The 57,671-nt window shown below is 37.5% G+C and carries 53 protein-coding genes and 2 tRNA genes (2 of these 55 running past the window's edge); 28 read left to right on the top strand and 27 right to left on the bottom strand.

The genetic code is table 11. The features are described 5' to 3' along the window. The 15 genes from AAGF08_RS08790 to AAGF08_RS08720 form a co-directional block, all read right to left on the bottom strand. Positions 1-198, bottom strand: the start of a protein-coding gene (locus AAGF08_RS08790) for a DUF6371 domain-containing protein (RefSeq protein ID WP_343510784.1). Its footprint begins 1,236 nt before the window's first position; 198 of the gene's 1,434 nt are visible here — the first part of the coding sequence; the start codon lies at positions 196-198; its stop codon lies beyond the left edge, outside the window. Position 199: 1 nt separating this feature from the next. After that, entirely contained in the window at positions 200-1,681 is a 1,482-nt protein-coding gene (locus AAGF08_RS08785) for a phage/plasmid primase, P4 family (RefSeq protein WP_343510783.1), read from the bottom strand. Positions 1,682-1,683: 2 nt separating this feature from the next. Continuing rightward, positions 1,684-1,989 (bottom strand): hypothetical protein, encoded by a 306-nt coding sequence (locus tag AAGF08_RS08780; protein WP_343510782.1) that lies wholly within the window; start codon positions 1,987-1,989, stop codon positions 1,684-1,686. A 3-nt stretch (positions 1,990-1,992) separates the two neighbouring features. Continuing rightward, positions 1,993-2,337, bottom strand: a complete 345-nt coding sequence (locus AAGF08_RS08775) for a helix-turn-helix domain-containing protein (protein ID WP_343510781.1) — start codon at positions 2,335-2,337, stop codon at positions 1,993-1,995. An 83-nt stretch (positions 2,338-2,420) separates the two neighbouring features. Continuing rightward, the gene (locus AAGF08_RS08770) at positions 2,421-3,224 is read right to left on the bottom strand and encodes a hypothetical protein (protein WP_343510780.1); all 804 of its coding nucleotides are present in this window, start codon (positions 3,222-3,224) and stop codon (positions 2,421-2,423) included. A 134-nt stretch (positions 3,225-3,358) separates the two neighbouring features. Continuing rightward, on the bottom strand, positions 3,359-4,516 hold the full coding sequence (locus tag AAGF08_RS08765) for a site-specific integrase (protein ID WP_343510779.1): 1,158 nt from the start codon (positions 4,514-4,516) through the stop codon (positions 3,359-3,361). 58 nt (positions 4,517-4,574) lie between these two features. Beyond that, positions 4,575-4,934 carry a helix-turn-helix domain-containing protein gene (locus tag AAGF08_RS08760; protein WP_343510778.1) on the bottom strand — a complete coding sequence of 120 codons (360 nt, stop codon included), beginning with the start codon at positions 4,932-4,934 and terminating at the stop codon, positions 4,575-4,577. Positions 4,935-5,169: 235 nt separating this feature from the next. Then, entirely contained in the window at positions 5,170-6,552 is a 1,383-nt protein-coding gene (gene mnmE / locus AAGF08_RS08755) for a tRNA uridine-5-carboxymethylaminomethyl(34) synthesis GTPase MnmE (RefSeq protein WP_343510777.1), read from the bottom strand. After that, positions 6,549-7,001: a thioredoxin fold domain-containing protein gene (locus tag AAGF08_RS08750; protein ID WP_343510776.1), complete on the bottom strand. Its 453-nt coding sequence runs from the start codon at positions 6,999-7,001 to the stop codon at positions 6,549-6,551. The genes mnmE and AAGF08_RS08750 overlap by 4 nt, the downstream gene beginning before the upstream one ends. Beyond that, positions 6,998-7,912 carry a metal ABC transporter permease gene (locus AAGF08_RS08745; protein ID WP_343510775.1) on the bottom strand — a complete coding sequence of 305 codons (915 nt, stop codon included), beginning with the start codon at positions 7,910-7,912 and terminating at the stop codon, positions 6,998-7,000. The genes AAGF08_RS08750 and AAGF08_RS08745 overlap by 4 nt, the downstream gene beginning before the upstream one ends. Beyond that, complete coding sequence (locus AAGF08_RS08740) at positions 7,899-9,191, bottom strand: iron chelate uptake ABC transporter family permease subunit (RefSeq protein ID WP_343510774.1); 1,293 nt, start codon at positions 9,189-9,191, stop codon at positions 7,899-7,901. Before AAGF08_RS08740 ends, AAGF08_RS08745 begins: the two co-directional genes overlap by 14 nt. 1 nt (position 9,192) lies before the next feature. Continuing rightward, positions 9,193-9,981, bottom strand: a complete 789-nt coding sequence (locus AAGF08_RS08735) for a metal ABC transporter ATP-binding protein (protein ID WP_343510773.1) — start codon at positions 9,979-9,981, stop codon at positions 9,193-9,195. Further along, positions 9,978-10,892: a zinc ABC transporter substrate-binding protein gene (locus tag AAGF08_RS08730; RefSeq protein WP_343510772.1), complete on the bottom strand. Its 915-nt coding sequence runs from the start codon at positions 10,890-10,892 to the stop codon at positions 9,978-9,980. Before AAGF08_RS08730 ends, AAGF08_RS08735 begins: the two co-directional genes overlap by 4 nt. Next, the gene (locus AAGF08_RS08725; protein WP_343510771.1) at positions 10,889-11,551 is read right to left on the bottom strand and encodes a metal-dependent transcriptional regulator; all 663 of its coding nucleotides are present in this window, start codon (positions 11,549-11,551) and stop codon (positions 10,889-10,891) included. The genes AAGF08_RS08730 and AAGF08_RS08725 overlap by 4 nt, the downstream gene beginning before the upstream one ends. 321 nt (positions 11,552-11,872) lie before the next feature. After that, positions 11,873-12,997, bottom strand: coding sequence for a hypothetical protein (locus AAGF08_RS08720; protein ID WP_343510770.1), 1,125 nt, complete (start codon positions 12,995-12,997; stop codon positions 11,873-11,875). A 20-nt stretch (positions 12,998-13,017) separates the two neighbouring features. Here AAGF08_RS08720 and AAGF08_RS08715 point away from each other — a divergent pair, with 20 nt between their 5' ends. Then, positions 13,018-13,833, top strand: a complete 816-nt coding sequence (locus tag AAGF08_RS08715) for a 2,3,4,5-tetrahydropyridine-2,6-dicarboxylate N-succinyltransferase (RefSeq protein ID WP_343510769.1) — start codon at positions 13,018-13,020, stop codon at positions 13,831-13,833. Positions 13,834-13,843: 10 nt separating this feature from the next. Next, positions 13,844-14,446 (top strand): tetratricopeptide repeat protein, encoded by a 603-nt coding sequence (locus AAGF08_RS08710; RefSeq protein ID WP_343510768.1) that lies wholly within the window; start codon positions 13,844-13,846, stop codon positions 14,444-14,446. Between the two features lie 140 nt (positions 14,447-14,586). Here the strand turns inward: AAGF08_RS08710 and AAGF08_RS08705 are convergent, their stop codons facing one another. Beyond that, entirely contained in the window at positions 14,587-15,183 is a 597-nt protein-coding gene (locus AAGF08_RS08705) for a molecular chaperone DnaJ (RefSeq protein ID WP_343510767.1), read from the bottom strand. 333 nt (positions 15,184-15,516) lie between these two features. Between AAGF08_RS08705 and AAGF08_RS08700 the strand changes: the two genes are divergently transcribed. From AAGF08_RS08700 to AAGF08_RS08675, 6 genes are all read left to right on the top strand, one after another. Continuing rightward, a complete protein-coding gene (locus AAGF08_RS08700) occupies positions 15,517-15,924 on the top strand; it encodes a DUF4332 domain-containing protein (RefSeq protein ID WP_343510766.1) in 408 nt (135 codons plus the stop codon). Between the two features lie 91 nt (positions 15,925-16,015). Then, positions 16,016-17,557, top strand: a complete 1,542-nt coding sequence (locus AAGF08_RS08695; protein ID WP_343510765.1) for a helicase HerA-like domain-containing protein — start codon at positions 16,016-16,018, stop codon at positions 17,555-17,557. A gap of 36 nt (positions 17,558-17,593) precedes the next feature. Further along, positions 17,594-18,808, top strand: a complete 1,215-nt coding sequence (locus AAGF08_RS08690) for an NAD(P)/FAD-dependent oxidoreductase (RefSeq protein WP_343510764.1) — start codon at positions 17,594-17,596, stop codon at positions 18,806-18,808. Continuing rightward, a complete protein-coding gene (locus AAGF08_RS08685) occupies positions 18,805-19,152 on the top strand; it encodes a hypothetical protein (RefSeq protein ID WP_343510763.1) in 348 nt (115 codons plus the stop codon). The genes AAGF08_RS08690 and AAGF08_RS08685 overlap by 4 nt, the downstream gene beginning before the upstream one ends. 131 nt (positions 19,153-19,283) lie before the next feature. Continuing rightward, on the top strand, positions 19,284-20,249 hold the full coding sequence (locus AAGF08_RS08680; RefSeq protein ID WP_343510762.1) for an alpha/beta fold hydrolase: 966 nt from the start codon (positions 19,284-19,286) through the stop codon (positions 20,247-20,249). A gap of 44 nt (positions 20,250-20,293) precedes the next feature. Next, positions 20,294-21,799: an FMN-binding glutamate synthase family protein gene (locus AAGF08_RS08675; RefSeq protein ID WP_343510761.1), complete on the top strand. Its 1,506-nt coding sequence runs from the start codon at positions 20,294-20,296 to the stop codon at positions 21,797-21,799. A gap of 14 nt (positions 21,800-21,813) precedes the next feature. Here AAGF08_RS08675 and lhgO read toward each other — a convergent pair whose 3' ends face one another. After that, positions 21,814-23,016: an L-2-hydroxyglutarate oxidase gene (lhgO, locus tag AAGF08_RS08670; RefSeq protein WP_343510760.1), complete on the bottom strand. Its 1,203-nt coding sequence runs from the start codon at positions 23,014-23,016 to the stop codon at positions 21,814-21,816. 164 nt (positions 23,017-23,180) lie between these two features. Between lhgO and AAGF08_RS08665 the strand changes: the two genes are divergently transcribed. The 6 genes from AAGF08_RS08665 (at position 23,181) to AAGF08_RS08640 (ending at position 30,882) form a co-directional block, all read left to right on the top strand. Beyond that, positions 23,181-25,658, top strand: a complete 2,478-nt coding sequence (locus AAGF08_RS08665; protein WP_343510759.1) for a DUF5686 family protein — start codon at positions 23,181-23,183, stop codon at positions 25,656-25,658. Between the two features lie 218 nt (positions 25,659-25,876). After that, entirely contained in the window at positions 25,877-27,826 is a 1,950-nt protein-coding gene (gene thrS / locus AAGF08_RS08660) for a threonine--tRNA ligase (protein WP_343510758.1), read from the top strand. An 83-nt stretch (positions 27,827-27,909) separates the two neighbouring features. After that, positions 27,910-28,464: a translation initiation factor IF-3 gene (gene infC, locus AAGF08_RS08655; protein ID WP_343510757.1), complete on the top strand. Its 555-nt coding sequence runs from the start codon at positions 27,910-27,912 to the stop codon at positions 28,462-28,464. A 25-nt stretch (positions 28,465-28,489) separates the two neighbouring features. Further along, on the top strand, positions 28,490-28,684 hold the full coding sequence (gene rpmI / locus AAGF08_RS08650; RefSeq protein ID WP_087941465.1) for a 50S ribosomal protein L35: 195 nt from the start codon (positions 28,490-28,492) through the stop codon (positions 28,682-28,684). Positions 28,685-28,795: 111 nt separating this feature from the next. Then, entirely contained in the window at positions 28,796-29,140 is a 345-nt protein-coding gene (rplT, locus tag AAGF08_RS08645; protein ID WP_343510756.1) for a 50S ribosomal protein L20, read from the top strand. A 116-nt stretch (positions 29,141-29,256) separates the two neighbouring features. Further along, positions 29,257-30,882 carry a DUF4038 domain-containing protein gene (locus AAGF08_RS08640; RefSeq protein WP_343510755.1) on the top strand — a complete coding sequence of 542 codons (1,626 nt, stop codon included), beginning with the start codon at positions 29,257-29,259 and terminating at the stop codon, positions 30,880-30,882. Positions 30,883-30,909: 27 nt separating this feature from the next. On the opposite strand, the gene AAGF08_RS08635 is transcribed toward AAGF08_RS08640, so the two are convergent. Together AAGF08_RS08635 and AAGF08_RS08630 are read right to left on the bottom strand one after the other, a co-directional pair. After that, positions 30,910-32,232: an Nramp family divalent metal transporter gene (locus AAGF08_RS08635; protein WP_343510754.1), complete on the bottom strand. Its 1,323-nt coding sequence runs from the start codon at positions 32,230-32,232 to the stop codon at positions 30,910-30,912. A 97-nt stretch (positions 32,233-32,329) separates the two neighbouring features. Beyond that, a tRNA-Met gene (locus AAGF08_RS08630) sits at positions 32,330-32,403 on the bottom strand. 333 nt (positions 32,404-32,736) lie between these two features. On the opposite strand from AAGF08_RS08630, the gene AAGF08_RS08625 reads away from it, so the two are divergent. The 8 genes from AAGF08_RS08625 to bshB1 all read left to right on the top strand — a co-directional run bounded on the left by AAGF08_RS08625 (position 32,737) and on the right by bshB1 (position 41,422). Beyond that, positions 32,737-33,132 (top strand): START-like domain-containing protein, encoded by a 396-nt coding sequence (locus AAGF08_RS08625; protein ID WP_343510753.1) that lies wholly within the window; start codon positions 32,737-32,739, stop codon positions 33,130-33,132. A 71-nt stretch (positions 33,133-33,203) separates the two neighbouring features. Further along, positions 33,204-34,991 (top strand): LptF/LptG family permease, encoded by a 1,788-nt coding sequence (locus AAGF08_RS08620; protein ID WP_343510752.1) that lies wholly within the window; start codon positions 33,204-33,206, stop codon positions 34,989-34,991. 61 nt (positions 34,992-35,052) lie between these two features. Continuing rightward, the gene (gene rpsO, locus AAGF08_RS08615) at positions 35,053-35,328 is read left to right on the top strand and encodes a 30S ribosomal protein S15 (protein WP_343510751.1); all 276 of its coding nucleotides are present in this window, start codon (positions 35,053-35,055) and stop codon (positions 35,326-35,328) included. A 98-nt stretch (positions 35,329-35,426) separates the two neighbouring features. After that, a complete protein-coding gene (gene pnp / locus AAGF08_RS08610; protein WP_343510750.1) occupies positions 35,427-37,574 on the top strand; it encodes a polyribonucleotide nucleotidyltransferase in 2,148 nt (715 codons plus the stop codon). 62 nt (positions 37,575-37,636) lie between these two features. Then, positions 37,637-38,500 (top strand): RNA polymerase sigma factor RpoD/SigA, encoded by an 864-nt coding sequence (locus AAGF08_RS08605; protein ID WP_026954085.1) that lies wholly within the window; start codon positions 37,637-37,639, stop codon positions 38,498-38,500. 186 nt (positions 38,501-38,686) lie between these two features. Further along, positions 38,687-39,631 (top strand): thioredoxin-disulfide reductase, encoded by a 945-nt coding sequence (gene trxB, locus AAGF08_RS08600; protein ID WP_343510749.1) that lies wholly within the window; start codon positions 38,687-38,689, stop codon positions 39,629-39,631. A 9-nt stretch (positions 39,632-39,640) separates the two neighbouring features. After that, positions 39,641-40,684 carry a M23 family metallopeptidase gene (locus AAGF08_RS08595; RefSeq protein ID WP_343510748.1) on the top strand — a complete coding sequence of 348 codons (1,044 nt, stop codon included), beginning with the start codon at positions 39,641-39,643 and terminating at the stop codon, positions 40,682-40,684. Positions 40,685-40,702: 18 nt separating this feature from the next. After that, complete coding sequence (gene bshB1, locus AAGF08_RS08590; protein WP_343510747.1) at positions 40,703-41,422, top strand: bacillithiol biosynthesis deacetylase BshB1; 720 nt, start codon at positions 40,703-40,705, stop codon at positions 41,420-41,422. Here the strand turns inward: bshB1 and pdxH are convergent, their stop codons facing one another. Continuing rightward, a complete protein-coding gene (pdxH, locus tag AAGF08_RS08585; protein WP_343510746.1) occupies positions 41,423-42,058 on the bottom strand; it encodes a pyridoxamine 5'-phosphate oxidase in 636 nt (211 codons plus the stop codon). It lies immediately after the preceding gene. Between the two features lie 102 nt (positions 42,059-42,160). Between pdxH and AAGF08_RS08580 the strand changes: the two genes are divergently transcribed. From AAGF08_RS08580 to AAGF08_RS08565, 4 genes are all read left to right on the top strand, one after another. Then, the gene (locus tag AAGF08_RS08580) at positions 42,161-42,730 is read left to right on the top strand and encodes a YqgE/AlgH family protein (protein ID WP_343510745.1); all 570 of its coding nucleotides are present in this window, start codon (positions 42,161-42,163) and stop codon (positions 42,728-42,730) included. A gap of 48 nt (positions 42,731-42,778) precedes the next feature. Continuing rightward, the gene (locus AAGF08_RS08575; protein ID WP_343510744.1) at positions 42,779-44,941 is read left to right on the top strand and encodes a DUF349 domain-containing protein; all 2,163 of its coding nucleotides are present in this window, start codon (positions 42,779-42,781) and stop codon (positions 44,939-44,941) included. Between the two features lie 99 nt (positions 44,942-45,040). Then, a tRNA-Thr gene (locus tag AAGF08_RS08570) sits at positions 45,041-45,113 on the top strand. A 285-nt stretch (positions 45,114-45,398) separates the two neighbouring features. Continuing rightward, complete coding sequence (locus AAGF08_RS08565) at positions 45,399-48,089, top strand: discoidin domain-containing protein (RefSeq protein ID WP_343510743.1); 2,691 nt, start codon at positions 45,399-45,401, stop codon at positions 48,087-48,089. Positions 48,090-48,138: 49 nt separating this feature from the next. On the opposite strand, the gene AAGF08_RS08560 is transcribed toward AAGF08_RS08565, so the two are convergent. Then, positions 48,139-48,837, bottom strand: coding sequence for an SGNH/GDSL hydrolase family protein (locus AAGF08_RS08560; RefSeq protein ID WP_343510742.1), 699 nt, complete (start codon positions 48,835-48,837; stop codon positions 48,139-48,141). Between the two features lie 168 nt (positions 48,838-49,005). On the opposite strand from AAGF08_RS08560, the gene AAGF08_RS08555 reads away from it, so the two are divergent. Further along, positions 49,006-49,380 (top strand): hypothetical protein, encoded by a 375-nt coding sequence (locus AAGF08_RS08555; RefSeq protein ID WP_343510741.1) that lies wholly within the window; start codon positions 49,006-49,008, stop codon positions 49,378-49,380. Positions 49,381-49,427: 47 nt separating this feature from the next. On the opposite strand, the gene AAGF08_RS08550 is transcribed toward AAGF08_RS08555, so the two are convergent. The 4 genes from AAGF08_RS08550 to AAGF08_RS08535 all read right to left on the bottom strand — a co-directional run bounded on the left by AAGF08_RS08550 (position 49,428) and on the right by AAGF08_RS08535 (position 55,512). Next, a complete protein-coding gene (locus AAGF08_RS08550; RefSeq protein WP_343510740.1) occupies positions 49,428-49,889 on the bottom strand; it encodes a c-type cytochrome in 462 nt (153 codons plus the stop codon). Positions 49,890-50,026: 137 nt separating this feature from the next. Next, on the bottom strand, positions 50,027-51,139 hold the full coding sequence (locus AAGF08_RS08545) for a Gfo/Idh/MocA family oxidoreductase (RefSeq protein ID WP_343510739.1): 1,113 nt from the start codon (positions 51,137-51,139) through the stop codon (positions 50,027-50,029). A gap of 29 nt (positions 51,140-51,168) precedes the next feature. Further along, positions 51,169-52,032, bottom strand: coding sequence for a sugar phosphate isomerase/epimerase (locus tag AAGF08_RS08540; protein ID WP_343510738.1), 864 nt, complete (start codon positions 52,030-52,032; stop codon positions 51,169-51,171). Between the two features lie 6 nt (positions 52,033-52,038). After that, on the bottom strand, positions 52,039-55,512 hold the full coding sequence (locus AAGF08_RS08535; protein ID WP_343510737.1) for a PVC-type heme-binding CxxCH protein: 3,474 nt from the start codon (positions 55,510-55,512) through the stop codon (positions 52,039-52,041). A gap of 187 nt (positions 55,513-55,699) precedes the next feature. On the opposite strand from AAGF08_RS08535, the gene AAGF08_RS08530 reads away from it, so the two are divergent. Continuing rightward, the gene (locus AAGF08_RS08530; RefSeq protein WP_343510736.1) at positions 55,700-56,575 is read left to right on the top strand and encodes an AraC family transcriptional regulator; all 876 of its coding nucleotides are present in this window, start codon (positions 55,700-55,702) and stop codon (positions 56,573-56,575) included. Between the two features lie 59 nt (positions 56,576-56,634). Here AAGF08_RS08530 and AAGF08_RS08525 read toward each other — a convergent pair whose 3' ends face one another. Together AAGF08_RS08525 and AAGF08_RS08520 are read right to left on the bottom strand one after the other, a co-directional pair. Beyond that, the gene (locus AAGF08_RS08525) at positions 56,635-57,312 is read right to left on the bottom strand and encodes a LytTR family DNA-binding domain-containing protein (RefSeq protein ID WP_343510735.1); all 678 of its coding nucleotides are present in this window, start codon (positions 57,310-57,312) and stop codon (positions 56,635-56,637) included. Between the two features lies 1 nt (position 57,313). Beyond that, positions 57,314-57,671, bottom strand: partial view of a histidine kinase gene (locus tag AAGF08_RS08520; protein WP_343510734.1) — the 3' portion only. 1,046 nt of this gene lie beyond the right edge of the window; 358 of the gene's 1,404 nt are visible here — the last part of the coding sequence; its start codon lies beyond the right edge, outside the window — the gene reads right to left on this strand; its stop codon occupies positions 57,314-57,316.

Raw genomic sequence — 57,671 nt, 5'->3', positions numbered from 1 at the left:
AATAGCTTTTGCGTAACCGTCTTTGTATGGGTTTAGAAAATAACCGCATTTGCTTTCACGGTCGCAACGTCCGTACTGCTCGGGTAAGTATTCGCCTGTTTCCGTATCAATGTACTTTACAAAACGGTTTTTGGTACATTCAGGGCAACGGTGCTTTTTACTGCCTTTCTCAAATGTGTATCGGTGTTCTGTATCCATATTAGAAAGGTCTTTTACCGTTTGTTAAATACGCTACATTACCCACGTTTAGCCTATCAACCAAAACCCCAAAACCTGAAAGGCGTTTAATGAAATTGGATTTGTTCACGGGTTTAAAACCGTCCTCAATACAATAGCCCCTGTATTCGGTGTATAGTTCTTTTATTAGTCTGTAATCGGTTGGGCTGCTTTGGTAGTTGCTTTCATCAATGAACATCTTTACACTATCGGACTGGCTTTTGTATTGCTCAACGGCTTGTTTTACCGCTTCACAATCTGTAAACCTCCTTTGCTCCAATAATCTGTTTAAGCCGTCCAGTACCCAGTTAAAAACGCCTGAAAGTTCCTTTTCAATAATTTTAGTGTGTAGCTGTTTATCCTGTTCCTGTGTTGGTATGGTAACATCAAAAGGAATAATTAAAAACCGTCTGAAATAAGCGTTTGTATGTTCAACGTCTTTGGGTAACTCATTACAGTTAAATATCAGTTTGGCGTATTGTTTCAGGGTGAAAGGTTCGCCATAAGGTAAACGGGCTTCAACGGGTTCGCCTGAAACCAACTGTTTAAATATTGCACTTTCCAGTTTGCCGTTTATCTCACTTGCATAGTTTACCAACTTGTTAGCCAATTTCGCCCTGAAATAGCCGTTTTCATTTGTAAGGCTTTGCAATGAATAATTACTTGTATTTTCTGTACCCAGTAAGGCACTTACTATTTCAAAGAATACGGACTTACCATTTGCCCCAGTACCGTATAGTATTAATGCCTTTTCTTCTTTTAGCCTATTGCTCCCGTGCTTAATGAAAACAAAGCCCAAATATTCAGCTAAAACCTTTTGGCGTTCTTTGTCGGGCAATACCTTGTTTAAATAGGCTTCAAACAAAGGTGCTTTTACCTGTGGGTTGTATTCAAATGGTAATTGATAGGTAAGGAAGTCTGAACGGTCAAACGGTCTTAATTGTGTACCCTTTGGGCTTACCTCAAACGTGCCGTTTTGTAAGTTTATTAAAACCCTATTTGCCAACGGTGGTTTGGGTTCAAGGTACGCTGTGCCTAAAAACTGTTCGTACAACTCCTTTCTAAACCTATGGTACTTTGCCGTAATAACAGGAACACCCATTCTTTCGGCTGCCTTACCTAAAAATTTTTGGAATGATTCTTTATTGAGTTCATCCCAATGAGTTCCATTAAACAAGTAAATAAAATCGTGGTTTTTACATAAGCCCCAACGGTTGTTTTCAGCTATCTGTAAGACGTTTTCAATAGATAAAACAGTATAGTGCTTATTCGTCAATTTGAAGTTTTCGGCATTGTGTGGGTTTGCCATTGCTTCAAAGTCCAACGGCTCAAATTGTTCAAGTAATTGGCTTAATATTTCAGCGTGTGGGGTTGTTTTGTTTTCCGTTATTTCATGAATGTGGTTTAAAAGTGTTTCAGGCTGATGCAAGTCCTCGAACTGTGGGTTTAACTTTTTAGCTTCCATATTCAAAACAGGGTTAATTGGCTATTATTTTTTACCTTAAATAGTTCGGGGTTTGTTGAAATTGCTCCAACAAATCGTCCTGAACGGCTGCATTTTATTGCTCCAATAACCTGAGCTTTACCCTGTTTTATCCAATCGTACACAAATTGAGTTACCATATACGTTTGATCTGGGAATCCCAATTGTGTGGCTGCCATACGCCGACTCAATGGCTTTTTGTATAGTATGTCAAAAAGTTTTTTGGCGTATTCTCTTTTCGTATATTGCCCTTGTCTTTTATGCAGGGCTGTTCGATGGTTAGTTTCCATTGTTCAGCCTTTTTTTTTGTTAGACAAATACAATTCTGCTTCTTTCTCTATTTCAGTAAATGACTTTTTTCTCCCTTGCTTGAGGTAATTCATAAGTTCAGTACTAGAAAAATACAAGCGTTTGCCTCTTTTCATTACTGGTAATTCTCCCTTGCTTACCTTGCTGTAAATGGTAGGAACTGTAAGGTTTAGAAAATTAGCAGCTTCCTGAATTGTTAAAAGTTGCTCAGGGTTAGCAGTTGATGAATTGTTGTTTTGAACCGCTTTTAGAATCCTCGCGGTTACTCGCTCCGAAATGTCACTTATAAGTTTTTCGGGGTCGATAGGACTTAATACTAAATTGTGCATAATTTTATTTGTTTAATTATGCACCAAAAATCATAGGGCGTTTTTCTGGGCTTTAAGGGGCGTTGCCCTATTTTCGCCCTAAATTATAGATGTTTACTTTGTAAGAATATTTCTATTTTTTCTGGTTCAGTTGAAAGGTTTTTAACTATCTCACGCCAATTTTCACCTCCGATTTCAATTAGGTTGTTTTCAACGATCAAGTCTTTTTTAACTATCTCATTGAATACTTTGTAGAATCGGTTTCCTTTCCCTGCACCCATTTTTTTATTCCCAACGTTTTCTAATACTTTTTTTTGTCCAATTGGAAGACTTTTGCCTATTGCGTTACATTCCATAATAAAAGATAAAACATAATGTTTTGCATTGTATTTGATGGCTTTATTTTCAGGATTTACCTCTTTAGAGGGGTCTGCAAAGGTTTTTTGGTGAGATTTTTTATAGGCTTTTAGAATTGAAAGTTTGATTTGTAGTAACTCCCCATAAGAAATGTTGTAAGCTATTCGCCCATTTGTTAATGCGAATAAATTCACATTAAAAGTAAGACCACCTATTCCATCAGGTCGCACATTTTTAAGCTCTTCTTCGCAATAATCAATTGTTTCCTGATTAATTTGATTAACGGTTTTACCTTGTAAATCTTTATAATGCATTGTTCCATTTCTTGCCCCACTAAGCATTTCATACAATTGATGTTTACGCCTAAAAACTTGATCTTCTAAGTGTTTTTCCCAACCCTCAATTACTTTTATGCAACCATTAAAAAATTCATCTGCTTCAAAGAATTGATCTTTTTCAGCTTTTTTAAACTCTCTGAAAAAATATTTTTCTAAAAACTCTCTGTTATTTTCATCAAAATAACCTCTTAAAATAATTTCTGAATAATTCATTTGTCTTTTATGCTTTTCAGGTTTTTAATATCTTTTGTATTTGCGTTTTAACTTTTCATATTCCCATTTCTAGCGATTAGGATGGGTAAAAAGATGTATTGCTATTAACTCCAAAAAGTAAAATATTCTGTTTTTCATAAATTCAATTTAATGCTATTTGCCGCTTTCCTTTTTGACTCATCAACAATTTTGGCGTAAACCTGCGTTGTTTTGAGGTCTTTATGCCCTAGCATTTTTGAAACTGTGTAAATATCTGTTCCATTAAAAAGCTGTAAGGTAGCATAGGTATGCCTGAAACAATGAAAGGTAATATTCTTTGTTATTCCTGCTGCTCCAATCCATTGAAATAAGTGTTTGTTATGGTAAGCTGAATATTTAAGCCCTTCAAATACGGGTTTATCTTGAGGCATATCCTTTGGGTTATCTATACCCATTGTAAAGCTGTAAGCCTGTTCTGAAATTGGTAATACCTCCACGCCTTTGGTTTTCTTTTGTTTGAAATTCAAGAAATACCCTTGCCCGTTTATGTATTCCAGTTCGCCCCAAGTCATTTTTTGAATATCTGAAAACCTCAAGCCTGTTAGTGCAGAAAATAGGGCTGCACGTTTTAATAAAACATCATTGCACGGGGTTTTTACAAGTTTATTGAGTTCTTCAAGTGTTAAGTATTCACGCCTTGTTTCGGCAGATTTGATCGGCTCTACTTTACTGTATAAGTCGTCCTGCAATATGCCGTCTTTATAGGCTTGTTTTAATGCAGCTTTTACCTTGTTGAAATAGGAAACAGCTGAATTTTGCGAAAGGATTGATTTATTACTTCTATTGCTTTTGGTGGTAAGTAGATATTCTTTAAAATCCTCTAAAAACTTTTGGTTGAGGTCGTCAAATTTTAAACTACCATTCGTAAAGGTTACAAGGTAATTGAGTGCTGATACCCAGTTATCGTGGTTACTGTTTTTTCGTTTGTTGGCTAACTTTGTGAAGTATTCAACAAAGCATTGTTCGCCTAATTCCTTTAAGCGTAATTTTTCCTTTTCGTATTGGCTATAAATTTCAGGTTTGTTTAAGAAGTTTTCACGCTTTTGGCGGATGCTTTCGCCTATTTTCATCGTGTCAATATTATGCTGCTTGTCAATTGGAGTTTTGGGTTTCTCAAAAATGTAAAGCCCTAAAAACTCTCTGCGAGTGGGTTCGCCTGTTTCGGGGTGGGGTATAGGTGGGTAAAAGTCCAAATACAGGCTTTTGCGTCCCTTGCTTATTTTCTTTTGTCTTAAACTTACTTTTGTTGCCATTGTCTTTTATGCTATTTGTGAAAACCGTGAAAAATGTGAAGGTTGAAAAAATCTTTTATTAAGTCTTATTAAATAGTTTGTCTATCTCTGAACGCTTTACCCGTGTCATTCTTTGACCTAAGTTCACGGCTGAAATAGTACCGCTTTCAATGTAATAATAGGCTGAACGTGTAGAACAGTTTAATAATTGGGCTACTTCACGAACGGTCAAAAACTCTTTGGTTTTTAATTGCTCAATAGGTTGGTTCTTTGTTCGTATGGTTTCAGCATTTGATTGCTTTACCTTTTCAGCACGTTTTCGGGCTTTGTAAGCTGCCTTACTACACTTGTCTGAACAGTGCTTTGTTACCGTTGTACGGGCTGTAAATTCCGTTTCACAATACTGGCAAATCCTTTGTACCTTAATATTACTGCTCATTAAGTAGCTTTAAGTTTCATTAAGTGTATTTAAGCGCAATTAAGCGCAAAATAAAAGGGGGTAAGCCCCTAAATTTTGTACCTCATTTCCTCAAGGTACAATAAAGGTACAAAAGGGTACAAAATAAACCAATAGAAACACAAAGGAAAACAAGTTTAAAAAGCATAAAAAAAGCCCCAAAATGAGGCTTAAAGTCTGTTTAGTGTTAGTTTAGGAGTTGTTTACTTTGTAGTAGTTACTTTCCGATACAAAACTTACTAAAGATGTTCGCCAGTAAATCATCTGTGGTAATCTCTCCAGTGATTTCTCCTAGGTAATGCAAGGAGCGACGGATATCCATGGCTACAAAGTCATTGGTGATTTGCTCGTCGATACCTCTCAAAATGTCTAATAAAGAATCTCTGGTTTTGATCAAAGAATCATAATGTCTTACGTTGGTGACCAGGGTATTTCCGGTTTTAAACTTGTCCAGATTAACTAGCTCCATAATCCGAACTTTCAATTCTTCTAAGTTCTCCTTGTTTCCTGCGGAGATAAAAATGGTATCAGGATGTTTTTCTTTTAAGGCATTTACCAGTAAGGGATTAGCTTTATCAATCTTATTGGCCACTTTAAGGAATGGAACGCCTAGATTTTCCAGTTTATTGACATCCCGATTGATCTCAATAAGATCTGTATCACCCAAATCAAACAAGTAAAGAATCAATGAAGCAGTCTTCATTTTCTCCTGCGTTCTGCTGACTCCAATCGCTTCAATAGTATCGGTCGTTTCCCGTAAACCAGCGGTGTCAATAAAGCGGAAGATTACCCCTCCAATATTGATTTCATCTTCTATAAAATCACGGGTTGTTCCCGCGATCTCAGACACGATGGCTTTTTCCTCATTCAGTAAGGCATTGAGTAGGGTGGACTTTCCGGCATTTGGTTTTCCGGCAATCACCGTAGGAACCCCATTTTTGATGACATTCCCCAGATCAAAGCTTAGAATCAATTCCTCTACCACACGTAGCAGCCGTTCGACCAAACCCTGTAATTCTGTTCTGCTGGCAAACTCCACATCTTCTTCTCCAAAGTCGAGCTCCAATTCAATCATGGACGCGAAATGAATCAGCTTTTCCCGGAGTTGTTGGATTTCACTGCTGAAGCCTCCTCGCATTTGGCTGAGCGCGGCTTGATGGCTTGTTTCTGAGTCAGCATGGATTAAATCAGCGACTGCCTCTGCTTGGGCTAGGTCAAATTGTCCATTGAGGAAAGCACGTTGTGTGAATTCTCCAACTTTGGCTGGCCTTACGCCTTTCCTGAGGAAAAGCTTAATGACTTGATTTATGATATAGGAAGATCCATGGGTCGAGATTTCGACGACATTTTCCTTCGTGAAGCTTTTTGGAGCGATGAAAAGAGAAACCAACACCTCATCGATGATTTTTTCACCGTCACGGATTGTCCCGAAGTGGATGGTATGGGATTCTTGTTTTTCTAGATTTTTACCAAAGAAGACTTCATTGGTAAGTTTGATGGCATCTTTTCCCGAAAGTCGGATGACGGCGATTGCTCCAACTCCTTGAGGAGTTGCCAACGCAATGATGGTATCATTCCTTTCGGAAATCGAAAAACTCATTGTCCTCTAAAACCTTTTTTTACGATATATCCCAATCCTTCTAAAAATTGATCCGGTTCTCTGTATCCCGGAAGTTGGGTGATGTTTTTAAGGGTGGGGTCAATGATGACAAAATTCGGAAAGGACTGAACCCGCATCACGGCTGCCATTTGTGCCTCAGAATACTTCTTTCCCATAAATTCAAAGGTACGATTGGTATCTTCCGCATTCAATTTGACTGCATAGAATTGATCATTCACGTAGTCGATGACTTTCGGATCTTGAAAAGTCAAAGCATCCATTTTTTTACACCAGCCACACCAATCGGTGTAAACATCCACCAAAAGCATTTTAGGGTTTTCTTGGTTGGCTGCTACTGCATCCTCGAATTTCAACCATTCGATTTTATCCTGTGCATTTACAGCAACACTTAATAGTAGGGTGAAAGCGATTAGAAATAGTTTCTTCATAATTGTTTGTCTTCGAGGGCTAAACGACTCTTGCGCCAAGGAAGTTCCCATGTAAAATTAGGTTTTTTGCCTTTAATTAACACACTCAGCAAAAATAGAATTCCAGAAACGGCTACCATCATGCCAGCAATGGAGCTATCTACTATGTATGCCAAGTAATAACCAGAAATAGCAATAAAAATGCCTAATCCACAGGTAAGCTTGATTAATGGCATTAATTTTTTTGTCCATAAGAAAGCGGTAGAAGGGGGGACTACTAATAAAGCCACCACCAAAATTGCTCCAACAGCTTCGAAACTGCTGACAGTGGTATAAGAGACCATGGACATAAGCGCCAAGTTTACTCCTTTTGATGGAAGCCCCATCACCGTGCTAAAGTTTTCATCAAAGCTGGTCAGGGTTAATTCCTTAAACAATAGGGTAATAAAAGCTCCAACCAAAGTCACATTCAGGATTGCCAAATAGGTGATCCTTGGGCCAAAATTGAATCCTGAATCTGAGATCCACAGGTCAATAGGCAAATAAGCTATCTCTCCATAGAGCACACATTCCTGATCCAGATCTACTTTATAGGCGAGGAGATTAATTAGGATAATCCCAATGGCGAAGAGTAGGGTAAAGGTGATACCGATAGAAGCATCCAATTGTACCCTGGCTTTTTTCCTTAGCCAGTCTATGACGAGTGTTGCTAAAATCCCTAAAATCCCAGCTCCTATAATTACCTCCAATCCGCGTTGACTTCCTGATATAAAAAAGCCAATCACAATGCCCGGAAGAACCGCGTGGGAAATTGCATCTCCTGTCATGGACATTTTGCGAAGCATCATAAATACTCCCAGTAACCCACAGGAAATCGCAATCAGCGATGCTGTGAAAATGATTAGAAATGCGTTTTGATCAAAGGTCATCATAGTCTCTTGGAATGTTTTCTTGATGCGGATCGAGTTTCGGAAAGTTTAGTCTTTTCTCAAGCAGAGCTTCTACCTCAGGAGTGAGTATATGTTCCAGTTTTTCTGCGGTATCATGGACGTGATCAGGGGCAATATTCATGTACTCATTTAGGTATAGTTCCCAAAGTCTATGAAGTCTTACTATTCGTTTAGCCTCTGACTTACCCTCATCGGTGAGTATAATAAGTTTCTGATTTTTAGTGATTAATCCTGATTTTATTAAATCATCAATTGACTGCTTGATTTTTGAAATTTGGTAAGGGAAGCTCTCATAGATTTCTTCTATGGAGAGGTATTTCTTGCCATTCTCTAATCCGTGGTGCAATGCTTTCAAAAGGTGGTCCCTATTGGTCTTTTTCAGATAGCTTTGTCTTGCAATAGTTCTGGAAAGCACTCCTTTTTTAGGGGCAAAGAGAAAGGAAATCAAAGCTAGAAGTGAAAGGCAAACAACAACCCAGGGACCGGTTGGCATTTGTGGTAGAACAAAGGAAATATAGGTTCCGATGATTCCTGAAATAACAGAGAAAAGCCCGGCAATGATTAAAAGCTTATGAAGTCTATCTGTCCAGAATCTTGCGGCAGCACCAGGGGTAATTAATAAAGCTGCCATCAGGACCACTCCAATTGCTTGGATTCCGATGACAACTGCCAGGATCATCAAGACATTAAATATCAACCGAATCAATCCCATGGGGTATCCCACTGCTCTGCCAAAATCAGGATTGAAGACGAGCATGCTAAATTCCTTTTGGAATAGCGTAAGTGTAATGATGATTAGCACTGCAAGCCCTCCATAGATATAAAGGTCTTCCTCTAGTATAGCAATTGCATTTCCGAAGATGAATTGGTTTAAACCGGCCATCTCTGGATTGCCGGATTTCTGGATGACTGTAAGAAGAACTACTCCAAATCCAAAAAATATAGATAGGATGGAGGCAATGATTGCATCTTCGCTCAATTTGGTGTTGCTTCTTATCCAGGATGTGAGAAAGGTGGCCAAAGCTCCTGAAAGAAATGCTCCGCTCACAATGTAGATCGGATTCTTTTCTCCTGCCAGGATAAAACCCAAACAGATCCCGGGGAGCACTGCATGGGAAATGGCATCTCCCAAAAGTGCTTTTTTATCTAAAAAACTATAGGTACCAACATAGGCGGAACCCAAGCCCAGTAATGTGATCCCAATCACCACAAATGCGATGGAGCTATCCTGAAATGTAAAGAAGTAAAGAAAATCTTCCATGTCAGTTTTTCAATGGGTTGAAATCTTTTTGCTTGATCAGGTCGGTAACTTTAGTAAGTAAGTTTAGCTTTCCACCGTAAGTTTTACGAAGTAGCTCTTCCGATATCACCTCGTCAGTTGGGCCTGAAGCAACTAAATGTAAGTTCAGCATGATGATCCAATCAAAGTAATTCATGGCCGAATGAATATCATGATGTACCACAATGACTGTTTTGCCTTTGGCAGTCATCTCTTTCAATAAATTGAAAATGGCCGTTTCTGTAGACATATCCACTCCCGCAAATGGTTCGTCCATTAAATAAAGGTCTGCTTCCTGTGCCAAAGCTCTAGCGATAAACACACGCTGTTGCTGTCCTCCTGATAATTCTGAGATCTGCCTATTGACAAAAGACATCATGCCAACCTGATCCAAACAACTTAAGGCAATCTCTTTTTCTTTCTTTCCCGGTCGTTTAAAAAGGCCTAATTTGCCATAGGTTCCCATCATGACCACATCCAATACGGAAGCAGGGAAATTCCAGTCTACCGATTCCCGTTGGGGAACGTAGCTGATTTTTGACCGGACCTGTTCCAGGGTTTTATCAAAGATTTTAACATAGCCACCGCTGGGCGTAACCAAGCCCATGATCGCTTTGATCAAGGTTGATTTTCCTGCACCGTTTGGCCCCAGGATTCCTATCAGTTTTCCCGAAGGAAGACTTAAGTCAACATTCCAAAGTACCGGGCTCTGATCGTAACTGACGATTAGGTCGTGTATTTCAAGAATTGGATTATCTATTTGCGTAATCATGGGTTTAGGCTTTTATAGATGGTTAATAGGTTTGTTTCTACCATTCCGATATAAGTTCCGGCAGGTGTTCCCGGGGCATCAAGGCTATCCGTATAAAGGGGACCAGCCATTACGATTTGGTGGTTTTGGTTTGCGCAACCGGCCACGACTGCTTCAATTGCTTTGGGGGAAATGGTCTGTTCTGCAAAAACTGCATGAATATTTCTGTCTACTATAAATTGGATCAATCCAGTTAAATCTCTTAACCCGGGTTCACTTAAAGTTGACAGTCCCTGCAGGCCTTTTACTTCTATGTTATATGATTTTCCAAAATAAGCAAAGGCATCGTGTGCGGTGATCAAGGCCTGATTTGTGCTTTTCAATTGGTCCACTTTCATTTGGATTTCCATATCCAAGGCTTGTAGTTTTTCCAGATAAATTCCTGTGTTTTCACGAATTTCTTCTTCCCATTCGGGTTTCCATAAAATCAACTCCTCCGCTGTATGTGCAAGCGCTTTGGACCATAGTTTCACATCAAACCAAATATGAGGATCTACACTATGAGCTTCAGGTCCTGATCTCAAGAGAAATTCATTTGGTAAATCTTCAGCAGCATTGATCAGATTTTGACTATAGGCGAGCTTTTCAAAAATCTCAGTCATTTTTCCTTCCAGAAATAAACCATGATAAATCACGATATCTCCTTCCTGAAGTAAATCTAAATCCCTAACCGAGGCTTTATACAAATGAGGATCTACGCCCGCTGGCATTAAAGCTTTGACTTCCGCTTTATCACCTACCATGTTTCTGACCCCATCTGCAAGAATACTGGTGGTAGCTACAATCAGTGGTTTTTCCCGTTGTGTTTTATCTTCCATTTTGCAGGAAAATAAACAGGGTAAAAGAAGTAGGAGGATTACAAAAGCTCTCATGATTGAATCACCAAAATATTAGCTGCAACATCCTTGGACATAAAGAGCGTTTTTTTCTGATCTACTAATATTTCCAGAGATCCATCAAACTCTACTTTGTCCAAAACTTTGATTCTCGCCCCGATGTAGGCACCGACTTTATCGAGGTATCTGAGGAAGGCGGCAGAGCTATCTTTTACAGCTACGATTTGTCCTGTTTGATCAATTTCCATTTCATTGAGCGCAACTCTAGGTCTAGCTTTCACATCTCCGAATTCGTCTGGAATAGGGTCTCCATGTGGATCAAATTTCGGGTAGTTTAAATAAGTGTCAAGGCGTTGGATGAGTAGGGTAGACTGGATGTGTTCTAACTGCTCTGCTACCTCGTGAACTTCATCCCAGGCGAACTGTAATTTATCTACCAAAAACACTTCCCAAAGTCGATGTTTTCGGATGGTTTGAAGGGCTCGCTTTTTCCCTTCCTCGGTAATGTTTACCCCATAATATTTCCTGTATTCGATTACCTCTTTGTCACCAAGCTTTCTCAGCATGTCAGAGACTGATGCTGGCTTAGTTTTCATCTCTGCAGCCACATCATTTGTGGATACACTTTTCTTTCCTCCATCAGATAAGTGATAGATCGCTTTGAGATAATTCTCTTCTGCGGTAGTCATGTTCATAGTACTCCAAATTAAACTATGACAAATATAAAAATATATTTAGATATATCTAAAATAAAGTTTGATAGAGACTAAATCCCCTGTGGATAACCTGATTCAAGATGTGATTTCGATTTTAGTTAAGTCTAAAAATTAAATTAGTCTAAAATGAATATTTTAGTAAATAATTTATATTCAGATTCTTGTGATTGGTGATTAGGGATATTTTTAAAAAGAGCTGGGTAAAAAATTGGTTGGAAACGAGTTTCCATTTCTTTAAATCGAGTGTCAAGAAAAGGGTATGGGTGGATAACTTTTGTCGATATCCACAAGGGGATATTCTTAAAGTATCTCGGCTATTACTTTGAGGAATTCCTGTTCTTGGGAGCTCCATAGAATTTCATCTCCCAGTTTATTTGTGAAAAAATCTCTTTGTATTCCAGTTAAAAATTGCTCTCGGGCTAGTTCTTCGGATTCAAAATCAATACTGAATCCTCCTTGATATTGGTTTAAAAAAGATTCCCATTTTTCGTTTTTACTAATCAAAATCGGGATACCCAAGGCCATGCCTTCAAAAAGTTTGGTTGGCATTTTATCTTTAATTGCGGAATGTTTTTGATAAGGTAAAAGACAAAAATCACTAGCTTTTATTTCTTCTAAAATCAGCTGATGATCTATTGGATTCTCATCAATTTTCAGATGAATCTTAGGGTTAGATTTTACTGTTTTTTCAAGCTTTAATCTAAAGCTTTTTAGAGGAACATGGCCTACAATATGAAGGCTTGAATCCGGGAAAATTTCTAAGATAGAATTGAAAAAATTGATGCCTTCTATCGTTCCAAAAGCTGGTGTGATAGTTCCGGAAATCAGAAAACGAAAAGCCTTTTTTTCTGAATATCGGAAGGGTGATTTATCAATGATTTTTCCTGCGAATTTATTTTCAAGGATCAAGAATGGTTTCTTTTCAGGCATCTCTTGGACGTAGCATTTTTCTGCCAAGAAATAAAAATCAATCCCTTTTACAGCTTCTGATTTTTTTATGATTTTGGCTGCATTTGACTTTTTGGCTACAGACAATTCCGTGTTTAAATCCAGGTTTAAAAGGTAATTTTCCTGAACATCATAAATGAGTTTATAACCAAAAACTACTTTTAGTAGAGCTCCCACAAATAGGTATTCATAGGTACAAACGATAAGGATTTTTGGTTTGACTTTGAATACAGTTTTTAAAAATCTGAATTGTGCGAAATACCTTTCCCATGTTGAGGAAGTATTGAAAAGTGATGGAAATATTCTTGCTCCTTCAAACCTTTCTAGGAATTTAGATGAAAATCCTATGATGTTTAGGTCGTATTTATTTGTTTCACGCAACGAAATGCCAAGCTTTTCCCAAGCTCGTGTATCTTTGAGCGGCTTAATGCTTGATGCGATTAAAATTGGGATTTTAGAAGCTTGACCTGGACCCATAAACGAAACTAATTAAAATAATGGAACTGAAGACCATCATAGAGAATGCTTGGGAGAACCGAGAGCTATTAAAAGTGAAAGAAACACAATTAGCAATAAAAGCTGTAATTGATGATTTAGATACAGGTCAATTACGAGTTGCGGAACCTATGGAAGGTGGGGATTGGAAAGTGAATGACTGGGTTAAAAAAGCTGTGATTCTTTATTTCCCAATTCAAAAGATGCAAACCATTGAGGTGGGTCCTTTTGAATTTCATGATAAAATGGCTCTGAAGACTAATTATGCAAAGCAAGGCGTGCGTGTAGTTCCTCATGCCATAGCTCGTTATGGCGCTTATTTGGCAAGTGGAGTCGTGATGATGCCAAGTTATGTTAATATTGGTGCTTTTGTGGACGGTGGCACGATGGTTGATACTTGGGCTACTGTCGGTTCTTGTGCGCAAATCGGCAAAAACGTTCATTTAAGTGGAGGTGTAGGAATAGGTGGAGTGTTGGAACCTGTACAAGCGGCTCCTGTCATAATTGAAGATGGTGCATTTATTGGATCAAGAGCAATTATAGTAGAAGGAGTAAGAATTTGTAAAGAAGCAGTAATAGGAGCTGGAGTCACGCTGACGGCCAGTTCTAAAATCATAGATGTAACTGGACCTGAACCGGTTGAATACAAAGGAATAGTTCCTGAAAGATCAGTTGTAATTCCGGGATCTATCCCAAAAGATTTTGCTGCGGGAACTTATCAGGTTCCTTGTGCTCTTATAATTGGTAAGAGAAAAGCTTCTACCGATCTTAAAACCTCACTGAATGATGCGTTAAGAGATAATAGTGTAGCAGTCTAAACCAACTAAAATGAAAAAGTTAAATCAAGTCCTTTTGCTGGTGATCATGTCGGGGATTTTATGGGCTTGTTCTAAACCTAATCAAAATCCTGGGGATAAATATTTTAATACCGGCGATTACGCCAAAGCTGTTTCGGAATACTCTGAAACATTAAAATTTAACCCTAATGACGTTCGCATGCTTTACAATAGAGGTAGAGCCTATGAAGAGCAGAATGATTTTGAAAATGCAAAGAATGACTTTGAGAAAGCTTTAGAATTAGATCCTAATAATTTCCAAGTCTTACTAAGTTTGGCCAACCTCCATCACAAAGAGAAGAATTATACCAATGCATTGCTCTATTCCAGTAGAGCGGAAGAAATCCCAGGAGCTCCGGCGATGGCTTCCTTTATAAAAGCCCGCGCTTTACATCAAATGGGAAAGTCTGAACAGGCTTTAGCTTCTTATGCGAATGCTATTAAGCGAGATAAAGAATTTGGTCAGGCCTATTATAATAGAGGCTTGTTAAAAGTGGCTTTGGGAAATATAGGAAGTTCATGCGAGGATTTTCAATTAGCAAATTCCCTTGAATACCCCGGAGCGAAAGAGGCTCTTGATAAATATTGTAAATAATTGACACCGGCTTAGGCCGGTTTTTTTTTGCTTTTAAAAGGCTTAGTAGAAAGCTTTCTTCTCTGATACGGTACTAGATTGAATTAATAGAATTCAAATCAATTTTTTGAAGGTAGGATGGCTCGAATCTTCTTTTTGATTTAATGTGTATGCGCTTCGTCAGCTTTGTGATCACAAAGGTTTTCTGAGGCTAATCTTCCAGATCCACCACAAGTTCTACAGGCACTCACTTCTTTCAGGGTTGCATTACAAACAGGGCAAGTGAGTCTCCCTTTTCCGCTGCATCGCTCACATTCAAAGTATTCCACAATGTTAAAAATGTTCTTTTTGGTAATCATTCCTGAACCAGCACATCGACTGCAACCTACCACACCCTTAGCCTTGCAATAACTACATTCCTGTTCTATTTCTTTATTTCCATCACAGGTAAAGCAGACTTTATATCGGTAGCCTTTACGATCACACAATTGGCAGGATTGAATTTCCTTGAGCGGACCTTCTAATCTTTTCTGTAGTTCTTGAGCCCCTTGATAATGATCCCCTGTAAAACCGGATAACTCCAGATATTTATTCAAGAAATTAGCTGAGTTGTCGAATTGACCGAGATTAAAAAGAGTCTCTGCAAAATAATAAGGCATTTCTTCAGGCAAAGGAAGACCTGAATCAATCAAGTTCCTGAAAATCCCATTTGCCGTTTGATAATCATTTCGCTCCATGGCAGCTATAGCATTTTTCATCCAACTGTCGGTTTGTCCAAGATTGGGGCCGATTTGAGCTACTGCACTAAAACTTAAAGAAAAACATATAAGGATAAATGCAAGGAGAGGCAGGGTTGTTATTTTGGTATTCAAGGTCTGATCTATCATTTAATATGGCAATAAAGATAGTTGTTTTGGGAAGTAAAAGTTAAACTTTACAAAGGGAGGAAATTTAAGAATTATTAAAAATGGATTTTAGAAAATAAAAATTGTCTTTATTTTAGGAATCTGAATGTTTTATGGAATCTAAATGATTTCAGATACATTCTAAAGATTCATTTTAATCACAATAACATTTTAAATCCAAAAATTATGGCAAAACCAATCACAATGATTGAGAGTATCGGTCCTGTAATGAAAGAAAAATTGGCTGCAGCGGGCGTAACATCTGTTGAGGGACTTTTAGAAAAAGGGGCTTCCAAATCTGGTAGAAAAGCTATTGCTGAAGCATCTGGAATCGCTGAAGGTAAAATTTTGGATTGGGTAAATATGGCTGACCTCTTTAGAATCGATGGGGTAGGAAGCCAATTTGCAGAGTTACTTAAGGCAGCTGGCGTTGATACTGTTAAAGAATTAAGAACTAGAAATGCAGCCAACCTCCATGCAGCTTTGGTGAACACTCATGATGAAAAAGGATTGACAAGAGCTGTTCCTGCGCTTTCTCAGGTGGAAAAATATGTTGAACACGCAAAGTCTTTAGATCCTGTAGTAACATATTAAGAATTGTTGTAAATACCTTTTTTATTGAAAAACCTTTTTGCTCATGGCATCAAGGTTTTTTTTGTAGTTTAGATTTCAAATATTTTTACCAATGAGCAAAATAGAATCATTTAAAAATCATCTATCTGAAGGTCAGGTTTACAAAAAAGATTATATAGTTCTTGGAACAGGAGTCCTAGATGGAGTACCTGTTCAAAATGCCCAAATTAAAGTTCCTTTAAAAACGTTGAATAGGCATGGCCTCATTGCCGGTGCTACAGGTACCGGTAAGACCAAGACCTTACAAGTCATTGCCGAACAACTCTCCTTGAAGGGAATTCCTTCTGTTTTAATGGATTTGAAAGGGGATCTATCCGGTTTGGCCCAACCTGGAGAATTAAATGATTTTATTCAAAAGCGTTCGGATGTGATTGGCGTAGAATACAACCCAATGGGGCTCCCGGTAGAACTTATGTCCATTTCTAAGGAAAAAGGTGTTAAGCTCAAAGCAACCGTTTCTGAGTTTGGCCCGGTTCTTATCTCTCAAATTTTAGATTTAAATGATACCCAACAGGGAGTAATTGCGGTGGTTTTCCGCTATTGTGATACGCAGCATTTACCATTACTTGATTTAAAAGATTTAAAGCGGGTCCTTCAATTTATTTCAAATGAAGGAAAAGAGATCATTAAAAAGGAATTTGGTCAAGTTTCTTCAGCTTCGGTAAATACCATCATGAGGAAAATTATCGAGCTGGAGCAACAAGGAGCGGAGCGTTTTTTTGGAGAGAAATCTTTTGATGTTCAAGACTTTGTAAGGCAAGAAAATGGGAAGGGGGTGATTTCGGTGATACGATTGACCGATATTCAAAGTACTCCAAAATTATTCTCAACATTTATGTTGAGTTTACTTTCGGAGATTTATGAAACCTTTCCGGAGCAAGGCGATGCAGATCAGCCGAAGCTTTGTTTATTTATTGATGAGGCTCATTTGGTCTTTTCAACCGCCTCTAAAGACCTGTTGGAAAAGATAGAAGCAATTGTAAAATTGATCCGATCCAAAGGAGTAGGGGTATACTTTTGTACTCAAACTCCAACTGATGTTCCCGATAGTATTTTGGGGCAATTAGGATTGAAAGTTCAACATGCATTAAGGGCTTTCACCGCTAAGGATAGAAAAGCCATTACCAAAACTGCAGAAAACTATCCGGATTCGGAGTTTTATAAAACCTCGGAAGTACTTACTAAAATGGGAATTGGTGAGGCATTGATTACTGCGTTGAATGAAAAAGGTATTCCCACACCCTTGGCACATACCTTGGTAAGAGCCCCAATTTCCAGAATGAATATTCTAACTGAAGTCGAACTAGATAGCTTAGTAAATAATTCCGATTTAGTTTCAAAATATAATCAGGATCTGGATAGGGAAAGTGCTTTTGAAATGCTTGAAAAAAAGCTTGAGGAAGTGGAAAAAGAACAGGAAAAAGCTCAGTTGCCTACGCCGAATATTCCAAAATCTCGTACTAGACCAAGAGCAAAGGAAGAGGAATCCCTGATTGAAGAACTAAGTAAAAACACGATGTTCCGGCAGATAGGAAGAACAATCTTTAGGGAGTTGACTCGAGGGATTTTAGGTTCATTTACTCGTAAAAGATAATATCTGTAAATTATTGATAATTAATTAATTATAAGATTGAAAATAGGTGTTATCGGAGGAGGTGCAGCTGGGTATTTCGCTGCTATCCATGCAAGTGGGAAAGGAAATGCTGTCACTATTTTCGAAAAGTCTCCCAAGCTGCTTTCCAAAGTAAAAGTATCTGGAGGAGGGCGGTGTAATGTTACCCATAGGCCGATGGAGATTTCCAAATTGGTCAAGAATTATCCAAGGGGAGAGAAATTTTTAAAAAAAGTATTCAGGCATTTCAAATGTGAAGACACGATTGAATGGTTTGAATCCAGGTCAGTTCCATTGAAAACCGAAAATGATGGGCGTGTCTTTCCTTGTTCGGATGATTCTCAAAGTATCATTAATGCGCTTCAAGTTGAGGCGAATAAATTAGGTATTCAGGTAAAAACATCGACTGGAATAAAAGAGATTCAATTGAAAGGAGATTCGTATTTATTGATCTCAGATCGCGGCGAATTTTTAGTGGACTCATTGACTATAGCAGGGGGTGGGTATCCAAAAGTGGACGGATATGCTTTTATGAATAAGTTGAAGCATCAGATTATCAGCCCGATTCCATCATTATTTACATTTAATACGCCTCAGGAACCGATCAAAAAGTTGATGGGAATATCTATGCCTAATACCCAAGTGAAAATAGAGGGGACAAAACTTAATTATCAAGGCCCATTACTGATTACCCATTGGGGTGTTTCTGGCCCAGCTGTTTTAAAATTATCCGCCTTTGGTGCGCAGTGGCTATTTGATCAAAAATACCAGGCTCGGGCAATTATAAATTGGAATGCGGATTTTAGTGAACAGAAATACTTTGAGCATCTGACCCAATACTCCAAATCACATCCAAATAGAAAGGTTAGTAATTATCCTTTATTCGAAATTCCAACAAGACTTTGGGAGTATTTATGTGATAAATCTGAAGTTGATTTAGATCAAACTTTTAATAGTTTAAGTAAAAAGCAGATTAATAAGTTGGTACAAAACCTTTTTTGCCATATTTTGAATATCAATGGCAAAACTACCTTTAAAGAAGAGTTTGTTACTGCAGGGGGAATTTCAATTGATGAAGTAAACCCGGAGACTCTGGAAAGTAAATATCATCCCAATTTATACTTTGCAGGGGAAGTTCTTAATATCGACGGAATAACAGGAGGATTCAATTTCCAGGCGGCTTGGTCAACTGGTTACTTAGCTGGGAAATCATCAGTAAAAAATACCATATGATACAACTTTACCCAGATTTAAATAATAAAATTCTAGAAATCGCCGAGGGAGACGAGGAATTTAGAATTGAGCTTATTCATGCTATTCAAAATGGCCTTATTGAATTAAAATCGGTGTACTCAAAAGGGCATATAGAAAAAGATGAGGTACAGATTCAACAAATCAGACATAAACTGAAACCTACTTTAGCCATGTTTGAATTTGAGGATGTAGCTGCTGAAATACAAAAAGGGAAAGTGATTTTAGAGGGTGAGGGTTTTTCCGAAAACTTTTCTTCTCATGTTTCTACGCTCGATAAGCTTTTAAAAGACGCAATTGATTACGTCACATCACTTTCAAAATAAAAAGGAGCCACACTTGCAGCTCTCGTTTTGTATTTTTATACCCTATGAAGATATCACAAAGTTAGTTTAGGTTTTTTCCCTGATGATTAACTCAAGATGAACTTCTTATAAAGAAATTCTTTTAATTATACATGCCAGTAATTGAATCCACATATCCGGGACCACCAGCATTTCTATTCAATGGACATTTGGAAACCATTGTACCCAGCCTTTATAGAAGAGTAGAAGGAATAACTTATCAAAGAGAAAAAATTAATACTGCTGATGGCGATTTTTTGAATTTGGATTGGTCAAAAGTGGGATCAGACAAATTATTGATTATCTCTCATGGATTAGAAGGAGATTCAGAAAGACATTATGCAAAAGGGTTGGTGAAATTATTTAATCAAAATGGCATCGATGTATTGGTGTGGAATAATAGGACCTGCGGAGGAGAAATTAATAAACTCCCAATCTTGTACCATCATGGAGCAAGTTACGACCTGGATGCGACGGTTCAACATGTCTTAAAAGAGCCCAATTATGCTAAAGTTTATCTGGCAGGAATTAGTATGGGAGGTGCCCAAACTTTGAAGTATTTGGGGGAAAAAGGGCAGAATTTGCCTAAAGAAATTAAAAAGGCCGCTGTATATTCCACACCTTGTAATCTTCCCTCCAGTGCAGCTACCCTAAAGCTTAAATCAAATGTTTTTTACAAAAAGCGTTTTCTTGGTAAACTGAAGAAGAAGATTGCTTCAAAAGCGCAGCAATTCCCTGAATTGATAGATACTAAATTGCTTGAAAAGGTGAAGGACTTTGACGAATTTGATACGCTTTTTACAGCAAAACTTCATGGCTTTAAAGATGCATCCGATTTTTATCAAACGGTATCAGCTGATAATTGGATGAGGCAAATTTCGATTCCCACTTTAATCTTAAACGCAAAGAATGATCCACTTCTAGGACCGGAATGTTATCCGGTAGAATTAGCTAAAGAGAAAGCTGAAATTATTTTGGAGATGCCAGAAAGAGGAGGGCATACAGGATTTGCATTAAAAGGAAATGAATTTACCTGGGCAGAATATAGACTTCTTGAGTTTTTAAGCTATACTTCTTAAGTGAGGAAGTGTTAGATTTATGATTAATTCAAATTGAATCCCAAATGAGAACTGTTTTTTTTACTGGAGCCATAAGTCTTATTATTATCACAGGTCTGAGTATCTATTTCTTCGGACTAGGTTATGTTTTTCTGATAATTCTGATCTTGCTGTTTTTGGTGGGGTTATATGATGTCATCCAAAAGAAGCATGCAATTTTAAAAAACTTTCCTATAGTAGGGCATTTCAGATATATGTTTGAGGCCATCTCTCCAGAGATCCAACAATATTTTATTGAGAGTAATACAGATGGAAGACCTTTCAGCAGGAATTTGAGATCTTTAGCGTATAGACGTGCCAAAAATGTCAATGATACGCATCCATTTGGGACCCAGCGAGATCTTGGAGGGGAGGAATATATGGCTTTGCGTCATTCTATTTATGCCGTTAAGCCTGTTACAGAAGAGCCTAGGGTTACAATTGGATGTCAAGACTGTAAGCAGCCTTATTCTGCATCACTTCTTAATATTTCAGCAATGAGTTTTGGGTCTTTAAGTTCCAATGCTGTTTTAGCTTTGAATAAAGGGGCAAAAAAAGGTGGTTTCTATCATAATACCGGAGAGGGAGGAATCAGTAATCACCATAAAGAAGGAGAGGGTGATTTGGTATGGCAAATAGGTACAGGCTATTTTGGTTGTAGAAATGAGGAAGGGAATTTTGACGAAAAAAAATTCAAAGAGAAATCAAGGTGGCCTCAGGTTAAAATGATAGAAATTAAGCTCTCTCAGGGAGCTAAACCTGGGCATGGAGGTGTTTTGCCTGGGGTTAAAAACACCGAAGAAATAGCTGAAATAAGAGGTGTCAAACCCGGAAAAACTATTTTGTCTCCACCATCTCATACAGCATTTACGAATCCAAAAGAACTAATTGCATTTATTTCAAAACTGAGGGAACTCAGTGGCGGTAAGCCTGTTGGATTCAAATTATGTGTGGGAAGGACAGAAGAATTCGTCAACCTCTGTAAAGAAATGGTAGCCCAGCATGTTTGGCCAGATTTTATAACTGTTGATGGGGCAGAAGGAGGAACTGGCGCTGCACCACTTGAATTTTCAGACAGTGTAGGACTTCCTTTGGAACCCGCTTTAATTTTTGTCAATGGCACTTTAGAAAAATATCATCTGAGACAGCATATCCGGATTATTGCTTCGGGAAAAGCGCTTACAGCCTTTTCTATCATTAAAAATATAGCTTTGGGAGCCGATTTATGTAATTCTGCTCGGGGTTTTATGTTTAGTTTAGGTTGTATTCAGGCTTTGAGATGTAATACAAATGAGTGTCCCACTGGAGTGGCTACTCAAAAAGAAAGTCTCACTCGAGGTCTCGTGGTTTCAGATAAGTCAGAGAGGGTTTATAATTTTCATAAAAACACCATTCATGCTGTTCAGGAACTATTGGGAGCCACAGGCCATACTCATACTTCTGAAATTAGTATCCATGATTTGGTTAAAGGAGATGAGATGGTGAAACTCGCCAATAGATACTTCCCAGATACGGTAAATACGCAGGTGTAAGCTAGGATTTTTTCCTATTCAAATCTCTTTAAGGCTAATTTCGCAACAGTTCCACCAATGGAGAGCGAACTGGTTGCTGCAGGGGAAGGTGCGTTTAAAACATTTATCGCATGTTCGGATTCCCTGATTGCAAAATCGTCTAATAAGCCACCGTTTCTATCACAAGCTTGAGCTCTTACCCCTGCACCTCCGTCAACCAAATCAGAAGATTGGATTTCCGGAATCAATTCTTGCAAAGCTTTGGTAAATGCCGCTTTGGAAAAGGATCTGTAAATCTCACCAAAACCAGTCTGCCAATATTTTGCTGCCACTTTTTGGAATCCTGGCCAGGCTAAACTTTCTGCCAATTCGGATAAATTGATCTGGGACTTTTTATATCCCTCTCTTTTAAAAGCCAAAACAGCGTTTGGACCTGCTTCCACACCCCCTTTTTTCATTCGGGTATAATGAACTCCTAAAAAAGGAAAATTTGGATCTGGAACAGGGTAGATTAGGTTCTTTACCAAGTATTCTTTTTCAGGTTTTAGCTTGTAATATTCTCCTCTGAACGGGATGATTTTAACATCAATAGGAGACTCTTCATTCATTTGTGCTACCTTATCTGAATAAAGCCCAGCACAATTAATGATCAGTTTAGATTGAAATTCTCCTTTTGAAGTTTCAATATAATTGATCTTATCTTTATGATTGATTTTTAATACTTTATGATTTAAAAATATCTCTCCTCCTTGCTGAATTACCTTATGTCCATATGCTAGGGCAACTTTAAAATAATCTACGATTCCCGTCTGAGGAACATGGATTGCGGCGACACCTGCGCAATGAGGTTCATACTCTTTTAATTCCTCAATGGTGATGGATCTAGTTCCTGTTAAACCATTTTGCAGCCCTCTTTCCAAAAGGTTATTGAGAAGAGGGATTTGTTCATTTTTAGTGGCCACCACTACTTTCCCGGTAATTTCGAAAGGAATATTCTCCGCTTCACAAAATTGGATCAATTCATGATATCCATTGATACAATTCGTTGCCTTAAGAGAACCAGGTCTATAATAAAGTCCCGAATGGATCACACCACTATTGTTGCCAGTTTGATGTTTGGCTAGCTGATCTTCTTTTTCCAATATGGCTATTTTCAAGGCTGGATTAGATTTTTGAATTTTTAACCCTGTTGCCAAGCCCACAATTCCTCCTCCAACTATAACAATGTCGTATATCATGTGAAACAATTTTATGTTCCAAATATACAAGGCCATTTTCCATTTTCATGACCTTCTTTTGGGATCTGCTTGACTCGCTTGAGAATTTTTAACAATACTTGAACGATTTCCTCGTTTAGAGAATTTATCTTGCATGCGATTTTGATTTAGGAAATCACCAACGAATGCTTCGAAACCTATTATTTTTATTTTCCTTTCTGATTTTTACAGAAACCTCAGCACAGTATATTATTAAAGGAAAAGTTACTGATGCCGAGACTGGTGATCCTATTCCTTTTGCTTCAGTCTTATTGAAGGGGACAACCCTAGGAATGAATACCGATTTTGAAGGGAATTATACGTTAACCACCAAGACACTTTCGGATAGTATTGTAGTCAGTTATATCGGTTATCTAACTCAATCAAAATCCCTTCTCAACCAGTCTGAGCAAACAATAAATTTTCAGTTAAGACCTTCTGATTTTGAAATGGAGGCCTTTGTTTTCGAAGCAGGAGAGAATCCCGCCTTTGAAATAATCAGACAAGCAGTAGCTAAGAAAAAATACTTTGATAAAAGGAGTTTAACTGCCTATGAGACAAATAATTATACAAAGATAGAAATCGATATTGATCACGTCTCGGAAGAATTTTCCCAACGAAAATCGGTTAAAAAGGTAACGGCTGTTTTAGATAGTATTAAGCAATTGACAAATGATGAAGGTGAAAAAATATTACCAGTATTCTTCTCAGAAACCTTGTCAAAATTCTATTACAGAAATAATCCCGAATTAAGGAAAGAGGTCGTTGAAAAATCGAAAGTTACCGGAGTAGGTATTACAGATGGTTCTACTACATCCCAGATTACAGGATCAGCTTTCCAAGAATATAATTTTTATAAAAACTGGCTAAATATTCTGGAAAAGGACTTTGTTTCGCCTATTGCAGACGGATGGAAAGCATTTTATGATTATGACCTGCTTGATTCAGTTTTAGTGGGTCAAGACAGCTGTTATAAGCTTCAGGTATACCCTAGAAGAGAACAGGATTTGGCTTTTTCCGGTACTATTTGGATCAATAAAGAGACATATGCTTTAAAACAGGTGGATTTAACGATTCCAAAAGAGACAAATCTGAATTTTATAGAACGAATAAAAATCCAACAGGAGCTTGTACCCACACCTGCAGGCCCTTTGATTCCTTCAAAAAGTAGAATTCAAATAAAAATAGGTCAAGTCACACCAAATACCGCTGGCTTACTGGCAAAGTTTTACACCTCCGCCGATAGTGTTAAACTAGGTGATCCCAAACCAACTTCTTTTTTTAATCAAGCGGTCGAACTTAAACCAGATTTTAATTTAGGAACTGAAAAGTTTTGGAGTGAAAACCGTCAAGATCCTTTGAGTTCGGAGGAACTGGCAGTTTTACAGATGGTGGATACCCTCAAAAAAATCCCTGTTATCCGGTTTTATTCAGAAGGGTTGAAATTTTTTGCGACGGGATATTTACCTGTGAAGAAAATAGATATAGGACCTTGGCCTGGGTTTTTTAATTATAATAATATTGAAGGAATTCGATTGGGCGGGGGCTTTAGGACAAATCTGAAGTTTTCTAATAAGTGGTTAATCCAAGGATATTTAGCTTATGGATTCAAGGATAAAAGAATCAAATATACTGGATCCCTTACGAGAATTTTGGATAGAACCCATTGGACTACCATGAGTTTTACATCTCAAAAAGAAATAGATCAGGTGGGGTTGGAGATAGCCAGTTTGGAGGGCAATAGTATATTTTTGGCAGCTAGCCGATTCGGTACTCTTAGGAGACCATTTTTAAGCACGAATCACCGACTAAATTTTCAGCGGGAGTTTTTCAAAGGCTTTTTATTCAGTTCCTCGATAAATGTCTCCCAATTTGATCCTTTATTTGATTTCTATTATCTGGACAAGGATACACGCGATTTTAGAAGCAGATTCGAAACCACGGAGGCTAGATTTTCTTTGCGCTATGGGCGGGATGAGATTATTATTATCAATGACAATGAACGGGTTTCTTTTGGCCCATCCAAGTGGCCGATTGTCCAGGTGAATTATTCGAAAGGCTTAAGATGGCTAGGAGGGGATCTGAGCTACGATAAGTTGAGCTTTTACCTCTACCAACGTTTGAATATGGGGATGCTGGGAGTTTCTAGGTATGAGCTAGACGCCGGAAAAGTGTTTGGAGAGGTGCCTTATCCTATTCTCAAAAACCACTTGGGGAACGAGACCTTATTCTATACTTCTGCTGCATTTAATACAATGAATTTCAATGAGTTTGCTTCAGATCAGTATGTGAGTTTGCGATACAGACATTTCTTTGAAGGATTCTTATTGAATAAAATTCCAGCAATCAAGAAGTTGAAATGGAGAGCTGTTGCAAATGCCAATGTATTGTTTGGATCTGTACAGGATAAAAATATAAGTAATGTGCCTAATGTGGATCCGGAAGGGAATCCATTGGAAACTTTCGGAAGATTAGATCCCAGAAAACCGTATTTGGAATTGGGTTATGGAATAGAGAATATCTTTAAATTTTTTCGAGTAGATTTTTTTCACAGAATGACTTATTTGGATAGCCCGGAAGCTAAGCCTTTTGCAGTAAAAATAAGTGCTCAGATAATACTTTAGTTTTTTGTTGGTTAAATGATAAATGAACGATAGTTATTAAAAATTCACAGCTAATTGAGCCAAAGACTCCGAAAATCCTGTGCTTATTATTTATACTCCGAAGAAATAACGTTTCTTTTCTGCATTCCTTTCCCATAAATTTTTTGGTTGCAAAGCCTATTTGCATATTTGCAACTTAAACCAAATGCCTGTTTGTATGGGCAGAAATAAATTTACAAATGTCACAACAGATTAAAATCACCCTTCCAGATGGCACTGTGAAGGAGTTTGAAAAAGGAACTACCGGTCTACAGATTGCTGCCAGTATCAGCGAGGGTTTAGCAAGGAATGTTCTAGCCGCAAAAGTTAATGGTCAAGTTTGGGATGCCACTCGACCTATTAAAGAAGATGCTTCAGTTCAACTATTGACATGGAATGATGGAGAAGGTAAAAATACCTTTTGGCATTCTTCCGCTCACTTGTTGGCAGAAGCGCTTGAAGCCTTGCATCCAGGTATCAAGTTTGGTATCGGCCCTCCAATTGAGACCGGATTTTATTACGATGTAGATTTTGGAGATAAGACCTTGGATGGATCTGAGTTAGAAGCCATTGAGAAGAAGATGGTGGAATTGGCTCGGGAAAAGAATGAATACATCCGAAAAGAAATTTCCAAAAAAGATGCAGTTGCGTATTACCAGCAGAAAGGTGATGAATATAAGCTGGACCTTTTGGAAGGACTTGAAGACGGTACCATTACTTTTTATGAGCAGGGAAACTTTACCGATTTATGTAGGGGCCCACATATCCCAAATACAGGATTTATAAAAGCTGTAAAGCTTACAAATATCGCTGGTGCTTATTGGAGAGGGGATGAAAACCGTAAAATGTTGACCCGTATTTATGGGGTGACCTTTCCAAAAGCCAAAGAACTTACTGAGTACCTAACTTTAATAGAGGAAGCCAAAAAGCGGGATCACAGAAAGTTGGGAAGAGAACTTGAACTGTTTACTTTCTCTGAAAAAGTAGGGATGGGGCTTCCACTTTGGTTGCCAAAAGGAACCCTATTGCGTGAGCGCCTGATTAATTTTATGAAAAAGGCGCAGGATAAATCAGGATATCAGCAGGTGACTACTCCTCACATTGGACACAAAGTTTTGTATGAAACTTCTGGTCACTATGAGAAATACGGGAAGGATTCCTTTCAACCTATCACGACTCCACATGAAGGTGAGGAGTTTTTGTTGAAGCCAATGAACTGCCCGCATCACTGCGAGATTTATAAGCATAAGCCACATTCTTATAAGGAGTTACCAATTCGATATGCAGAATTTGGAACTGTTTACCGCTATGAGCAAAGTGGTGAATTGCATGGTTTGACACGCGTTCGAGGATTTACCCAGGATGATGCGCATATCTTCTGTAGACCAGATCAGGTGAAAGAAGAATTCATAAAAGTAATTGATTTGGTGCTTTATGTGTTCAAGGCTCTTGGTTTTGAAGATTATACCGCTCAGATATCATTAAGAGATCCTGAAAATCCTTCTAAATATATCGGCGGGGATGAAGCTTGGGATAAAGCTGAAGCTGCTATTATTGAAGCTGCTGCTGAGAAAGGATTGGAAACCGTTACAGAACTTGGAGAAGCAGCTTTTTATGGTCCAAAACTTGATTTTATGGTTAAGGATGCTTTAGGAAGAAAATGGCAACTAGGAACTATACAAGTAGATTATCAATTGCCAGAAAGGTTCCAATTGGAGTATATTGGTTCTGATAATCAGAAACACAGACCTGTGATGATACACAGAGCGCCGTTTGGTTCTTTAGAGCGATTTGTGGCAGTTCTGATTGAGCACTGTGCAGGTAATTTTCCGCTTTGGCTCTCTCCTGAGCAAATTAATATTCTTCCTATTTCTGAAAAATTTGTAGATTATGCTGAAGAAATAAAGGAAATATTGGAGGAAGCTGGGATTACAGGTTCCATAGATAATAGAGATGAGAAAATTGGTCGTAAGATCCGTGACTCAGAGGTTAAGAAAGTGCCGTTTATGTTGATTGTAGGGGAGAAGGAACAAGAAGAACGTATACTTTCTGTAAGAAAGCATGGTGAAGGCGATCTAGGTAACTACTCACCGGAGGAGTTTATAAAGTATTTTAATGGGATTATTTCAGCATCGCTTAGTAAGCCATAAATTGGTAATAATCGATTGTTCTTTTCTTAATTAGAAATAATTCCGATATTTGCAGGCAATTTCATAAAAACAACTAATCAAACTTGAGAAACAACAGACAACCGTATAGAGGTCGGCAAGAAGAACCTTATAAAGTAAACCAGAAAATCAGAGCTCGTGAAGTCAGAGTTGTTGGTGACTTCGTAGAAGGAGGCAACGCATTGCTTCAAACTGAAAAAGCAATAAAGCTTGCTCAGGAAAATGACCTGGATCTTGTAGAGATTTCACCTAATGTTGATCCTCCAGTTTGTAAGATTCTTGATTATGCAAAGTTTAAATATGAGCAGAAAAAGAAGCAAAAAGAAATCAAAGCTAACGCTGCGAAAGTTGTTTTGAAGGAAATTAGATTCGGTCCTAATACGGATGAACATGATTTTAATTTCAAAGTTAAGCATGCTCAAAACTTTCTAAAAGAAGGTGCAAAAGTAAAAGCCTACGTACATTTTGTAGGTCGTACGATTGTATTTAAGGAAAGGGGAGAAATGCTTTTATTGAAATTTGCTCAAGCTCTTGAGGATTTAGGAGCAGTAGAGCAGCTTCCCAAAATGGAAGGTAAGAGAATGAACATTTTTATTGCGCCGAAAGCAGGTAAAAAATAAATTTCAACTAAATAAATACAGCAAAATGCCAAAAGTAAAAACCAAATCAAGTGCAAAGAAGAGGTTCGCTTTAACGGGAACCGGTAAGATCAAAAGGAAACACGCTTTCAAAAGCCATATCCTGACTAAAAAAGCTACCAAAAGAAAAAGAAACTTAACCAAAACTGGTTTAGTTCATGAATCTGACGAGGGTAGAGTAAGAGACATGTTGAGAATCTGATTTTCAACAGTAGCTTAAAAATTAATTAATTAAGGTTTATTTATTCACCAGACATTTTGGTAATCAAGATCTCGAGTATTCGGGGCACCAACTGTCAAAAAACAAAAAACTATGCCTAGATCGGTAAACGCAGTAGCGTCAAGAGCAAGAAGAAAAAAAGTGCTAAAAGCCACAAAAGGTTATTTCGGAAGAGGTAGCAACGTTTGGACAGTAGCCAAAAACAAGTATGAGAAAGGTCTTCAGTATGCGTACAGAGATCGTAAAGCAAAGAAAAGAGAGTTCAGAGCTTTATGGATTCAGCGTATCAACGCAGGTGCTAGAGAGCACGGCGTGTCTTATTCTCAATTAATGGGATTGTTGAAGAAAGCAGAAATCGAACTTAACCGTAAGGTTTTGGCGGATTTAGCTATGAATCACCCAGAAGCATTTAAAGCTGTAGTTGAAAGAGTGAAATAAGATTGCACTGTCTTATTTTGCAAAAGCCTTCCCTCGGGAAGGCTTTTTTTTGCCTCTCATTTTTTGGAAGTCGGTTGTGTTTGATTTTTTGTAATTTCATTGAAAACCATACCTATATGAGAATTAGAAATGTAGCTTTCTTCTTGGGACTTTTAATGATCTCGCATTTTGCGATAAGCCAAACAAAAATATTTGATCGTTTTGAACATACTTTTATCAGTTTAAAAGAATATGAAAATGCTCTGTATAATGTGAGCACCTTTGATATTATTTTTTCCTCTCCATCAGGAATAGAAAAAACGGTTAGGGGCTTTTGGGATGGAGGCAGAACTTGGAAAGTAAGGTTTATGCCTGATGAGCTTGGAACATGGACTTTTAAAAGTATTTCTTCTGACAAAGAAAATGCTGGATTGAATGAAGTCAGTGGAACCTTTGAATGTATTGAAAATGATACCCAGCTAGATTTATATCAAAAGGGAAATATTATACATCCAAAAGGGACTTATCATTTGACACATTCTAATGGTAGTCCCTTTTTTTGGACAGCATGTACCGCATGGAATGGAGCTTTAAAATCCACTGATGAGGAGTGGGAGCAATATCTGAATCATAGGAAAGACAATCATTATAACACCATTCAACTTGTCACAACGCAATGGAGGGGAGGATCCACCAATGCAGAGGGGAGAGTAGCTTTTACGGGTTCCGGTAGAATTGAAGTAGATCCAGAATTCTTTAAACGAATCGATAAGAAAATTGAGGAAGCAAATAGCAAAGGCTTACTTGTTTCTCCTGTAATTCTTTGGGCTCTTCCTTTTGGACCTGGTACTGAGTTGAGTCCTGGCTATTATTTACCGATCAGGGAAGCGGTGTTACTCGGCAAATATATAGTTGCGCGCTATCAAGGGAACCATGTGTTATGGACACTTGGTGGAGACGGTAAATATTATGGGGATTTGGAGGATAGATGGAAATCAATTGGATCACAAATTTTTGGAGAGGATAAACATCAGGGACTTGTTACATTACATCCACACGGACTTTCTTGGATTGGAGATTTATATGAGAATCAGGATTGGTATGATGTAATTACCTATCAATCATCCCATTCTAATTCTAAAAACACTGTTGATTGGATAAATAAAGGGCCTGTAGCCCAAACTTGGGATAAGCTACGACCAATGCCAATTATGAATACAGAACCCAACTATGAGGAAATCTTTTTTAAAATAACTGCTGAAGATGTCAGAAACGCATCCTATTGGAGTGTTTTTTCAGCACCTATTTCTGGAATTACTTATGGTGCCAATGGAATTTGGCCTTGGCTTCGAAAGGGAGAGGTGATCGAAAACCATGAAGAGGCTAAAGGAACCCACACTTGGAGAGAAAGTATTGAGTTTGATGGAAGTATTCAAGTTGGGTATTTAAACAGGTTTATCAATTCTTTTAATTGGTGGGAATTTAGACCCGCGAATGAATTAATTGTAGAACAACCAGGAGAAAAAACATTCGATCATTTTATATCAGTTGTAGCTAATGAAAACCGCTCTTCGATTTTAGTCTATACTCCTGTAAAACAGACAATTAAACTTTACGAACTTAATGGAATCGAATATGCAGCCCAATGGTTTGATCCCGTAAATAATTCTTATTTGAAGGCTGATTTAAGCAAAAATGGAAATATCCTTTTTTTTGAAAATCCTTTTAATCAGGATATGATTTTGATTTTGAAGGAGAAATAAAATTCAACTCTCAAATTGTACCATTCACTAAAACCAGAAAAGCTTGATAATTCCATAGAAGGAAACTAAAACGATAGATAGCACACTTAACCAAAACATAATCGAAGAAAAAAAACCTGTACTTAACTTTAAAGGAGAGTTTTTGACCCGAAATTGAATTGCAGCATAAACAACCAATAAAAGCAAAACAGAGCCGACTACCCCTCCGGATAAGACCATAAATGCCGGGAGATTGATATATGCAAAAGCAAAAGCCCATAATATTGGTAAGGACCAGGCTAAAATAGCTACCCAGGTTTTCCTTGTTTTTAGGTTATCATAGTTTATCCATCTTAACTCACCAAAGATATCCGGAAGAAGTCTTGTCCAATAGGCCAGTGTTGCAAAGACACTTGAAAAGAGAACGAAAAATGCACCTGTTATATATGCAAGTCGTGCATCTTCACCTAGCGTTTGTGTATAGATATTGGCTAATTTTTCTATGAGTTGATTTCCGTTTGGGATCGATTCATTACCATATAGAATGGATGCGCCCAATAAATAAAATGCTGAAGTCACAATTGTGTAAATAATCATGGCGACAAAAGCATCCAAATACATGATTTTTATCCATCCATTTGCCCGAATCTTCCATTCCTCGCTACCATCATTATGACCAGTGAATTTGGCATACCCTTTCTCTAAACACCAGTAGGAATAGGCAATTATTTCATCACTTGCGACTCCAGTTATTCCAAATGCTCCTATTGCGACAAAAATTAAATTTGAAGGTAAATCGAAGGTCAAGCCACTCAATACATCAGTAAAAGTAAAAGCATAAGGACTATAACTCACGGCTATTACAGATGCAAGCGTGAAAATTGTAAAACCAAATACCATCAACATGGAGGTTCGCTCTACTATTTTGTAGTAATTCCGGTAAATCAAAAGACTAGTCAATGCCCCTAGAATAAATGCCAACAAAATAGGAGAGAGCTTAGGGATCAACATATTGAGAGCTATTGCAGCTCCACCAATCATTCCCCCCAATTGTACTATTTTGAAAACAGTTAATAGAAATGTACTCCAAACAGCCCAGTTTTTTGGTCCAGGTAACAATGAGAAAGATGTCATAAGCGGCTTTCCTGTTATGATTGCATTCTTTCCAAATTCCAATTGGATGGCAACTTTAATCAAACAACTCACCAGAATAACCCAAAAAGTGATAAATCCTCCTTCGGCACCAAGTACTGTAGTGGCTATCAATTCACCAGACCCGACGATGGAAGCTGAAAGAATAAACCCTGGACCGAGAAACTTAAATTTTTCAATTAAGGAGGAGGGAGGGTTTTTTATTTCGGGCGATAACATCCATTAAAAATAGGAAAATATGGTTATTCACTAGACAAATAGAGTGGATAGGAAGAAAAGAAAATAAAAAAGGCTTCCATTTCTGAAAGCCTTTGAGTAGCGAGGACGGGAGTTGAACCCGTGACCTCAGGGTTATGAATCCTGCGCTCTAACCAACTGAGCTACCTCGCCAAATATTTTTAAGTTTTATTGTTAGAATAATACTGTTTTCAAACCTCTCAAATGGTTTTGTAATGAACTGACTGCTCAGGTATTAAAAGCAATATTCTCTAATACTATTTAGTTTTTTTAAATACTAGAAACGTTTTTCAAGTATTGATATTTGAAATTAATGGCTATATTAAACCGCCGACGAAATCCAAAATATCAAAGGCTTAAATAAAAAGTATTTAAACCCGAAAACCTCCCTTTCGAATGGGAATGCAAATATGAGGTCTTGTCCTGTGAAATGCAAGTTTGAGTTCTTTAAAAAAATGAATTTTTCGCAAAGAAAAAGTAGATGTCATGGTCAAAAATAAATTTGTTGCTGATTATCAAATCAATGCCTCTAAAAAAATTGTTTTTCAATATTTAAGTACAGCCAGCGGTTTGGAAGAATGGTTTGCTGATGAAGTCAGAATAAATGAGGATAAAAATTATATTTTCAATTTCGATAATGAAGATCATTATGCTAAGCTTGCTTCGATTCGAACGAATTCCCATGTAAAATTTGAGTTTTATGATCCTGACGACCCTGACAATACAGATCATTCATATATAGAATTTAAATTAGAAGAGAATGAATTGACACAATCTTTGTTTCTGAAGGTGATTGATTACTCTGATAGCTACAGCAATGAAGAACTCACCGCAATATGGGAGGGATTAATTGGGAGCCTCAAAGAAATAATTGGTGGGTAATGTGAATTCTAATCACCATTTTTGAACTTCATTTCTAAAAGGACGTAAATCCGCTTGGAAGTAAGTTGCGCATGAAAAAACTTGATAAGCTTATTCTTGGGTCTTTTATAGGCCCATTTTTATTAACATTTTTAGTCGTTGATTTCATCCTGTTGACTGTCAACATGTTGAAGTATTTTGATGAAATCTTCGGGAAAGGTCTTGGGTTTTGGATTTACATGGAGCTGATTTCTTATTTTGTAATCAGTATTTCTCCTATGGCTTTGCCTCTCGCAGTATTGTTATCCAGCTTAATGACCTTCGGCAATCTTGGAGAGCATTTCGAACTCACTGCAATAAAAAGTAGCGGCATATCTCTCATAAGAGCTTTACGGCCTATTGGTGTATTTGTAATTATCCTTGCATTCGCAGCTTACCTATCTAATAATCATCTTGTTCCAAAAGTAAACCTAAAGACCTTTAGTCTTTTATATGACATACGGATGAAATCACCTGCACTCGATATCAAAGAGGGGGTATTTTATGATGGTATACCAGGTTACAGTATAAAAGTAAATCGGAAGTTGGATGACGTAAGACTAAGAGATATTATCATATATAATCATAATGAGGGACAAGGTAATTTGAATGTTACTTTGGCTGATTCTGGTCGTATGGAGCCATTTTTTAATGATAACTATATGAGGTTGACTTTATATAAAGGAACCAATTATAAAGAATCTAGGGCGACAAGAGGTATTTCTGAAAAACCAGTAGAATTCAGTAGGGCGACTTTTGATGAAAATGTAATCATTTTTAATCTTGATGCTTTTCAACTGAGCAGAACTCCGGAAGACCTCTGGTCTACCAATCGGGCTATTAAAGATATTTCGGGAATAAAGAAGGGTTTAGACTCGATAAATACACTTGTCAATGATAAGGTTTATCAGAATTATCAAGCTGCAGAATCTGTCTATCCATTTTTCACGAGAGAGCGAAAATTAGAGCCCTTGCCTCATATTAAAGAAAGAAGGGCTTTTGATGATTCTATTCGTCAGGTTAAAATGGAGAGGGAGAGGGCTATTACTGATTCACTAGGTAGAATTAAAGAAAAGCAGGATAGTGCTAAAAGAGCGGAGGTGATTTTAAATAGGCCTACAGATTCTATTAGTGATGGTAAAAACCTAAAAGGGAATGTTGTTAATAGTACAAAGGCACTTGCAAATGACTCTTTGTTCCAACAGAAAAGATTAATTAATAGAGGAAATACGATAAATAAAGAAAAGGAGTCTGAAAATGATTCTTCAAAAGTTCCGGTTTTAAATAAAACGGTTCAGGTTAAAAAGAAAAGAACAACACCTTTAACAAGTGAAGAGAAAGCGAGGATAGATTCTATTGTCTATCAGCAAGGATATATTACAAATGCCTTGACAATGGCAATGAATAATTCACGGAATTTAAAAAATTCATTTGACATCAAAAAAGCTCAGATTGATACAGATCAAAGAGAATATAGGAGGTATCAGATTTCCTGGTACCAAAAATATACACAGGCTTTTGCTTGCTTCGTTATGTTTTTGATCGGAGCTCCTTTAGGTGCCATTATAAAGAAAGGAGGATTAGGAATGCCTGTATTGATTTCGATTATATTTTTCATCATTTATTATATGTTGACTATTTCAGGAGAAAAGTGGGCTAAGGAAGGAATAGTAGATCCACTTTTTGGAACATGGTTTTCTAATTTATGTTTATTGCCTTTTGGTTTGTTCTTTTTGAAACAGGCTAGAAATGATACAAGATTGTTTGAGCCTGATTTTTATCTAGGGATTTGGAAAAGTCTTCAAAAACACCTGAAAGTTCTTGGACCAAATAGGATCTGAACTTTTATTATATAAATAATAGCCTTACCTTTGTGGTTGTTTTAAAAAAATTTAGCTAAACATGTATTTAAATTCAGAGAAGAAACAAGAGTTGTTTAAGAATCATGGACGGTTAAAATCTGAAACTGACACAGGATCGCCTGAGTCTCAGATTGCCCTCTTTACGCACAGAATTAAACATTTGACTGAGCATTTGAAGTCAAATAAGAAAGATCACTCTTCCAGACTTGGTCTTTTGAAACTAGTAGGTAAGAGAAGATCTCTTCTAGATTATCTTTATAAGAAAGAAATTGAGAGATACAGATCTATCATTGCCGACTTAGGAATTAGAAAATAACCCTTTAGTAAGGTTCTCTAAATAGGGGACCTTACTTTTTCTTTTTTATGGGTATCACTCACTTTTATATATTGACGCTTTCATACTAATACGTATTTATGTTACCAAACTTGATCACCAAGACCATCACCCTAGAAGATGGCAGAGAAATTATTATTGAAACAGGAGCATTAGCAAAGCAAGCTGATGGGTCTGTTGTAGTGAAGATGGGAAAAGCCATGCTTTTAGCTACAGTTGTATCTAAAAAAGAAGCTGGTGAAGGGGTGGATTTTTTACCTATGTCTGTTGACTACCAAGAAAAATTTGCTTCCTCTGGAAAAATTCCTGGAGGATTTTTGAAAAGGGAGGGAAGACTTTCTGATTACGAGATTTTAATAAGTAGAATTGTAGATAGAGCGATACGTCCTATCTTCCCAGATGACTATCACGCAGATACGCAAATTGCTATTACTCTTGTAAGTGGAGACGAAGACGTTCTTCCAGACGCATTAGCAGGTCTAGCGGCTTCAGCTGCTTTAGCTGTTTCTGACATTCCTTTCAACGGACCAATCTCTGAAGTTCGCGTAGCGAAAATTGAGGGAAAACTAAAAATCAACCCAACTCCCACCGAGTTGGAAAAAGCTTCATTGGAATTTATTGTAGCTGGTTCTCTTGACTTTATCTTGATGGTTGAAGGAGAAGCAAATGAAATTCAGGAGGAAGAAATGCTTGAAGCAATGCAATTTGCTCATGAGGAAATCAAGAGACATTGCCAAGCTCAGATAGAATTAACAAAACTTGTAGGGAAAGAGGTAAAAAGAGAATATACTCATGAGAAATCTGATCCTGCACTTTTCGATAAAATGAAAGCTGAAGTTTATGATAAACTTTATGCTTCAGTTAGTAAGCAAATTGCAAATAAATCCGAACGTTCCGCTTTGATCAAAGAAATCAAAGAAGAATTTGCAGCAAACCTTGGAGAGGAACACGGATTTGAAGAAAGTCTAATAGGTCCTTATTTCAGCAAAATTCATAAAGAAGCTGCCAGAAATTTGACTTTAAATGAAAAGAAAAGATTAGATGGAAGAAAACTCAATGAGGTAAGACCTATCTGGTCTGTAGTTGACTATCTCCCTTCTGCCCATGGATCTGCTGTTTTTACCAGAGGTGAAACTCAATCTCTTACTACTTGTACCCTTGGTACAAAGATGGATGAGATGATGGTAGATGGAGCAACTATTTCAGGGTATAATAAATTTTATCTTCATTATAACTTCCCTGGATTCTCTACTGGTGAAGTAAAACCAAACAGAGGACCAGGAAGAAGAGAAGTAGGTCATGGTAACCTTGCCATGCGAGCTTTGAAAAAAGTACTTCCTCCCGCAGAGGAAAATCCTTACACAATTCGTATTGTTTCTGATATTTTGGAATCAAACGGTTCGTCCTCAATGGCAACTGTTTGTGCAGGTTCCTTGGCATTAATGGATGCTGGAATCCCGATTAGATCTGCAGTGACAGGTATCGCAATGGGCATGATCTCAGATTCTAAAACCGGAAATTATTCAATTCTTTCTGATATTTTGGGAGATGAGGATCATTTAGGTGATATGGACTTCAAAGTGACAGGAACTGCTAAAGGAATCACTGCATGCCAAATGGATTTGAAAGTAGAAGGGCTTGATTATTCAGTTTTGAAAGAAGCGCTGCTACAGGCAAAAGAAGGTCGTCTTCATATATTGGATGAAATCACCAAAACACTTGCTGCACCGAAGCCTGACTTAAAACCTCATACACCAAGATCATTCTTGATGATGATTCCTAAGGAGCTAATTGGTGCCGTAATTGGGCCGGGTGGAAAAGTAATTCAAGAAATCCAAAAAGATACTTCTACTACAATTGTTATTGAAGAGGTTGATAATCAAGGTAAAATTAGTGTTTTTTCTGCTAATCAGACAAACATGGATGCAGCCATCAGTAGAATAAAAGCTATCGTAGCTCAACCTGAAATTGGAGAGACCTATACCGGCAAAGTGAAAAATATTCAACCTTTTGGTGCATTTGTGGAATTTATGCCGGGAAAAGATGGTTTACTACATATCTCCGAAATAAAATGGGAACGAGTAGAGTCTATGGACGGTGTGCTTGAACCAGGGGAAGAAATTATGGTTAAATTAATCGATATCGATAAAAAGACAGGTAAATTCAAGCTTTCTCGTAAAGCTTTATTGCCAAAACCAGAAAAACCTTCTTCAAAAGAACAAGGTTAATCAGGTAAATGATTATTTTGACAATAACTTATTAAATTAAATTTCACAAATCATAATTCTGAATGAGGCAGCTAAAAATTAGCAAACAGATTACCAACAGAGAAAGCCAGTCACTGGATAAATATCTTCAGGAGATCGGTAAGGTAGACCTGTTAACAGCAGACGAAGAGGTAGTTCTGGCCAAGAGAATCAGAGAAGGCGACCAATTAGCGTTGGAAAAGCTTACAAAAGCTAACCTCCGTTTTGTTGTTTCTGTAGCAAAGCAGTATCAGAATCAGGGACTTTCTTTAGGTGACTTGATTAATGAAGGTAATCTTGGCTTGATCAAGGCTGCTCAAAGATTCGATGAAACTCGTGGTTTTAAGTTTATTTCCTATGCAGTTTGGTGGATTAGACAATCTATTCTTCAGGCTTTAGCAGAACAATCAAGAATTGTTCGTTTGCCTTTGAACAGAGTAGGTTCTTTGAATAAGATCAGTAAAACGTTCAGCGAGCTTGAACAAAAATTCGAAAGAGAGCCATCTCCGGAAGAATTAGCCGAAGTTCTTGAAGTAACTGCAAGCGAAGTAGTAGATACCATGAAAATATCTGGTCGTCATGTTTCTATGGATGCTCCATTCGTACAGGGGGAAGAAAATAGCCTTCTCGACGTTTTGGAAAATGACGGTGACGAGAAGCCAGATGATGGATTGATGAATGATTCTCTTCGTAAGGAAGTTCAAAGAGCATTATCAACTTTGACGCAAAGGGAAGCAGACGTAATTACACTTTATTTTGGCCTGAACGGTGAACATGCCATGACTTTGGAAGAAATTGGAGAAAAATTCAATTTGACCAGAGAGCGAGTTAGGCAGATTAAAGAAAAAGCAATAAGAAGACTTAGACACACTTCAAGAAGTAAGACCTTGAAGCCCTATTTGGGATAAAAGTCAAAAAAATAGAAAGGGGCTTTTAGCCCCTTTTTTTAATATATAATCAGCTCGGTCATCTATTTTTGCCACTGCAAAATTGACTAATGATTGATTTGGAAAGTCTTTGGAAACTTTAACAGAGACTATTATTGTTTACCCATCATTATTGACAAAATTTAACCGATTTAATACAAGCTATTAATGAATCCAGAAATTGAAAAGGTTCGAGTACTGATCATAGGTTCAGGTCCAGCAGGATATACAGCAGCAATTTACGCCTCTAGAGCAGGTTTATCTCCAATTTTATATACAGGAGGGCAACCTGGTGGTCAGTTGACTATTACGAATGATGTTGAAAACTACCCTGGCTACCCTGATGGTGTAATGGGACCTCAGATGATGGAAGATTTTCGGAAGCAAGCGGAGAGATTTGGGACGCAGGTAAGATATGGACTTGTAACAAAAGTTGATTTTAATGCCAGCCCTAAAGTAGTTATTGTAGATGAACAGGTAACTATTCATGCAGAAACTGTAATTATCTCTACTGGAGCTTCTGCAAAATGGCTTGGACTTGATAGTGAAGAGAGATTAAATGGAAAGGGAGTTTCTGCCTGTGCTGTTTGTGATGGCTTTTTCTTTAGAAATCAAGAAGTCGCAATTGTTGGTGCTGGGGATACCGCTTGTGAGGAAGCTTCCTATTTAGCTAATATTTGTTCGAAAGTGTACATGTTAGTAAGAAGGGATGAAATGAGAGCCTCTCAAATCATGCAGAAGCGTGTTATAAATAATCCTAAGATTGAAATTCTCTGGAATACCGAAACAGATGAAATTCTAGGGGATGAAGAGGTAAATGGGGTAAGAATTCTTAACAATAAAACTGGAGAAAAATCAGATTTGGCAATTTCTGGCTTCTTTGTTGCTATTGGTCACGAACCAAATACCGAGATTTTCAAGGAATTTATCCATATGGATAATTCCGGCTATATAAAAACCATTCCAGGCACGTCTAAAACTAATATCGAAGGTGTTTTCGCTTGTGGAGATGCGCAAGATAATGTTTATAGACAGGCGGTTACCGCTGCAGGAACTGGATGTATGGCAGCTTTGGATGCAGAACGGTATTTGGCCGAAATTGAGAATCCATAAACCCAATTCATGAGGTCTTCCATTCTAAAAATAATTTTAGGACTAATTTTGAGCATTGGTTTCTTTGAAGTCAATGCTCAAGTTTTTCCAAAGATTATCAAGAAAAATAATACTAATACTTCTGGTTCTGGAACCCAGGAGCGCAGAAATATAGAATTTAGAAGTTTTGACCAGGAGTCATATTTAAGAACACTTTCCTCTGTCACAGACTCAATCATCTTTGAAAATAATGTCAACCTAGGCAAAGTTAGATCAATTGTAAGTGAGGATCCTTATGTGATGATATGGGCCCCTACAAATAAATTAGTCAAAGTTTCAGAGCAAATTCAAATTGATAGTATTTGGATAACTGCCTACGAATATTATTCGAGTTGGGATAGTAAGAAGATTGATATTTATAATTTTGACCCTAAGACTTTCCAGGACTCTGTAAATATCCGGTTATACGACCCTTTTTTTGGGTATGATTGGAAAATGCCACTTGCAAAAACTCCAGTGACATCAACTTTTGGGTCTAGATGGGGTAGATGGCATTATGGAACTGACTTGGATCTTATTACGGGAGACCCTGTTTATAGTGGCTTTGATGGCATTGTTAGAGTCCGTTCCTATGATCGATATGGCTATGGCTATTATTTGGTTATAAGACATAAAAATGGACTTGAAACGCTTTATGGTCACTTATCGAAATTTCTTGTTGATGTTGGGCAGGAAGTAAAAGCCGGAGATTTAATAGCAAAAGGTGGAAGTACAGGTAGAAGTACCGGTTCACATTTACATTATGAATTAAGATATAGGGGCTTACCTTTTGATCCACAAAATGTGTATGAATTTGATGAAGAAAAAATAATAGGTCCAAATTTCTTAATAACTCCCAATACATTTTCACATGTAGTAAAGGCTAGAACTGCTGCTTATCACAGAGTTAAAAAAGGAGAAACTTTAGGTTCCATAGCAAGGAGATATAGAGTCTCAGTTAACACAATTACACGATTGAATGGAATTTCTTCCAGAAGTATTTTAAGAATAGGACAAAACCTGCGGGTTAGGTAAGTTTAAACAATAGTCAAAATGACAAAACTAGATATTTTGGTGATTGCAGCACATCCAGATGATGCAGAATTAGGCTGTTCAGGTACAATTTTATCTCAAGTAGAAAAAGGCAATAAAGTAGGGATTGTTGATCTGACTCAAGGAGAAATGGGTACTCGGGGAACTCCTGAACTTCGTCTTCAGGAGGCAGATGAGGCAGCAAAAATATTAAAACTGTCCATTCGAGAAAATTTGAAATTCAAGGATATTTATTTTTCAAATGATGAGGAGCACCAACTCAGACTCATTGAAGTAATAAGAAAATATAGACCAGAAATTGTTTTGGCAAATGCTGTATCTGATAGGCACCCTGATCATGGAAAAGGGTCAGATTTAGCTAGCATAGCTTGTTTCATGAGTGGATTACGAAAGATTGAGACAACTGTAGATGGCAAAAACCAAGAAGCTTGGAGACCCAAACACGTTTATCATTACATTCAAAATAATCATATTAATCCCGATTTTATCGTAGATATTACCCCTTATTGGGAGGATAAAGTCAAAAGTATCAAAGCTTTCAAATCTCAATTTTTTGATCCTACTAATCAGGAACCGGCAAGTTTTATATCAGATCCAGAATTCTTGCCTTTTATAGAGTCAAGAGCCAGAGAGTTTGGTCATAGAATCATGACAACATATGGAGAAGGTTTTACTATAGAGCGTCACATCGGGGTTAAAGACTTATTTGATCTTAAATAATCAGGGAGCTAGTATTGCTAGGTCCCAATGATCCTTTTCATTTTTTTCATAGGCTACTCTATCATGTAAGCGACTTGGCCTTCCTTGCCAGAACTCTACATAATTGGGATTTAATCTATATCCGCCCCAGTGGGGAGGTCTGGTCATGGTTGTGTCTTTAAATTTATTTTCAGCAGCTTTCAATCTTTCCTCAAGTTCCTCTCGAGAACCAATTTTTTGACTTTGGGGTGAGGTCCATGCACCTAGTTGTGATCCTATCGGTCTGGAAAAGAAGTATTCATCTGATAATTTTGGCGATACCTTCTCTATTTTTCCTTTGACCCTTACCTGCCGTTCGAGTTCTGGCCAAAAAAAAGTTAGAGAAGCGAAAGGTGTTTTAGCAAGCTCTTTTCCTTTTTGACTTTCATAATTGGTAAAAAAAACGAATCCGGTGTCAACTTCTTTTAAAAGTACGATTCTGGCATTAGGAACGCCGTCTAATCCGATTGTAGATAGGGTCATTGCATTTATTTCAATAACTTTTGCAGCTAATGCTTCCTGAAACCAGACATTAAATTGATCTATAGGATTATTGGATAAATCACTGATATCCAATGTTTTTAGACTATACTCTTTACGGATTGCTGAAATATTCATCAATAATTTATTTTCAATAAAAATTATTAGATAAATGTACTATCGCTATTGATTTTAAAAAATTATGATCTATATTTTTATTTGAATTATACCAACTAGTGAATGAATCAAAATGAAAAAATAGCACCAAAGGCAGGAGACTTGTTGCTTTCCGAGCCATTTCTGCAGGATGAAAATTTTGTTAGATCAGTAGTCTTACTTTGTGAACATAATGAAGAAGGAAGCTTTGGATTGGTAATTAACAAGGTTTCAATTCTTAAATTAGGAGAGCTCGTTCAAGATCTGGAGTTCCTGGAAAATGAAGTCTTTGTTGGAGGCCCCGTAGAACAAAACACCCTGCATTATATTTATTCAGGTGAGAAGGAACTTGATAGAAGCATTCAAATTGGAAAAGATTTATGGTGGGGAGGTGATTATGAACAGCTTGTAGAAAAGCTGAAAACAGGATTAATAGATCCTGAAAATGTAAGGTTTTTTATAGGATACAGTGGTTGGGGGCTTGATCAATTGGAAGAAGAATTGAATGAAAAAACTTGGATTGTTTGCAAGGACGAAGTAGATTCCCAAATTTTTGAATATACTCCGGATGAGCTTTGGAGAAAGCTTTTAAAAAATATGGGAGGTGAGTTTAAAGTAATCGCAAATTATCCCTTAGACCCAAGATTAAATTAGGCAAAATCCTTACTTTTGCCCATATTGCCGTGAAATAGTAGCGTTTTTATGACTGAGAAAAGTAATGATTTGTCCGATAAGGACAAGGTGACTCAAACCTCTCAAAACAAAGAGGGAAAGAGTATCGAGAAAGAAACTAAAGTTGAATCTACAAAGGAAATACCTGAGGTACCAGAAATTAAAAAAACTGAGCCTGAGGAGGATAAATCTGTAGAAAATACTTTAAACGAAGAGTCTCCTAAAGAAGAAGCAAAAGAAATTGTTGAAAATCAGGATAAAACTGAATCTACCTCTGAAGTAGTAGAATCCAAAGAAGAAGATTCAAAGGATTCTATATCCACTGAAGAGGATACGACTGTAGAATTATCTACTGAATCTGAAGAAGCTTCAAGTGAAAAAGTAGTAGAAACTAGTGAAAAGAAGGAAACTACTGAATCTAAAACCGAAGAGGATTCTTCAGAGGAAGAAAGTTCAGATGATGATTCAGAGGATGAGGATGAGGATGATAACCAGGATGAAATAGACCTTTCATCTCTATCAAAAACTCAGCTGGTTAAACTTTTAAAAGATAAAGTTCAACAGGGAAATGTGCTGAAGATGGACAAGATAGTCCATGAAATAAAATCAGCTTTTGATGAATTCATTCACAAGGAAAGAGATGAAGCCTTAGCGAAATTTAAAGAGGAGGGTGGAGTTGAGGATGATTTTGACTTTAAGCCAAGCGAGGAAGAAAAAGAATTTAATAAATATTACTACGAGTTTAAAAAGCAGGTTAATACGATTCGTAAGGATGCTGAAAAGCAAAAAGAAGCCAATTTAGCTGCAAAAACCGAGTTATTGAATAAGCTGAGAGAGAATGTTGATGGTGAGGAAACTACGCTTAGCATGGCTTCCATCAAGGCTATTCAAGAAGAATGGAAATCAATAGGTCCCGTTCCTTCTGCACAAAACCGAAGCCTTTGGGCAAGCTACAATGCTTTAATGGATAGGTTTTATGATAATAGGAGCATATATTTTGAATTAAAGGAACTTGACCGAAAAAAGAATCTAGAAAGTAAAACAGAGCTTTGTGAAAAAGCTGAGGCATTGAAGGATGTAAAAGATCTTAAAGATGCTATCAAAGCTTTAAATGAACTTCACGAGGAGTTTAAACATATTGGCCCAGTTCCAAGAGACGAGCAGGAAAGTCTCTGGCAAAGATTCAAAGCTGCTTCAGATGCAGTATATGACAGGAGAAAGGAATATTACGAAAGTCAGAAGGAAGTTTTTCAAAAAAATCAAGTTGAAAAAGAAGCACTGATTAAGAAATTGGAAGCCTTTTCTGATTTTAAAGCTGAAAGGATTAAGGACTGGAATACCAAAACAAAGGAAATTTTAGAGATTCAAAAGGCATGGGAGAAAATTGGACCTGTTCCTAAAGAGTCTGGAAAAGAAATTAATAAGTCATTCTGGACTGCCTTTAAGCACTTTTTCCATAATAAGAATTTGTTCTTTAAAGAGCTTGATGAAATCAGGGCTACAAATCAGTCTAAAGCTGAAGAATTAATTTCCAAAGCTGAAGAATTGATGAATAGCACTGATTGGCAGAATACTGCAAATCAACTGGTTAAATTACAACAAGATTGGAAGAGACTTGGACCAACCCCGGAGAAAAGTAGAGATACCCTTTATAAAAAGTTTAAAACAGCATGTGATACTTTCTTCGATAATAGGAGAAATGCGAATAAGCAAAACAATGCTGAGTTTGAAGCCAATCTTGTTAAAAAACAAGAGGTAATTAAGGAGATTGAGGCGGCAAAAAATGCAAGTGAAGAAAATCTTACTGAATTAGTTGGGAAATACAATGAACTAGGTTTTGTACCAAGGAAAAATATGAAAGAAGTTCAGGCTCAGTTTAAAGCTGCAGTTGATCTTTACCTTGAAAAACTTGACCCTGAATTTGATCGGGAAGACTTCCTGTTCAGATTAAACTTAAACAAGATTCAATCTGATCCGAATGCTTCAAAAACGTTGAATAAGAAAGAACATGGAATCCGCAAGCAGATCTCTGATTTAGAAAATAACATTACACTTTGGAAGAATAATCTTGAATTCTTTGCGGCTTCTAAAACTGCTGATAAATTGAAAGATCAGTTCGATATCAAAATTCAAAAAGCGGAGGAGGAGATAGATAAATTGAAGAAAAAGTTATCGATTCTAAGAGAGTTTTAAATTTTTCTCTCTCAGAATTAGGGAGATAGAAAAAATACTTTCAAAGGGCTTGGAGTGAATAATAGCGAAGACTATATTTGCACCACGTTAAAGGAAAAAGCCTCCTTAGCTCAGCTGGTAGAGCAACTGACTTGTAATCAGTAGGTCATTGGTTCGATCCCGATAGGAGGCTCTTTAAAGTTCAAAACCACTCGAAAATCTCGAGTGGTTTTTTTTGTGTTTAGCTTAAATTTCATTAAAACTACTCACAACGCCCGAAAAAGAAATCTCCATCCGAAGTATTTCGCGGCATTAGCTGTATATCATTTAGCATCTGTATAGGGATTTCGATCTTTGTATTTCTAGATCAATATTATTTTTTCGGTAATGGCTTTCAGTCAATATTCCTATAATTTGTATTCCCTTAAAAAGTACATTAATTTACTTTTCGATTTAGATTTAAAATTCTTCTTTATTGATGCGTTTCTTAAATAAAACAATCCTATTCGCAATTCCTTTTGCTATAGCATTTGCTTCCTGTGAACCTGAAAGATCACCTTTTGATGTTTCACCCACTGAATCTATGGACCCAAAGCGCCTAGAACCTCCTTTTCCGGTTGTTGAATTACCAGAAGGTATTGATATGGAATCTCCGGTGTGGAAAGGGATCGACCTGAGCCCAACTGCTCCAGTAATCCCTGTTTCTGCAAACGAGGAAAAAAAATCATTTGTTCTTAAACCTGGGTATAGCATGGAACCTGTTCTTTCTGAACCTCAAATCCGGGAGCCAGCAGCAATTCAATTTGATGGAAATGGTAGAATGTATGTGTTGGAACTCAGAACTTACATGCAGGATATTGATGCAAATGGTGAATTGATGCCGACTTCAAGAATATCTAGATGGGAAGACAAGGACAATGATGGTGTTTATGAAACGGGAGTCGTCTTCTTAGATAGCTTAGTATTCCCAAGGTATGTTGTGCCCTTTGGAAAAAATTCGATTCTTTCTATGGAGTCAAACCAAGATCATGTCTATAAATACACAGATATAGATGGTGATGGTCATGCCGATAAAAAAGAGCTATTTGCATCAGGTTTGGGTAGATCAGGGAATGTAGAGCATCAAACTACTTTCTTGACTTGGGCTTTGGATAATTGGATGTATAGTACCTACAATTCTAAACGGATTAGATGGACTCCGGATGGGGTTATTCAGGAACCAAGTGGTAATCCCTGGGGTCAATGGGGCGTTACTCAGGATAACTATGGAAAACTATGGTTCCAAGATGGGGCTGGTGGTGTACCACAAGGATTCCAATTCCCGATAGTATATGGAAATTATAGTGTAAAAGGGCAATGGAAAGATGGTTTTCGTGTTCCTTATAGCTTAGTAAAATTAGCAGATTTTCAACCTGGTATGAGGGAGGCTAATCCTGATGGATCTTTAAATAACGTGACAGGTGCTGCTGGCAATGATGTTTTCAGAGGAGATCGACTTCCAAAGGAACTTGTTGGACAATATTTCTATGGAGAGCCTGTTGGTAGAATTGTTCGGCAGGTAAATTCCGAAAATGTAGAAGGGTTGACATATATACAAAATAAATACATTGATTCTAAAAGTGAATTCATTCAATCAACAGACCCATTATTCAGACCCGTTGACATGGCAACCGCCCCGGACGGAACAATGTACATTGTTGATATGTATCGAGGCATTATTCAGGAAGGAAACTGGACCCAGGAGGGTAGTTATCTAAGAACTAAAATCCAGCAATATCAAATGGATGATGTGATTGGAAATGGCAGAATTTGGAGATTAACTTATGAAGGGATGCCTAGAAACACTGAAAAGCCAAGAATGTATGAGGAAACTTCTGCAGAGTTAGTTAGACACCTGGAAAACCCAAATGGCTGGTGGAGAGATCAGGCGCAACAACTTATGATTTTGAATCAAGATAAATCTATCGTAGGTGATTTGGAGAAAATGGTCACAAATTCGGATAATGAACTTGCCAGAATCCATGCTCTATGGACTTTGGAAGGATTAAGCTCATTAAAGGTTAGCTTGGTTAGATCGCTTTTACAAGACTCTAATCCAAATATTAGGATTCAGGCATTAAAAGCCAGTGAAACGCTATATAAGTATGGAGAAAAGAGCCTTGCTTCTGATTATCGCAAAATGGCAAATGACCAAGACCCTAATGTGGTCATTCAAGCCCTTTTTAGTGCTTATATTTTGAATATAGATAAAGTAGAAGATTTGATGAAATCCAGTTTGGCTTCAAATTCGGATAAAGGTCCTCAATTGGTTGCAACTCAAATATTGGAAAAGATGGATGAAGCCAAAAAGGCTGCTTCAATCAAATATGCTCCAGCTGAGTTGGCTTTGTTTACAAAGGGGAAATCCATTTTTGACAGCTATTGTTCAACATGCCATGGACCAAAAGGGTTGGGTTCTCCAACTGGGGATGGATTGATCGCACCGGCATTCTCCGGATCTCAAAGATTAATGGGACATCCAGAATATGCGGTGAAGACAATGCTCCATGGCTTAACTGGCAACCTTGAAGACAAAGAGTATGAAGGCGTCATGATAGCGATGAATATGAATGATGATGAATATATCGCTTCGGTGATTTCTTATATCCGTAATGATTTTGGAAATGAAGGTAGTTTTGTAACACCTGAGTATGTAGCTCAAATCAGAGAGGAAACTAAAGACAGAGATTCGAATTATAGTTTTGATGAATTGATGGAGGAAGTACCAAAAGCATTGCCACCTCAGGATAATTGGATAGCGACAGCAAGCAGTACGGCATTACAGGGAGTAGGTTCTACCAAAGATCCATCTTATGTATTTGGATATAAAGGATGGAAAACGGAAGAAGCCCAAAAACCTGGAATGTGGTTTCATGTTGAGCTTCCAGATGCCCATAATCTAGCTGAGATTCAATTTGATTCCGGGAAAGATCAATTCCCTAATAAATATTCAATCTCTACATCACCTGATGGCAGTAACTGGACTGAAGTTGCAAAAGGAGAAGGGCATATGGGGGTAAATAATATCCGTTGGAAATCAGATCAAAATGTTAGATTTATCCGCATTGAATCCAATGATAATGGAGAAAGTTCTTGGGGGATGAAGAACTTAATTCTTTATGCGAGATAATCGAATGATGAAAACTAAAATAAAGGCTAATGTTGATTCATTAGCCTTTTTATTGTGGAAAAGCCAAAAAGGAAACTTGCAGAGCTCCTAGTTTTTTGTAACCTGCATCATTCATATGTATTGGATCTCGGTAATATAGTTCTTGGTTGTAAACATTGTATCCACCAAGGCCAAATTGGTCTAAATATGGGATTCCATGAAGTTCACAAATTTGCTTCTGAAGTTCTACATACTTCACCATTCCTTCTTGATCAAAGGGATCATAGCCTCCTCGATTGTTAAATGCCTTGCTTGAGGTGAAAAAGTAAATTGTGGCATTTGGATTCAACTCATAGATTTTTTTGATGCAATAATTAATCCCACCGGCCTGGGTAACGAGCTTTCCCTCATCAAAACCATCAAACTCCGTGTAATCTACATAATTCCCAATTTCTCGATTATTTGTATAATCGTTAGTTGACGCCCAAAGGATATAGATATCGAAGACACCAGCTTCATCAACCTGTTGTTGTAAGGATTTTCCCTGTAAAGATGAGAAGCCTGCTCCACCTACTCCAAAATTTGTGATTTCCATTCCTAGACTTTCTTTCCACATGTTTTTGGCAGTTTCACTAGCCGGAATTACCGATACAGATCCTCCAAAAACAGCAACAGTTTTACCATAATTTGGAGAATTTTTAATTTCTATTTCCTGAGCAAAACAATGAAAGGAGACAAAAAAAAGCAAATAGATGTAAAGTGGCTTCATGATATAAGAATGTTCTTAAATGAATAATTATGAAATTAAATTTTATAGCTAGGTCAAGGAGTATATTTTGAAATTTGTAAAGTATAAGATTAAAAAATATCCGTTTATCTATTTGAAAATTTAATAGATTATTTCTTATTGTAGCAATTTAAAACATTAACATAAACCATGATAACTAAAAAATCAACAGTTCTTGCTTTTTCTATGGTATTGCTCCTAAGTGTAGCATTTGCAATGCCTTCTTTAAATCCGGAATATTTTGAAGGAAAGTGGGAGGTATTAATTAAAGGAACTCCACAAGGAGATGCAACATTGCCATTACGTTTTGAAACCGTTGACGATATTACCACGGGTTATTTCTTTGAGGAAGGGGCCACGACTGAATCAAAAATGCAATCTGTAAAAATCTCTGAGGATGCGCTTTCAGCGGCTTTCAATATCAGTGGATATGATGTGACTCTTTATCTTAAAAAAGTAGATGATGAGACAGCAAAAGGTGATTTGATGGGAATGTTCGATGCCATTGGTACCAAATTAAAATAAAAAAAGAGGCAATTAAAATTGCCTCTTTTTCTTTAATCATCAATTTTTTAGCTTAAACCTAAAATATATCTAACCATATCTTTTGCATCTTCTTCACTCAAAGATGGATGCGGAGGCATTGCAGCTTCACCCCATACTCCAGCTCCTCCTTGTATCACTTTATTTGCAAGCATGGATACATTTTCATCATTATTTTCATATTCTGCTGCAATATCAAGAAAAGCGGGCCCTACAACCTGACGTTCTTTTAAGTGACAGGAAAGACAATCTGAATTTCCGATCTTGTCTTCACCAGTTAAAATTTTGGTGGCACTACTAGCAACCACCTCTTCTTTTTCAGGCTCTTCATTCATTTCAGCTACAATAGGAGCTGGCTCAACAGGAGTTTCTTTCACTTCTGGAGTTTCTTTTTCAACAACAGCCTTCTCTTCTTTATTTTCAGCACCGCAGGCAAATAAGAGCGTAGCAACTACTACAATTGCTGTTTTAGATAAGATTGTAATTTTCATGTTGATATTGGATTAGCTTTCAATCTGCGAATTTGAATAAACTCTCCAGTAATTGATGGATTATTTATATTTAAACACAGATTTTCTGATAAATGGGAAATAGTATATTTAACCTATTTCCCATTTAAAAGTTATTTTTAGCTTAATGTAAATTCTGGAAGTTTAATGATTTTTCCGCCTTCCATTGCTGATTCATGGGCTAAAATACCTACACAAGTAATGTTTGCAGATTGCTTTGCATCCGGATAAGGAGCTCTTTCTTCGGCTAAGGCGTTAAGAAATTCATTTACCAAGTGAGGATGAGATCCTCCATGACCTGCCCCTTGAATAAAGGAAAGGTGTTGGTTATCATCACTATCGTAAACCCCAGCTGTAGTGAAAGGAGCAATTTCTTTTGGAAGCAAATGTGCATAGTCAGGAATTTTAACTCGCTCAGGTACTTCACCAGTATGAATTACGGAATCTTCATGTTCAATAAGAGTCCATTCAAATGACTTCTTGGAACCATACACATCAAAGCTTTCTCTGTATTGCCTTGCTGTATTGAAAAGTGATCTAGTCACCTCTGCAGATAAATCAGAGTCTTTTAATTTGATATGACAAGTTTCAATTGCAAATGGAGAACCGTATTTGGGAATCAAATTTTCATCAATCCTTCCAGAACCAAAACAAGAAACATATTCTGCTTGACCTTTGGGCAAAGCTAAAACCGGACCCACACAATGTGTGGCATAATGCATAGGAGGGAGACCTTCCCAATATCCCGGCCACCCAGCCATTTCCTGTTGATGAGATGCTCTTAGGAATTGGATCTTTCCTAATTCACCTTTCTCGTACATTTCCTTTACAAATAAAAATTCACGGCTGTAGATCACCGTTTCCATCATCATGTAAGTCAAACCAGTTCGTTGAACTTCCTCTACAATGGCTTTACATTCTTCCACCGTAGTAGCCATTGGAACGGTACAAGCAACATGCTTACCAGCTCTTAGTGCTTTTAGAGATTGCTCTGCATGGTTTTGAATAGGAGTATTGATATGAACTGCATCGATGTTGGGGTCCTTTAATAATTCATCGTAATCTGTATATACTTTATCTATACCAAAAGCTTTTCCGATCTCCTCAGCCTTTTCTTTATTTCTTTGACAAATGGCATACATATTTGCCAGCTTGTGCTTTTGATAAATCGGAATGAATTCGGCTCCAAAGCCAAGCCCGATAATAGCGATGTTAAATTTCTTGTCACTCATAATTTTATAGGTATGGGTATTTGGGGTATTCAGGCTTCAGAAGCCCATTTTTTCAAAAACTTTAATCCTTCACTGGCAAAACTATCTTGACTTGGAGCCAATGGCTTCCAAATGCAGACTGCCCCAGCCAGTTCTTTTACTTCCGGAGTAAAGCTTTCAATAGAAATCACTCCTTCGTAATTAACAGCTTCTAATCCTCTTTTATATGCATCCCAAGGAGTTTGTCCTGTTCCAGGTGTACCTCGATAGTTTTCAGAAACTTGAAAATGAATCAATTTATCACCTGCCAACTTGATGGCAGCTTCTGGATCTGGTTCTTCAATACTCATGTGAAAACCGTCTAAAATCACTTTTGCCTCTGGTTCATTAATATCTTTGATCAGCTGCATCAGTTCTTCACAGGTATTAATCAAGTCTGTTTCAAATCTGTTAAGTGTTTCCAGTGCTATTTCCAAACCGAATTTGCGTGCATTTTGGCATACAATTCTAAGATTGGTTACTGCTCGATCCCATTCGATTTTTTTCTGTTCAGGAGAAACAAGTCTTGCCTTTCCTACAGCCGAATACATTGGGCCTGCGACAAAATTGCAGTCTAGTCCAGCGGCAATTTCAAAGCATTTATTCAGATAATCAAAACTGGTTTTATGGAAACTGGGATCTTCATTTGTTAGATCTCTGCTGGTTCCAAATGCTCCGCAGATAACAGCCTTAAGGCCATTATCCGCTAAAGCAGTTTTCACTCCTTGAATATCGATCAGTTCAGGATCTTCAACTGGAATTTCAACAAAATCATAGCCGAATCCTTTGATCTTAGGAAATAGGTTTATTGTTTCTTTATTAAAAGGGGAAGTCCAAAGCCAGGTGCTTACCCCAAAATTTACTTTAAGAGACATCCTTCCTTAGATTACTTTCATAATACCGTTCATCTGCTTCCAATGATCAGGAAGTGTACAAACGAATGGATAATCACCTTTTTGGGAAGGTACTTTGATAACAATGGAATCTGAATAATTAGGAAAAACCAGGTCAGTTGAAGCAAGCACCTCTGGAATGTTCGGTACAAATGCCTGATCCATTCCAGTCAGGTTTTTTGCCATCTGATCTGCCGCTTGTCCGATTTTCTCCAGAGAACCAATTGCTCCGATTATCAGATTGTGTTGCACGAAATCTGGATTTTTAAAGTCCAGAATTAATTGACTTCCTGCATTGACTGCAAAAACAGTCTTGTCAAAACTCATCTGATGAGGTACAGCAGTAAGGGTGATAATTCCATCTTTTACTACCTCTATAGGCTCTTCTACTAAGGCAACCGCTTTACTGTCTCCAGAATCTACTTTTTTAAGGTCCAAGCTGGAATCATTTCCTATTCTTCCAGAGAATCTCCAGTTGCCTTCATAATCACCAACTCGATTTCCTGAATCAAATTGACCCACACGGACATTGTCCGGGGAAAGTGGTGAATTGAATAATCCCTTTGTTTTTCCTTTAGCTACTTCTTTACCATCAATATGTAAGCTCATAGCACCATCTTGTTCTAGAGTAGCGGTAACCATAAACTTCTCTGAAGGAAGCCTTTTGGATCTGATTATTTTAACATCTCCATCCTGCGCTACTGCAAAACTCAAAGCATCTTTGTACACATATAAACTGTATCCATTTACATTATTTCCTTGTGCGACCATCACTCCATCTAAAGGATCTCTTCCAGGAGTCACTTCCATTTTAATAGTTATTTCTTTACCGGAAGGATCTGGTGGGAAAAGGAGGGCATTTCTAGGATTCAGGGTATAAAGCTCAGAAACTAAACTTTTTGAAATTCTGTCAGCTATTCCCATTAATGAATCGGCCTGAACCTCCGAAGAAGGAGATGGAGGTCGGTTCTCAAAGGCAGCTGGGTGAGTAATTGCCGCGGCAAAAATCGCCTGGGGCAGGTATTCATCTTTGGCATTATCCTCATCCTCAGAAATAGCCAAAAGCATTTTAGATACTTCTTCATTAGCTGGCATTTCAGATACGGCTAGAATCGCAAATTTCCTCGCCTGAAGATTATCATCCTCCATCATATTGACAGCAATAATAGCATTCAATGCAGACTGGTTTCGAGGAATAACTCTAACTGCATTTTTTCTAACCGCTGCTGATGGATGGCTCAAAGCTTTCTCTACTACTTCCTGAGCTTTTGCATTACTACCATCAAGCTCTCCTAAACCTTTCAAGGTCCAAAGTGCGTTGATAGCTGGTCCATTAATTCCAGCCTCATCTACTTCAGGAGAACTAATTAATTCATATAATCCTTCAACAACATCTTTATTCTGAGTTTCAACGATCAATCGCTGTGCAGTAAGTCTCCAGAACATGTTATCACTCTTCAAAGCGTCTAATAATTCAGCTGAAGAAGCATCAGTTAAGTCAAAAGTTTTAGATGGCTCACCACCTTTATAAGTTAATCGATAGATTCTACCATGCTCTTTATCCCGCATTGGGTTGATGTAAGCATTTCCTGGTCCATTTTCAAAACCTCGAGGAGTAGGGTTATGCTGAATGATAAAGTTGTACCAATCTGCAACCCATAAGGATCCATCAGGTCCTACCTCTGCATGAACAGGACTGAACCACTCATCTGAACTCGCCAAAATGTTAAAGGCATTTTTCTCCTTATAACCGGATCCTTCTTCAAGTATTCTTGCATTATGAAGTACTCGGCCCGTTGGCTCTGCTACAAAAGCCATTTTGTTCCAATATTCTGAAGGGAAATTTCTTGCAGTATATAGGTTATGTCCAGCAGCTGCTGTGTAGGATCCATGCCAGTCAACCTGTCTTAGGAAAGGCGTCAAGTGAGGCATATCATAATGCGAATCAATTCCAGTGGCGGTGTTTGGAGTACCCTTATAGATTGTTCTCTTTACGAACTTATTATCCAATGCCAAATACACGGAATGTTGTCCATTGGCAGTAGAGATAAAGGTTTCAAAATCTTCAGAGAATCCAAGTCCCCATGTGTTATTACTGGTTCTTCCTAGGTATTCCATGTTTTCACCGGAAGGATCAAATCTGTAAACGCCTTGGCCGAATCTGAATTTCTTTCCGCTTACTTCTCCATCAAAACCAGAATATCCTAAAACACCCCAAATTTTATTATCAAAACCATATTTCAGGTTTGAAGGTCCCGCATGGGTATCAAATTTACCCCAGCCTGTCATTACTACTTCTTTTACATCGGCGACATCATCACCATCTGTGTCTTTTAGGAATACAAAATCAGGAGCCATGGAGATTAACATTCCACCATTTACAGCCATAATGGAAGTAGGGATGTTTAAGCCTTCTGCAAAAATGGTTACTTTATCTGCTTTGCCATCTCCGTTTGTGTCTTCCAGAATCTTGATTTTATCATCTCCACCTTCCTTGCGAACTTCATTCGGATAATCAGTGGTTTCAATTACAAATAATCTTCCTCTCTCATCCCAAGCGAAAGCAATTGGGTTGATGATCATTGGCTCAGATGCAAAGAGCTCCAATTCGAATCCTACTGGAACTTGAACCAATTTCATAGACTCTTCAGGAGATAATGGCAATTGGAATCTTGGAGGAGGGTCTCTTCTTTCATAATTTGGAATTACCGCATCTTCGAATTGAGGAGTTGGGATATTATAAGCAGTTAATAGCTCATTTACTTTGTCACCTACTGCCCATAGGATTCCATTCGCAAGCAATTCCTGGAATTGTTCTTTTTCCCAAGTTTTCTCATTATGACCATATGCAGTATAGAAAACACGACCTTTTCCTTCTTCCCGAGTCCAAGTGTAAGGTTCTGTATGATCGCCCTCTTTTCGCTCCATTAGCACATGCATGTCCGGATTTAACTGGCTATGAACGTAGGTTTCATCCCAAGTTTCAAACTCGTTAATTCCTTTCATAATCGGAGAATCTTTGTCTACGATGTCTACTGTAAAATCACCTGTGCCATGACTTTTAAATTGGCCACCTACAGCTGAAATGTACCAAGGTGAATTCTGGAAGCAGAAAGATGCCGAGTGAATCGGGATTAAAGCTTTTCCACCTTGCACATAAGCTTTCAGCGCGGATTCCTGCTCAGGAGAAATTTGATCATGGTTTGCATAAATCATCAAACCATCATAATTACTCAATTTTGTAGGATTTAAATCGTTGACGTCTGTCGTGTAGGTGAGGTTGATTCCCTTTTGAAATAAAGGAGTTTCGATATACATCATCAATTTTTCTGAATTGTGATGCTCACTTTCATGTCCTAGCACAAGTATTTCAACACGTCTAGGTTCCGTGGAAGACAGAAATGTCTCATCGGATTTTTTTCCACAGCTTATCACAAGCAGAGAAATGACCAAAGTGGCCATGATTGTGGAAAATTTTGGGATGGAATTTTTAAACGAAATGTTCATAAATGGGTTTAAGAATCAATTGAAAAGGAAAATTGTATAAAATTTGAGGGAGATTCTCACTGTATTACTTTGAATAATGACTGAATTTTGTCCTTTTTGCGTTTAATACGTGAAGTAATACAGCATAACTCAGTTATAAATCATGAAAAACCCACTTAAAAAGTCAAGAATTCCTGATTCAAAAGTATTTTTAGTCAAGGAAATAATTGCTCCTTTTTTTGATAAAAATTGGCATTTTCACCCTGAATATCAGTTGGTAGTTATCCTGAAAGGTACGGGTACTCGGTATATTGGTGATCATATTAAACCATTTAAAGAAGGGGATATGGTGATGACAGGACCAAACTTGCCCCATGTTTGGAGATCCGATAATGCTTATTTTGATCCATCAAACAATCTGGAAACTCATTTGATTGTCGTGTATTTCCCTGAAAATTTTTTAGGAGAAGGAATTTTTGAAAAAGAGGAATTTGCGGATATAGCCAGGTTAATGAAGCTTTCTTTAAGAGGTGTGGAAGTTAATGGCAAGACTAACCGAGAAGTCACTGAGATGATGAAGAATTTGATTCATCTTACTGGTTCTACACAACTGATTCAATTGCTAGAAATTCTCAACCTTTTATCCCATTCAAAAGATATTCGACAGATTACCAATGTTGGATATATCAACCTAAATAAAGAATCTGAAAAGGATAGAATGGGAGAGGTGTACGAGTATGTGATGAAAAACTACAAACAGAAAATCAAATTGGAAGAGGTGGCAAGTTTGGCAAATCTTTCAGTTAGTGCTTTCAGTAGATTCTTTAAATCAAGAGCCAATAAGTCATTCTCTGATTTTATCAGCGATGTACGAATCAGTCATGCCTGTAAACTACTTCATGAAGAAGATATTAATGTTTCTGAAGTATGCTATGAAAGCGGGTTTAATACCCTTTCCAATTTCAATAAACAGTTTAAGGATCGAATTGGAAAAACACCGATTAACTATAGAAAGGAATATCTGGAAAGTTTTGAGTAGTCAGTGGGTATTTGAAAGTCGCAGGATTCAGTAAGCAATTCTTGTGTTTCAGTTGATTTTCAAGAGTTAAAATGCGCCATCACTTGATCCATGTAAGAAAGACTTATGGGTATACTGTGTTGATTTAAGTGAAGCTGATGTTTTTCTACTTTGCTTACCTTTTGGCTGTTTGCCAGAAAGGATCGATGGGTTCTTATAAAGAAGGAGGGAAGCAAATTCTCCACTTCTGCCAAAGTCATTCTGCTCATGACTTTTTCCTCTTCCAACTGAAAGGTCACGTAGTTGCCACTGGCTTCACAAAATAAAAGTTGACTGAAGTTCAATTTAATTTGACCTTCTCCAGTTTTAATAAATGTAAACTCAGGTTCCTTTCCAGGCTGTAATTCCAACCATTCCTGAGCTTTTTGGCAGGCTTTGATAAACCTACTCAAGTTAAATGGTTTTAGTAAATAATCCAGTGCATCGAGTTCGAAGCCCTTTACGGCAAAGTCAGAATAAGCCGTTGTAAAAACCACCAAGGTCTCTTTAGGAAGCAATTCTGCAAAGTCGATTCCAGAAATATCCGGCATATTGATATCCAAAAAAATAAGATCAATTTCGTTGTCTTTGATGTATTCCAATGCCTCAATAGCATCCAAAAACACTTGTTCCAAATGAAGAAAGGGAACTTTGGAAGCGTGCGCTTTTATTACTTCCAAAGCCATATTTTCATCGTCTATTGCAATTGCTTTAATCATATTATTGAAGTTGCACGGATAAGTGAACAAAATGCTCCGTGTCGTTCGCCACAATCGTCAAGTTATGTTTTTGTGGGTAAAAATGAGCCAACCTGCTTTTAACATTTTCTAATCCTATCCCAGATTCATCCTTTGGATCTTCTGTGACTTTTTTAGGATGCATACTATTCACCACATCTAGATGTACCGAGCCTTTCAGACATCTCAGATTAATTTTAATCCAGGATTTTGATTTGGTGCTGATTCCATGTTTGAATGCATTCTCCACAAAAGGTATCAACAACATAGGAGAGATATCTCCTTGACAATATTCTTCCGCTATCTGAATTGAAACATCAAGATGATCCTCCTTGGCAAAT

The organism is Algoriphagus sp. SE2 (assembly GCF_039563885.1).
Classification (GTDB): Bacteria; Bacteroidota; Bacteroidia; order Cytophagales; family Cyclobacteriaceae; genus Algoriphagus.
This window is presented reverse-complemented; position numbering and strand designations above follow the sequence as displayed.

What these genes read in the sequence shown, in the direction of transcription:
- AAGF08_RS08785 (WP_343510783.1), bottom strand. Translation starts at nt 1,681, where the DNA reads ATGGAAGCTAAAAAGTTAAACCCACAGTTCGAGGACTTGCATCAGCCT.
- AAGF08_RS08780 (WP_343510782.1), bottom strand. Translation starts at nt 1,989, where the DNA reads ATGGAAACTAACCATCGAACAGCCCTGCATAAAAGACAAGGGCAATAT.
- AAGF08_RS08775 (WP_343510781.1), bottom strand. Translation starts at nt 2,337, where the DNA reads ATGCACAATTTAGTATTAAGTCCTATCGACCCCGAAAAACTTATAAGT.
- AAGF08_RS08770 (WP_343510780.1), bottom strand. Translation starts at nt 3,224, where the DNA reads ATGAATTATTCAGAAATTATTTTAAGAGGTTATTTTGATGAAAATAAC.
- AAGF08_RS08765 (WP_343510779.1), bottom strand. Translation starts at nt 4,516, where the DNA reads ATGGCAACAAAAGTAAGTTTAAGACAAAAGAAAATAAGCAAGGGACGC.
- AAGF08_RS08760 (WP_343510778.1), bottom strand. Translation starts at nt 4,934, where the DNA reads ATGAGCAGTAATATTAAGGTACAAAGGATTTGCCAGTATTGTGAAACG.
- mnmE (WP_343510777.1), bottom strand. Translation starts at nt 6,552, where the DNA reads ATGAGTTTTTCGATTTCCGAAAGGAATGATACCATCATTGCGTTGGCA.
- AAGF08_RS08750 (WP_343510776.1), bottom strand. Translation starts at nt 7,001, where the DNA reads ATGAAGAAACTATTTCTAATCGCTTTCACCCTACTATTAAGTGTTGCT.
- AAGF08_RS08745 (WP_343510775.1), bottom strand. Translation starts at nt 7,912, where the DNA reads ATGATGACCTTTGATCAAAACGCATTTCTAATCATTTTCACAGCATCG.
- AAGF08_RS08740 (WP_343510774.1), bottom strand. Translation starts at nt 9,191, where the DNA reads ATGGAAGATTTTCTTTACTTCTTTACATTTCAGGATAGCTCCATCGCA.
- AAGF08_RS08735 (WP_343510773.1), bottom strand. Translation starts at nt 9,981, where the DNA reads ATGATTACGCAAATAGATAATCCAATTCTTGAAATACACGACCTAATC.
- AAGF08_RS08730 (WP_343510772.1), bottom strand. Translation starts at nt 10,892, where the DNA reads ATGAGAGCTTTTGTAATCCTCCTACTTCTTTTACCCTGTTTATTTTCC.
- AAGF08_RS08725 (WP_343510771.1), bottom strand. Translation starts at nt 11,551, where the DNA reads ATGAACATGACTACCGCAGAAGAGAATTATCTCAAAGCGATCTATCAC.
- AAGF08_RS08720 (WP_343510770.1), bottom strand. Translation starts at nt 12,997, where the DNA reads ATGGGTCCAGGTCAAGCTTCTAAAATCCCAATTTTAATCGCATCAAGC.
- AAGF08_RS08715 (WP_343510769.1), top strand. Translation starts at nt 13,018, where the DNA reads ATGGAACTGAAGACCATCATAGAGAATGCTTGGGAGAACCGAGAGCTA.
- AAGF08_RS08710 (WP_343510768.1), top strand. Translation starts at nt 13,844, where the DNA reads ATGAAAAAGTTAAATCAAGTCCTTTTGCTGGTGATCATGTCGGGGATT.
- AAGF08_RS08705 (WP_343510767.1), bottom strand. Translation starts at nt 15,183, where the DNA reads ATGAAAAATGCTATAGCTGCCATGGAGCGAAATGATTATCAAACGGCA.
- AAGF08_RS08700 (WP_343510766.1), top strand. Translation starts at nt 15,517, where the DNA reads ATGGCAAAACCAATCACAATGATTGAGAGTATCGGTCCTGTAATGAAA.
- AAGF08_RS08695 (WP_343510765.1), top strand. Translation starts at nt 16,016, where the DNA reads ATGAGCAAAATAGAATCATTTAAAAATCATCTATCTGAAGGTCAGGTT.
- AAGF08_RS08685 (WP_343510763.1), top strand. Translation starts at nt 18,805, where the DNA reads ATGATACAACTTTACCCAGATTTAAATAATAAAATTCTAGAAATCGCC.
- AAGF08_RS08680 (WP_343510762.1), top strand. Translation starts at nt 19,284, where the DNA reads ATGCCAGTAATTGAATCCACATATCCGGGACCACCAGCATTTCTATTC.
- AAGF08_RS08675 (WP_343510761.1), top strand. Translation starts at nt 20,294, where the DNA reads ATGAGAACTGTTTTTTTTACTGGAGCCATAAGTCTTATTATTATCACA.
- lhgO (WP_343510760.1), bottom strand. Translation starts at nt 23,016, where the DNA reads ATGATATACGACATTGTTATAGTTGGAGGAGGAATTGTGGGCTTGGCA.
- AAGF08_RS08665 (WP_343510759.1), top strand. Translation starts at nt 23,181, where the DNA reads ATGCTTCGAAACCTATTATTTTTATTTTCCTTTCTGATTTTTACAGAA.
- thrS (WP_343510758.1), top strand. Translation starts at nt 25,877, where the DNA reads ATGTCACAACAGATTAAAATCACCCTTCCAGATGGCACTGTGAAGGAG.
- rpmI (WP_087941465.1), top strand. Translation starts at nt 28,490, where the DNA reads ATGCCAAAAGTAAAAACCAAATCAAGTGCAAAGAAGAGGTTCGCTTTA.
- rplT (WP_343510756.1), top strand. Translation starts at nt 28,796, where the DNA reads ATGCCTAGATCGGTAAACGCAGTAGCGTCAAGAGCAAGAAGAAAAAAA.
- AAGF08_RS08640 (WP_343510755.1), top strand. Translation starts at nt 29,257, where the DNA reads ATGAGAATTAGAAATGTAGCTTTCTTCTTGGGACTTTTAATGATCTCG.
- AAGF08_RS08635 (WP_343510754.1), bottom strand. Translation starts at nt 32,232, where the DNA reads ATGTTATCGCCCGAAATAAAAAACCCTCCCTCCTCCTTAATTGAAAAA.
- AAGF08_RS08625 (WP_343510753.1), top strand. Translation starts at nt 32,737, where the DNA reads ATGGTCAAAAATAAATTTGTTGCTGATTATCAAATCAATGCCTCTAAA.
- AAGF08_RS08620 (WP_343510752.1), top strand. Translation starts at nt 33,204, where the DNA reads ATGAAAAAACTTGATAAGCTTATTCTTGGGTCTTTTATAGGCCCATTT.
- rpsO (WP_343510751.1), top strand. Translation starts at nt 35,053, where the DNA reads ATGTATTTAAATTCAGAGAAGAAACAAGAGTTGTTTAAGAATCATGGA.
- pnp (WP_343510750.1), top strand. Translation starts at nt 35,427, where the DNA reads ATGTTACCAAACTTGATCACCAAGACCATCACCCTAGAAGATGGCAGA.
- AAGF08_RS08605 (WP_026954085.1), top strand. Translation starts at nt 37,637, where the DNA reads ATGAGGCAGCTAAAAATTAGCAAACAGATTACCAACAGAGAAAGCCAG.
- trxB (WP_343510749.1), top strand. Translation starts at nt 38,687, where the DNA reads ATGAATCCAGAAATTGAAAAGGTTCGAGTACTGATCATAGGTTCAGGT.
- AAGF08_RS08595 (WP_343510748.1), top strand. Translation starts at nt 39,641, where the DNA reads ATGAGGTCTTCCATTCTAAAAATAATTTTAGGACTAATTTTGAGCATT.
- bshB1 (WP_343510747.1), top strand. Translation starts at nt 40,703, where the DNA reads ATGACAAAACTAGATATTTTGGTGATTGCAGCACATCCAGATGATGCA.
- pdxH (WP_343510746.1), bottom strand. Translation starts at nt 42,058, where the DNA reads ATGAATATTTCAGCAATCCGTAAAGAGTATAGTCTAAAAACATTGGAT.
- AAGF08_RS08580 (WP_343510745.1), top strand. Translation starts at nt 42,161, where the DNA reads ATGAATCAAAATGAAAAAATAGCACCAAAGGCAGGAGACTTGTTGCTT.
- AAGF08_RS08575 (WP_343510744.1), top strand. Translation starts at nt 42,779, where the DNA reads ATGACTGAGAAAAGTAATGATTTGTCCGATAAGGACAAGGTGACTCAA.
- AAGF08_RS08565 (WP_343510743.1), top strand. Translation starts at nt 45,399, where the DNA reads ATGCGTTTCTTAAATAAAACAATCCTATTCGCAATTCCTTTTGCTATA.
- AAGF08_RS08560 (WP_343510742.1), bottom strand. Translation starts at nt 48,837, where the DNA reads ATGAAGCCACTTTACATCTATTTGCTTTTTTTTGTCTCCTTTCATTGT.
- AAGF08_RS08555 (WP_343510741.1), top strand. Translation starts at nt 49,006, where the DNA reads ATGATAACTAAAAAATCAACAGTTCTTGCTTTTTCTATGGTATTGCTC.
- AAGF08_RS08550 (WP_343510740.1), bottom strand. Translation starts at nt 49,889, where the DNA reads ATGAAAATTACAATCTTATCTAAAACAGCAATTGTAGTAGTTGCTACG.
- AAGF08_RS08545 (WP_343510739.1), bottom strand. Translation starts at nt 51,139, where the DNA reads ATGAGTGACAAGAAATTTAACATCGCTATTATCGGGCTTGGCTTTGGA.
- AAGF08_RS08540 (WP_343510738.1), bottom strand. Translation starts at nt 52,032, where the DNA reads ATGTCTCTTAAAGTAAATTTTGGGGTAAGCACCTGGCTTTGGACTTCC.
- AAGF08_RS08535 (WP_343510737.1), bottom strand. Translation starts at nt 55,512, where the DNA reads ATGGCCACTTTGGTCATTTCTCTGCTTGTGATAAGCTGTGGAAAAAAA.
- AAGF08_RS08530 (WP_343510736.1), top strand. Translation starts at nt 55,700, where the DNA reads ATGAAAAACCCACTTAAAAAGTCAAGAATTCCTGATTCAAAAGTATTT.
- AAGF08_RS08525 (WP_343510735.1), bottom strand. Translation starts at nt 57,312, where the DNA reads ATGATTAAAGCAATTGCAATAGACGATGAAAATATGGCTTTGGAAGTA.